This is a genomic window from Nocardia carnea (assembly GCF_029868855.1).
In the GTDB taxonomy this organism is placed as follows: domain Bacteria; phylum Actinomycetota; class Actinomycetes; order Mycobacteriales; family Mycobacteriaceae; genus Nocardia; species Nocardia carnea_A.
In genome coordinates, this window is sequence record NZ_JARWOV010000108.1 from 1 (window position 1) to 55,967 (window position 55,967).

Annotated in this window: 58 protein-coding genes, 1 tRNA gene and 2 pseudogenes (1 of these 61 running past the window's edge); 38 read left to right on the forward strand and 23 right to left on the reverse strand. The window is 68.1% G+C overall.

The genetic code is table 11. From position 1 onward, the window contains the following. Positions 1-322: 322 nt before the first annotated feature. The 3 genes from QH195_RS10070 (at position 323) to QH195_RS10080 (ending at position 4,147) form a co-directional block, all read left to right on the forward strand. A complete protein-coding gene (locus QH195_RS10070) occupies positions 323-2,224 on the forward strand; it encodes an L-aspartate oxidase (RefSeq protein ID WP_432278372.1) in 1,902 nt (633 codons plus the stop codon). Positions 2,225-2,333: 109 nt separating this feature from the next. After that, positions 2,334-3,194, forward strand: a complete 861-nt coding sequence (nadC, locus tag QH195_RS10075) for a carboxylating nicotinate-nucleotide diphosphorylase (RefSeq protein WP_280426042.1) — start codon at positions 2,334-2,336, stop codon at positions 3,192-3,194. An 89-nt stretch (positions 3,195-3,283) separates the two neighbouring features. Beyond that, positions 3,284-4,147 carry an arylamine N-acetyltransferase family protein gene (locus QH195_RS10080; RefSeq protein ID WP_280435163.1) on the forward strand — a complete coding sequence of 288 codons (864 nt, stop codon included), beginning with the start codon at positions 3,284-3,286 and terminating at the stop codon, positions 4,145-4,147. Between the two features lie 472 nt (positions 4,148-4,619). On the opposite strand, the pseudogene QH195_RS35200 reads toward QH195_RS10080, so the two are convergent. Next, a pseudogene (locus QH195_RS35200) lies at positions 4,620-4,925 on the reverse strand (Rpn family recombination-promoting nuclease/putative transposase); the annotation flags it as partial. On the opposite strand from QH195_RS35200, the gene QH195_RS10085 reads away from it, so the two are divergent. Beyond that, entirely contained in the window at positions 4,911-5,375 is a 465-nt protein-coding gene (locus tag QH195_RS10085) for a MarR family winged helix-turn-helix transcriptional regulator (protein WP_280435164.1), read from the forward strand. The pseudogene QH195_RS35200 and the gene QH195_RS10085 overlap by 15 nt on opposite strands. Positions 5,376-5,394: 19 nt before the next feature. Here QH195_RS10085 and QH195_RS10090 read toward each other — a convergent pair whose 3' ends face one another. Both QH195_RS10090 and QH195_RS10095 read right to left on the reverse strand, forming a co-directional pair. After that, positions 5,395-6,033, reverse strand: a complete 639-nt coding sequence (locus QH195_RS10090) for a GNAT family N-acetyltransferase (RefSeq protein ID WP_280435165.1) — start codon at positions 6,031-6,033, stop codon at positions 5,395-5,397. A 34-nt stretch (positions 6,034-6,067) separates the two neighbouring features. Continuing rightward, positions 6,068-7,246, reverse strand: a complete 1,179-nt coding sequence (locus QH195_RS10095) for a winged helix DNA-binding domain-containing protein (protein WP_280435166.1) — start codon at positions 7,244-7,246, stop codon at positions 6,068-6,070. A gap of 160 nt (positions 7,247-7,406) precedes the next feature. On the opposite strand from QH195_RS10095, the gene QH195_RS10100 reads away from it, so the two are divergent. After that, positions 7,407-8,381 (forward strand): alpha/beta hydrolase family protein, encoded by a 975-nt coding sequence (locus QH195_RS10100; protein WP_280435167.1) that lies wholly within the window; start codon positions 7,407-7,409, stop codon positions 8,379-8,381. A gap of 16 nt (positions 8,382-8,397) precedes the next feature. Here QH195_RS10100 and QH195_RS10105 read toward each other — a convergent pair whose 3' ends face one another. Continuing rightward, the gene (locus QH195_RS10105) at positions 8,398-9,192 is read right to left on the reverse strand and encodes an SDR family NAD(P)-dependent oxidoreductase (protein WP_280435168.1); all 795 of its coding nucleotides are present in this window, start codon (positions 9,190-9,192) and stop codon (positions 8,398-8,400) included. Between the two features lie 26 nt (positions 9,193-9,218). Here QH195_RS10105 and QH195_RS10110 point away from each other — a divergent pair, with 26 nt between their 5' ends. Further along, a complete protein-coding gene (locus QH195_RS10110) occupies positions 9,219-9,659 on the forward strand; it encodes a MerR family transcriptional regulator (RefSeq protein WP_280435169.1) in 441 nt (146 codons plus the stop codon). A gap of 45 nt (positions 9,660-9,704) precedes the next feature. Here the strand turns inward: QH195_RS10110 and hisH are convergent, their stop codons facing one another. From hisH to QH195_RS10145, 7 genes are all read right to left on the reverse strand, one after another. Continuing rightward, positions 9,705-10,334, reverse strand: coding sequence for an imidazole glycerol phosphate synthase subunit HisH (gene hisH, locus QH195_RS10115; protein WP_280421209.1), 630 nt, complete (start codon positions 10,332-10,334; stop codon positions 9,705-9,707). Between the two features lie 105 nt (positions 10,335-10,439). Beyond that, positions 10,440-11,075: an imidazoleglycerol-phosphate dehydratase HisB gene (gene hisB / locus QH195_RS10120; RefSeq protein WP_280421208.1), complete on the reverse strand. Its 636-nt coding sequence runs from the start codon at positions 11,073-11,075 to the stop codon at positions 10,440-10,442. A 20-nt stretch (positions 11,076-11,095) separates the two neighbouring features. Further along, entirely contained in the window at positions 11,096-12,244 is a 1,149-nt protein-coding gene (locus tag QH195_RS10125) for a histidinol-phosphate transaminase (protein WP_280421207.1), read from the reverse strand. Next, positions 12,241-13,578: a histidinol dehydrogenase gene (hisD, locus tag QH195_RS10130; RefSeq protein ID WP_280435170.1), complete on the reverse strand. Its 1,338-nt coding sequence runs from the start codon at positions 13,576-13,578 to the stop codon at positions 12,241-12,243. The genes QH195_RS10125 and hisD overlap by 4 nt, the downstream gene beginning before the upstream one ends. A gap of 84 nt (positions 13,579-13,662) precedes the next feature. After that, positions 13,663-14,094 carry a hypothetical protein gene (locus tag QH195_RS10135; RefSeq protein ID WP_280421205.1) on the reverse strand — a complete coding sequence of 144 codons (432 nt, stop codon included), beginning with the start codon at positions 14,092-14,094 and terminating at the stop codon, positions 13,663-13,665. 36 nt (positions 14,095-14,130) lie between these two features. After that, positions 14,131-14,733: a maleylpyruvate isomerase family mycothiol-dependent enzyme gene (locus tag QH195_RS10140; RefSeq protein ID WP_280421204.1), complete on the reverse strand. Its 603-nt coding sequence runs from the start codon at positions 14,731-14,733 to the stop codon at positions 14,131-14,133. 41 nt (positions 14,734-14,774) lie between these two features. Further along, positions 14,775-16,355, reverse strand: coding sequence for a serine/threonine-protein kinase (locus QH195_RS10145; protein ID WP_280421203.1), 1,581 nt, complete (start codon positions 16,353-16,355; stop codon positions 14,775-14,777). A gap of 196 nt (positions 16,356-16,551) precedes the next feature. Between QH195_RS10145 and priA the strand changes: the two genes are divergently transcribed. From priA to hisI, 4 genes are all read left to right on the forward strand, one after another. Next, positions 16,552-17,283 carry a bifunctional 1-(5-phosphoribosyl)-5-((5-phosphoribosylamino)methylideneamino)imidazole-4-carboxamide isomerase/phosphoribosylanthranilate isomerase PriA gene (gene priA / locus QH195_RS10150; protein WP_280421202.1) on the forward strand — a complete coding sequence of 244 codons (732 nt, stop codon included), beginning with the start codon at positions 16,552-16,554 and terminating at the stop codon, positions 17,281-17,283. A gap of 103 nt (positions 17,284-17,386) precedes the next feature. Beyond that, positions 17,387-18,268 (forward strand): inositol monophosphatase family protein, encoded by an 882-nt coding sequence (locus QH195_RS10155; protein ID WP_280435171.1) that lies wholly within the window; start codon positions 17,387-17,389, stop codon positions 18,266-18,268. Beyond that, positions 18,265-19,038: an imidazole glycerol phosphate synthase subunit HisF gene (hisF, locus tag QH195_RS10160; RefSeq protein WP_280421200.1), complete on the forward strand. Its 774-nt coding sequence runs from the start codon at positions 18,265-18,267 to the stop codon at positions 19,036-19,038. The genes QH195_RS10155 and hisF overlap by 4 nt, the downstream gene beginning before the upstream one ends. Before the next feature lies 1 nt (position 19,039). Then, positions 19,040-19,390, forward strand: a complete 351-nt coding sequence (gene hisI, locus QH195_RS10165) for a phosphoribosyl-AMP cyclohydrolase (RefSeq protein ID WP_280421199.1) — start codon at positions 19,040-19,042, stop codon at positions 19,388-19,390. Positions 19,391-19,685: 295 nt separating this feature from the next. On the opposite strand, the gene QH195_RS10170 is transcribed toward hisI, so the two are convergent. Next, a complete protein-coding gene (locus QH195_RS10170; RefSeq protein ID WP_280435172.1) occupies positions 19,686-20,561 on the reverse strand; it encodes a sigma-70 family RNA polymerase sigma factor in 876 nt (291 codons plus the stop codon). 82 nt (positions 20,562-20,643) lie between these two features. Between QH195_RS10170 and QH195_RS10175 the strand changes: the two genes are divergently transcribed. Next, the gene (locus QH195_RS10175) at positions 20,644-20,781 is read left to right on the forward strand and encodes a hypothetical protein (protein ID WP_280421197.1); all 138 of its coding nucleotides are present in this window, start codon (positions 20,644-20,646) and stop codon (positions 20,779-20,781) included. Between the two features lie 8 nt (positions 20,782-20,789). Then, a complete protein-coding gene (locus QH195_RS10180; RefSeq protein WP_280421216.1) occupies positions 20,790-21,143 on the forward strand; it encodes a DoxX family protein in 354 nt (117 codons plus the stop codon). A 37-nt stretch (positions 21,144-21,180) separates the two neighbouring features. On the opposite strand, the gene QH195_RS10185 is transcribed toward QH195_RS10180, so the two are convergent. Together QH195_RS10185 and QH195_RS10190 are read right to left on the reverse strand one after the other, a co-directional pair. After that, the gene (locus QH195_RS10185; protein ID WP_280435173.1) at positions 21,181-21,648 is read right to left on the reverse strand and encodes a MarR family winged helix-turn-helix transcriptional regulator; all 468 of its coding nucleotides are present in this window, start codon (positions 21,646-21,648) and stop codon (positions 21,181-21,183) included. A 146-nt stretch (positions 21,649-21,794) separates the two neighbouring features. Continuing rightward, on the reverse strand, positions 21,795-22,259 hold the full coding sequence (locus tag QH195_RS10190; RefSeq protein ID WP_280435174.1) for a peroxiredoxin: 465 nt from the start codon (positions 22,257-22,259) through the stop codon (positions 21,795-21,797). Between the two features lie 78 nt (positions 22,260-22,337). On the opposite strand from QH195_RS10190, the gene QH195_RS10195 reads away from it, so the two are divergent. The 9 genes and pseudogenes from QH195_RS10195 (at position 22,338) to QH195_RS10235 (ending at position 32,895) form a co-directional block, all read left to right on the forward strand. Next, positions 22,338-23,918, forward strand: a complete 1,581-nt coding sequence (locus QH195_RS10195; RefSeq protein ID WP_280435175.1) for an anthranilate synthase component I — start codon at positions 22,338-22,340, stop codon at positions 23,916-23,918. Continuing rightward, positions 23,915-25,180: a TIGR02234 family membrane protein gene (locus QH195_RS10200; RefSeq protein WP_280435176.1), complete on the forward strand. Its 1,266-nt coding sequence runs from the start codon at positions 23,915-23,917 to the stop codon at positions 25,178-25,180. The genes QH195_RS10195 and QH195_RS10200 overlap by 4 nt, the downstream gene beginning before the upstream one ends. Positions 25,181-25,326: 146 nt before the next feature. Beyond that, on the forward strand, positions 25,327-26,145 hold the full coding sequence (gene trpC / locus QH195_RS10205; protein WP_033245176.1) for an indole-3-glycerol phosphate synthase TrpC: 819 nt from the start codon (positions 25,327-25,329) through the stop codon (positions 26,143-26,145). Continuing rightward, a complete protein-coding gene (gene trpB, locus QH195_RS10210) occupies positions 26,145-27,434 on the forward strand; it encodes a tryptophan synthase subunit beta (protein WP_280421192.1) in 1,290 nt (429 codons plus the stop codon). The genes trpC and trpB overlap by 1 nt, the downstream gene beginning before the upstream one ends. Beyond that, positions 27,431-28,231, forward strand: a complete 801-nt coding sequence (gene trpA, locus QH195_RS10215) for a tryptophan synthase subunit alpha (RefSeq protein ID WP_280421191.1) — start codon at positions 27,431-27,433, stop codon at positions 28,229-28,231. Before trpB ends, trpA begins: the two co-directional genes overlap by 4 nt. A gap of 130 nt (positions 28,232-28,361) precedes the next feature. Next, a pseudogene (gene lgt, locus QH195_RS10220) lies at positions 28,362-29,432 on the forward strand (prolipoprotein diacylglyceryl transferase); the annotation flags it as partial. Between the two features lie 375 nt (positions 29,433-29,807). After that, entirely contained in the window at positions 29,808-30,344 is a 537-nt protein-coding gene (locus tag QH195_RS10225; protein WP_280421190.1) for a TM2 domain-containing protein, read from the forward strand. A 213-nt stretch (positions 30,345-30,557) separates the two neighbouring features. Continuing rightward, positions 30,558-31,976 (forward strand): pyruvate kinase, encoded by a 1,419-nt coding sequence (pyk, locus tag QH195_RS10230; protein ID WP_280421189.1) that lies wholly within the window; start codon positions 30,558-30,560, stop codon positions 31,974-31,976. Positions 31,977-32,001: 25 nt separating this feature from the next. Next, positions 32,002-32,895 carry an acyl-CoA thioesterase gene (locus QH195_RS10235; protein ID WP_280421188.1) on the forward strand — a complete coding sequence of 298 codons (894 nt, stop codon included), beginning with the start codon at positions 32,002-32,004 and terminating at the stop codon, positions 32,893-32,895. A 15-nt stretch (positions 32,896-32,910) separates the two neighbouring features. Here the strand turns inward: QH195_RS10235 and QH195_RS10240 are convergent, their stop codons facing one another. Together QH195_RS10240 and QH195_RS10245 are read right to left on the reverse strand one after the other, a co-directional pair. Continuing rightward, positions 32,911-33,318, reverse strand: coding sequence for a hypothetical protein (locus QH195_RS10240; RefSeq protein ID WP_280421187.1), 408 nt, complete (start codon positions 33,316-33,318; stop codon positions 32,911-32,913). A 127-nt stretch (positions 33,319-33,445) separates the two neighbouring features. Further along, a complete protein-coding gene (locus tag QH195_RS10245) occupies positions 33,446-34,072 on the reverse strand; it encodes a low molecular weight phosphatase family protein (RefSeq protein ID WP_280421186.1) in 627 nt (208 codons plus the stop codon). 191 nt (positions 34,073-34,263) lie between these two features. Between QH195_RS10245 and QH195_RS10250 the strand changes: the two genes are divergently transcribed. Further along, positions 34,264-34,857 (forward strand): DUF4291 domain-containing protein, encoded by a 594-nt coding sequence (locus QH195_RS10250; RefSeq protein ID WP_280421185.1) that lies wholly within the window; start codon positions 34,264-34,266, stop codon positions 34,855-34,857. A gap of 67 nt (positions 34,858-34,924) precedes the next feature. Further along, positions 34,925-35,047: a hypothetical protein gene (locus tag QH195_RS10255; RefSeq protein WP_280421184.1), complete on the forward strand. Its 123-nt coding sequence runs from the start codon at positions 34,925-34,927 to the stop codon at positions 35,045-35,047. Positions 35,048-35,089: 42 nt separating this feature from the next. On the opposite strand, the gene QH195_RS10260 is transcribed toward QH195_RS10255, so the two are convergent. Next, positions 35,090-35,176: transfer RNA gene (locus QH195_RS10260), tRNA-Leu, on the reverse strand. A gap of 219 nt (positions 35,177-35,395) precedes the next feature. On the opposite strand from QH195_RS10260, the gene QH195_RS10265 reads away from it, so the two are divergent. The 9 genes from QH195_RS10265 (at position 35,396) to QH195_RS10305 (ending at position 45,626) form a co-directional block, all read left to right on the forward strand. Beyond that, the gene (locus QH195_RS10265; RefSeq protein ID WP_280421183.1) at positions 35,396-35,992 is read left to right on the forward strand and encodes an ANTAR domain-containing response regulator; all 597 of its coding nucleotides are present in this window, start codon (positions 35,396-35,398) and stop codon (positions 35,990-35,992) included. A 259-nt stretch (positions 35,993-36,251) separates the two neighbouring features. Beyond that, a complete protein-coding gene (locus QH195_RS10270) occupies positions 36,252-37,442 on the forward strand; it encodes a branched-chain amino acid ABC transporter substrate-binding protein (protein ID WP_280435194.1) in 1,191 nt (396 codons plus the stop codon). A 91-nt stretch (positions 37,443-37,533) separates the two neighbouring features. Then, positions 37,534-38,571, forward strand: a complete 1,038-nt coding sequence (locus tag QH195_RS10275; RefSeq protein WP_280421898.1) for a branched-chain amino acid ABC transporter permease — start codon at positions 37,534-37,536, stop codon at positions 38,569-38,571. Then, a complete protein-coding gene (locus QH195_RS10280) occupies positions 38,568-39,974 on the forward strand; it encodes a branched-chain amino acid ABC transporter permease (protein WP_280421897.1) in 1,407 nt (468 codons plus the stop codon). Before QH195_RS10275 ends, QH195_RS10280 begins: the two co-directional genes overlap by 4 nt. Positions 39,975-40,015: 41 nt before the next feature. Continuing rightward, positions 40,016-41,017, forward strand: coding sequence for an ABC transporter ATP-binding protein (locus tag QH195_RS10285; protein ID WP_432278316.1), 1,002 nt, complete (start codon positions 40,016-40,018; stop codon positions 41,015-41,017). Further along, positions 41,014-41,760 (forward strand): ABC transporter ATP-binding protein, encoded by a 747-nt coding sequence (locus QH195_RS10290; protein ID WP_280421895.1) that lies wholly within the window; start codon positions 41,014-41,016, stop codon positions 41,758-41,760. Before QH195_RS10285 ends, QH195_RS10290 begins: the two co-directional genes overlap by 4 nt. A gap of 223 nt (positions 41,761-41,983) precedes the next feature. Next, the gene (gene polA, locus QH195_RS10295; protein ID WP_432278315.1) at positions 41,984-44,728 is read left to right on the forward strand and encodes a DNA polymerase I; all 2,745 of its coding nucleotides are present in this window, start codon (positions 41,984-41,986) and stop codon (positions 44,726-44,728) included. Positions 44,729-44,960: 232 nt separating this feature from the next. Then, a complete protein-coding gene (locus QH195_RS10300) occupies positions 44,961-45,095 on the forward strand; it encodes a hypothetical protein (protein ID WP_280421894.1) in 135 nt (44 codons plus the stop codon). A 90-nt stretch (positions 45,096-45,185) separates the two neighbouring features. Next, entirely contained in the window at positions 45,186-45,626 is a 441-nt protein-coding gene (locus QH195_RS10305; RefSeq protein WP_280421893.1) for an alpha-isopropylmalate synthase regulatory domain-containing protein, read from the forward strand. Positions 45,627-45,728: 102 nt separating this feature from the next. Here QH195_RS10305 and trxA read toward each other — a convergent pair whose 3' ends face one another. Both trxA and QH195_RS10315 read right to left on the reverse strand, forming a co-directional pair. Then, positions 45,729-46,112 carry a thioredoxin gene (gene trxA / locus QH195_RS10310; RefSeq protein WP_280421892.1) on the reverse strand — a complete coding sequence of 128 codons (384 nt, stop codon included), beginning with the start codon at positions 46,110-46,112 and terminating at the stop codon, positions 45,729-45,731. A gap of 125 nt (positions 46,113-46,237) precedes the next feature. Then, positions 46,238-46,843 (reverse strand): 2'-5' RNA ligase family protein, encoded by a 606-nt coding sequence (locus tag QH195_RS10315; protein ID WP_280435178.1) that lies wholly within the window; start codon positions 46,841-46,843, stop codon positions 46,238-46,240. A 166-nt stretch (positions 46,844-47,009) separates the two neighbouring features. Between QH195_RS10315 and QH195_RS10320 the strand changes: the two genes are divergently transcribed. Genes QH195_RS10320 through QH195_RS10330 form a run of 3 tightly spaced genes read left to right on the forward strand, consistent with a single transcriptional unit; the run spans position 47,010 to position 49,580 of the window. Next, the gene (locus QH195_RS10320; protein ID WP_280435196.1) at positions 47,010-47,873 is read left to right on the forward strand and encodes an ABC transporter substrate-binding protein; all 864 of its coding nucleotides are present in this window, start codon (positions 47,010-47,012) and stop codon (positions 47,871-47,873) included. 4 nt (positions 47,874-47,877) lie between these two features. Beyond that, positions 47,878-48,807, forward strand: a complete 930-nt coding sequence (locus QH195_RS10325; RefSeq protein WP_280421890.1) for an amino acid ABC transporter permease — start codon at positions 47,878-47,880, stop codon at positions 48,805-48,807. 20 nt (positions 48,808-48,827) lie between these two features. After that, positions 48,828-49,580, forward strand: a complete 753-nt coding sequence (locus QH195_RS10330) for an amino acid ABC transporter ATP-binding protein (protein WP_432278317.1) — start codon at positions 48,828-48,830, stop codon at positions 49,578-49,580. 15 nt (positions 49,581-49,595) lie between these two features. Here the strand turns inward: QH195_RS10330 and QH195_RS10335 are convergent, their stop codons facing one another. From QH195_RS10335 to QH195_RS10345, 3 genes are all read right to left on the reverse strand, one after another. Continuing rightward, complete coding sequence (locus QH195_RS10335) at positions 49,596-50,582, reverse strand: hypothetical protein (RefSeq protein WP_280421888.1); 987 nt, start codon at positions 50,580-50,582, stop codon at positions 49,596-49,598. After that, complete coding sequence (locus QH195_RS10340) at positions 50,579-50,947, reverse strand: hypothetical protein (RefSeq protein ID WP_280421887.1); 369 nt, start codon at positions 50,945-50,947, stop codon at positions 50,579-50,581. Before QH195_RS10340 ends, QH195_RS10335 begins: the two co-directional genes overlap by 4 nt. Before the next feature lie 82 nt (positions 50,948-51,029). Then, positions 51,030-52,115, reverse strand: coding sequence for an isocitrate/isopropylmalate dehydrogenase family protein (locus QH195_RS10345; RefSeq protein ID WP_280421886.1), 1,086 nt, complete (start codon positions 52,113-52,115; stop codon positions 51,030-51,032). A 379-nt stretch (positions 52,116-52,494) separates the two neighbouring features. Here QH195_RS10345 and QH195_RS10350 point away from each other — a divergent pair, with 379 nt between their 5' ends. Both QH195_RS10350 and QH195_RS10355 read left to right on the forward strand, forming a co-directional pair. Then, on the forward strand, positions 52,495-53,379 hold the full coding sequence (locus QH195_RS10350) for an SPFH domain-containing protein (protein WP_280421885.1): 885 nt from the start codon (positions 52,495-52,497) through the stop codon (positions 53,377-53,379). Beyond that, the gene (locus QH195_RS10355; RefSeq protein WP_168433925.1) at positions 53,379-53,552 is read left to right on the forward strand and encodes a hypothetical protein; all 174 of its coding nucleotides are present in this window, start codon (positions 53,379-53,381) and stop codon (positions 53,550-53,552) included. The genes QH195_RS10350 and QH195_RS10355 overlap by 1 nt, the downstream gene beginning before the upstream one ends. A gap of 64 nt (positions 53,553-53,616) precedes the next feature. On the opposite strand, the gene QH195_RS10360 is transcribed toward QH195_RS10355, so the two are convergent. Beyond that, positions 53,617-54,489, reverse strand: a complete 873-nt coding sequence (locus QH195_RS10360) for a class I SAM-dependent methyltransferase (RefSeq protein WP_280435179.1) — start codon at positions 54,487-54,489, stop codon at positions 53,617-53,619. A gap of 167 nt (positions 54,490-54,656) precedes the next feature. Here QH195_RS10360 and rpsA point away from each other — a divergent pair, with 167 nt between their 5' ends. Next, positions 54,657-55,967, forward strand: the 5' portion of a protein-coding gene (rpsA, locus tag QH195_RS10365; protein WP_280422478.1) for a 30S ribosomal protein S1. It continues 153 nt past the right edge of the window; only the first 1,311 of its 1,464 coding nucleotides appear in the window; its start codon is at positions 54,657-54,659; its stop codon lies off the right edge, out of view.

Sequence of the window (55,967 nt, forward strand, 5' to 3'; positions counted from 1 at the left end):
GGGGTGGGGGGTGGGGGGGGGGGGGGGGGGGGCTGTTTTTTTGGTGTGGTTTCTGTTCGGGCGTTTTTTTGGGGTTCTTTTTTTTTGGGGTTTGTTTTTGTTTTTATCGGCTGGGGGGGGGGGGGGGGGGGGGCCGGCCCCCCCCGCCGATCACCGCGCCGATTCGCGGGGCGGATCGGCCCGTCGGGTACGCGAGCGCCCCCGGCCCCCCGGTCCGGACCGGGAAGCACGAGCACTCTGTCGGCGCGCGAGTCCGCCCGGCAGGTCCGGATACCCGCCGGGCGAGCGACCTGCCGGTGACCGGTAGGTAGTGGAGGACACGATGATGGGTGAACGATGGAACCCCGCGTGGGAAGAACGCGCGGATCTCGTGGTCATCGGCGGCGGAGTCGCCGGATTGACGGCGGCCCGCGCCGCATCGCGCCGCGGGCTGCGAGTACTGATCCTGAGCAAAGGCGGCCCCAGTGATACCGCCACCCAATACGCGCAGGGCGGTATCGCGGTGGTCGCGCCGCAGGGCGATTCGGTGGACTCCCATGTCGCCGACACCCTCGCCGCGGGCGGCGGACTGTGCGACCCGGCCGCGGTGCGATCCATCGTGGAAGCAGGACCCGACGCGGTGGCCGCGCTCACCGATCTCGGTGCGGTGTTCGATCTCGGCCGCGACGGCCAGATCTCGCGGACCCGCGAAGGCGGGCACAGCACACGCCGAATCATCCACGCCGGCGGCGACGCGACGGGCGCGGAAGTGCAGCGGGCGCTGTCGGAGGCGGGGCTGCCCGTGCTCTTCGGGACAGCCGTACTGGACGTAGCCACCGACGAGTCCGGTGTCCAGGGGGTCGTCGCCGTCTCCGGCCGGGGCATCGGTGTCGTGCATGCCCCGGCGGTACTGCTCGCCACCGGCGGCCTCGGGCAGTTGTACGCGTTGAGCACCAACCCCGCCGGAGCCACCGCGGACGGGGTCGCGCTGGCGCTGTGGGCGGGAGCGGCGGTGGCCGATCTCGAATTCGTGCAGTTCCACCCCACGGTGCTGTACTCACCCGACGGATTCGGCAGGCAGCCGCTGATCAGCGAGGCGGTGCGCGGGGAGGGAGCGGTCCTGGTCGATTCCCGTGGTGATTCGGTGACCGCCGGCGTCCACCCGCGCGGTGATCTGGCGCCCCGGGACGTGGTGTCGCGGGCGATCGCCGCGCGACTGCGGGAGCTGGGCGAGGATCACGTCTACCTCGACGCCCGCGCTGTCCCCGATTTCGCCGCCCGGTTCCCGACGATCACCACCTCCTGCCGGGTCGCCGGGATCGACCCCCGTCGCGACCTGATCCCGGTGGCGCCCGCCGCGCACTATCAGTGCGGGGGAGTGGTCACCGACCTGCACGGCCGCACCGGGGTACCCGGGTTGTACGCGGCCGGGGAGGTCGCGCGCACCGGGTTGCACGGCGCGAACCGGCTCGCCTCCAACAGTCTGCTCGAAGGTTTGGTGATGGGTGAACGTGCCGGCCTGGCGGCGCTCGAGCGGCTGGGCGAGCCGGCGCTGGTGTCCGGCCGGTCGGTGGCGGATCGTCCCGCGCTGCCGCGGGCGCTGGTCCAGCGGACGATGACCGACCACGCGTCGGTGGTGCGCGACGGGCAAGGTCTCGCACAGGCCGCGGCGATCCTCGAAACCGCCGTCGGCCGGGATGCGCAGCTGCGCGGCGAAACAGCCGAAGGGGAATCTCCGGCCATCGTGCCGATGTCTCCGGAGACCTTGCCGACCTCGATACCCGGTCGCATGCCTACCGGCCCGGCAGAGCTGATCGCGCGCTTCGAAGATTCCGCCCTCACGGTCACGGCTCGTGCCGTCCTGCTGGCGGCCGCGGCGCGTACCGAAAGTCGTGGCTGTCATACCCGCGCCGAACGTCCCTTGCCGCAGGAAGGTCCGGCCGAGACCATGGTGATACGCCTGGACGGTTCGGGCGTCCCGTACCCGGCCGCAGCCGCCATCGGGTCGCCGGATGTTGTCGGGCACGGACTGGGCATACCCGCCCACGCCGGTGGCCGTGCCGCCGCACCGATCGCCCCTCGCCGCCGAATGCCCGATGGTCCAGGGCAGTGGCCCAACGGTGCCGGGGAACTGGGTGCTGCCGCCGGTGCCATGAATATCCAAGGTCGGCCCGGTGCATCGGCCGACGACGGGATTCCCGCGCCTGCTACTGCGGGGACAGGCTCATCGGACGCGCCATCGTGATCGGCTCGCCCGGGAGCTGGGACCGTACCTGCTGCGTTCGGTTCCCGCGCCCGCCCCGCAGCCCGGATTGCGCCGCGCCGAACGCGAAGACGGAAAAGAGGAGTACAGAATGACTTTGGACACCGGGCTGGACCCCGACGCGCTCCGCGGTCTGATCCGCACCGCGCTCGACGAGGATCTGCGCTACGGCCCCGATATCACCACCGTCGCCACCGTTCCCGCCGAAGCCGTGGTGAAGGCCGCGGTCGTCGCGCGTCAGCCGGGGACCGTGGCCGGTATCGATATCGGCCTGCTCGTCCTCGACGAGGTGATCGGCGCCGAAGGCTACGAAATCACCGAACGAGTCCCCGACGGAACCCGTATCGCGGCCGGCGATACCGTGCTCGGTCTCGTCGCACCGACCCGCGGCCTGCTCACCGCCGAGCGCACCATGCTCAACCTGCTCTGCCACCTGTCCGGTATCGCCACCGCGACCGCCGCCTGGGTGGATGCCGTGACCGGGACGAACTGCCGGATCCGGGACAGCCGCAAAACCCTGCCCGGTCTGCGCGCCCTGCAGAAGTACGCGGTCCGCGCCGGCGGCGGCGTCAACCACCGCATGGGTCTGGGTGATGCGGCGCTGATCAAGGACAACCATGTTGTCGCCGCGGGGTCGGTGGTGAACGCTCTGCGCGCCGTCCGCGCCGCGGCCCCCGATATCGACTGCGAGGTGGAGGTCGACAACCTCGACCAGCTCGACGCGGTCCTGGCAGAGAACGTCCAGCTGGTTCTGCTGGACAATTTCCCGCTCTGGCAGACCCAGGCCGCCGTCCAGCGCCGCAACGCGGCCGCCCCCGAGACGAAACTCGAATCCTCCGGCGGGCTCACCCTGGACATGGCCGCGGACTACGCCCGTACCGGCGTCGACTACCTCGCCGTGGGCGCCCTGACCCACTCCGTCCGGGTACTCGACCTGGGCCTCGATATGTAGCTGCGACGGCGGGACCCGTTGTACGGGCCGGAACATTTGCCGGGCCGAGACGGTTGCTCGTGACGACACCTGCCGAAGCGAGGAATGCCATGCCGAAACCTGCGGACGAGGCCTATCACTGGAACGGCGAACAACTGGATCTGGAGCTGTACCTGTCGCGGATCGGGTACATGGGTCCGCGGATACCCACCCTGGGTGTATTGCGGGCGCTGGTCGGTGCCCATACGACTTCCATCCCGTTCGAGAATTTGGAGGCGGTGCTGGGCCGGCCGGTGCCGCTGGACCTGGAGACCTTGCAGGACAAGCTGTTACGGCAGCGGCGCGGTGGCTACTGCTACGAGAACGTCACTGTTTTCGCGGCGGTGCTGGAGCGGCTGGGGTTCGGGGTGACCGCACTGGCCGGACGGGTCACGATGGGAGCGGGCGGGTTACGGCCGGCCACCCATGCGCTGCTGCGGGTCACCACCACCGACGACGACCGGATATGGCTCGTCGACGTCGGGTTCGGCGCGGGTCCGGCCGAACCCTATGCGCTCGTCGACAGCCCGGCGGAGATCACACTCGGGGAATGGCGGTTCCGGCTCGCACGGGAATTCGGCGAGCTGGAGACCGAACAGTGGGTGCTCCATCAGTTCGCGAGGGACGGGTGGGTGGACCGCTACACCTTCACCCTGGCACCGCAGTATCGGGTGGATTACGAGGTCGGCAATCATTTCGTGGCCACCTCGCCGCGGTCGCCGTTCACCCGGCGGCCGTTCGTGCAGCGCTTCCACCCCGACGCCCACCACATCCTCGACGGCCGCGTCCTGACCACCGAACATCCCGACGGTTCCAGCCGGACACGGGAACTGGAACTCGCGGAACTGCCGGAAACGCTGGCGAAAGTATTCGATATCGAACTCGCGGACGAGGACGCCGCGGCGTTGCTTTCCGCGCCGTGGGTTTCCGCCTGACTGTCGACTTCGCGTACCGGCCGGTCAGCGACCCGTGCTCATTCCACGCCGATTTGTCTGTCGATACGCCGCGGAACCGGCTCAGGTGAATATCTCGTCGAGAGCCGTCGCCGTGAGAACCCGAGTCGTCCACGCGCGGACTTGAGTGAGATCTGCCGACCGGACGCGGTCGACCGTGGCCGTCGGCAGCCGGGCCGAACTCGGCTGTCATCAGTTCGATCAGCGCCTCGGCACGTCCGCGTGCCTCACCGCGTGCTTCGATGATTTCTGCTGTGGTCACGATCGCCTCCTTCGCTCGCGGGCCGAGCCGCTCGAAAACCGCAGCCACGTCGGCCTCGGGGGTTTCGCTGACCGTCATGAGGTAGTTCAGCAGGGTCAGGTAGTCGCCGAGGGGATCCGGGCCGGATTTCAATACGTGTAGGTCGTCGAGCCAGTCCCGCATATCGTGCCCCAATGCTGGGTTCTCGGGTGCGATGCGCTGCAGGACCAGCAGCACCCTGGCCGCGGGCGTGAGGTCACGTTCGCGCAGGGCGGCGGGGTCGAGTGCGGCGATGTCGTCGAGCAGGAACCGGAACCGGGGCCGGTACGGGCCGAGGGCTTCGCGGGCGGCGTCGTCGAGGTCGAGCAGGTCGGACAGTTCGGTGGGTGCCGACCATGCTCTGCCCTCGGCGGTGTTGTGCACGACCAGCGGGATGATGGCGGGCGAGGTGGCAGGAGCTCGAGTTTGTGGGTCCTGCCAACGGCCGGTTGCTACATTGCCGGTATGGAAGCCGCGCACCAGGGGGCCGCGAGCAGGCTGCGTAGTCTGCCGACGCGACTGATCAATCAAACCGCGCTACTCGCCGACCGGGCGACCGAACAGGCGATGGCCGGTACGGGGTCGCGCCGATATCACTATGCGGTGCTGACCACACTGCGCGAAGGTGGTGCCACCAGCCAGGCGGAGCTCGGGCGCCGGACCGGAATCGATCGCAGCGATATAGTCGCCGTCCTGAACGACCTGGTGGCGAGGGGCTTCGTGGAACGCGCCACCGATCCTGATGATCGGCGACGCAATATCGTGAGCTTGGCCGATCCCGGCCGGGAACATCTTCGCGAGCTGGACCGCAGACTGGATCTCGCTCAGAAAGACCTGCTCGCCGCCCTGTCGGCCACGGAACGCCGCACTCTGGTCACCTTGCTCGGCCGGATTCTCGACGATCACGCGACCCGGCGGGCCGGGAAGTAGCCCGGTCGGCCGCGGCCGGTCAGCAGCTGCGGACCATCGTCTGCTGGTGAACCCGTTTGCCCTGGTAACGCACCCCTGGTACCGGTGGTGTCGATCCGTGCGGGGCGAAACCCATACGTTCGAAGAACCGGACCGCCCGGGTGTTCTCGACCAGTGTCTGCAGATAACACCCGGGTGAACCCACCGCCCGGAGCCGCTCGAACCATTGTTCCATCAGCCCGTCCGCGGCACCGGTGCCGCGCGCCTCGGGCACGACGTTGATGTGCAGATGAGACGGCCAGCGCGGATCGTGGATCTCCCCGGCCGCCGGTGCCCGGCGCAGCGCCGAGCTCGCGGCGTCGAATGCACTGCGGGCGAAGAACAGAGCCGGCCCGCGGCGCAGGATCAGGCGGTGTGCCTTGACGGCCTCCGCGATTCGCCGGTCCTCGCTCGGGAAAGCATCCGTGTCCACACAGCCGGTGAGGTAACCGAGTAGTTCGCTATCGGATTCGGCCAGGAACAACGATTCGGGTTCGTGATCCATATAGGGCTCGAGGTATATCTGTGCCTCGGATTCCGGATGTCCCCAGAGGGATTCGGTCGGCGAACCCTGCCCTGCTCGCACCGCCAGCTTCCGCAATGCCGGTCGATCCTGCTCCTGGAACGTTCGGATTCGCATGGCGGCAATCTATCCCGGAGCTCCGTGACACCGGTCAGGCGGTGAGTTCCCTTTCCAGGGGAGTGCGGAAGCGGGGAATCGGACGCAGCTCGCCGAACCAGCCGGCTGCGCGCTCGGCCTCGGCCGCGACCAGGGCGCGGGCATCGGTGCCGATATCCTGCAGCAGCCGGGTCACGATCTCGCCGTCCTTGCGTTGCGCCCAGCCGCCGACGATCCGGCCGTCGAACCAGATACTCGGCCCGATATTGCCGTTGCGATCGAACAGTTGATCTTTGTGTGCGCCCAGATACCAGTCGCGGGATTGCCAGCCCATCGGTGTGGGGTCCAGTGCGGGCAGCAGGGCGGCCCAGGATTGCGGGGCGGGGACGGTGTCGAGATCGTCGGCGAGCAGCAGCCCGGTGGTGCCCTCGAGATCGACCTCCACCGTGTCGAGCCGGGCCACGGTTTTGCGGACCTGGCCCAGAGTCCAGCCCGTCCACCACTTGATATCGCCGATCGGGGCCGGGCCGAACGTGCGCAGCCACCGGCGTACCAGCTCGGTGCGCGCTTCGTCGGCGTCCATTTCGTCGATCGGCCCGGGCAGCCAGGATTCGGCCGGCGCCCACGCGTACTGGCTGCTGGACCAGCTGCCACCCGGCCGGGCGCGGACGATCCGGCCCTCGGTGCCGAGCAGTACCAGCACCCAGGTGGTGATGGAGGTCGGTCTGGAATACGACTTCTCCGGGTTCGTATTGATCTGGGTGCGTAGCGCGGGTACGTCCTTGCTCAGCTGGGCACCGGTGGCGCTGCCTCGGGCCAGGAGCGCGCGATGGGTGTCGTCGGCGACGGCGGCCAGCCAGGCCTCCGGATCGCCGTCGCCGATACCCGCGTCCGCCAGGTACTTCGCGTAGGTGCGGAGTTGCCTGGTTGCCAGGTCGGTGGCGCACGAGGCGTGCAGCACCGGCGCCAGCTCGACCGGTGCCACGAACATGGTGCGCCGCATCGCGAGCATCCGCAGCAGCGAGCGGTCGTCGTACAGTGCGCGCTCCACCTGCGCGGGGCCGATCGCCGTGCCCCGCGCGGCCACCGAGAGGTGCACGGTGGCCGGATCGGTCGCGTGCAGTACCACCAGGGAGCGCGCGATCTCGGCGACGTCGCCGCTGTGATGTTCGGCCGCCAGCCGATGCCGGATTCCGAGCCGCGCGCGCCGCTGCTCCGTAGTGAAGGCGTACATGACGCGGATGCTAGCGCTGCCCACCGACACCCGCGGCGGCACGCAGCCCGCTGCGCCGGGGCGCGCGACTGCCCTTCACCGCAGGGACTGCGGCCGCGAATTGCCGACGGGCCCAGCCAGGTTCCCGCTCCCACGCCCTTCGGCGTGGAAATATCGAATCATGAGCAGACGCGTACTGAGCTATCTGGCCGGGTTGCTGCTCCCGGCGTTGACGGCGACCCTGTTGGCCGCTGCCCCCGCGGCCGCGACCGGCGCCTGCTCGGTGCATACGCGCCCGATCGCCATACCGGTCGACGGTGAACAGGCCACCGGCCTGGTGTACGAACCGCGGGGTTGTGTGATCGGCAACGCCCTGGTGGTGGCCGCGCACGGGCACAAGGGTTCCGCGGCCCAGTACTCCGAGTACCTGATCTCGATCGCGGCCCGCACCGCGACCCCGGTCCTGTCGATGGATCTGCGCGGCAGTCCGCAGTGGCCGACGGGCGACTGGAATCTGTGGGCGGGCTGGCGCGATCTGGTGGCCGCGACCCAGTGGTACAAGGGTGTGAATCCCGGGGTGGCGCGTACCGTGCTGTGGGGTTGGAGCCAGGGCGCTATGACTTCCGGCCTGGCCGCCGCCTACGGCCCCGCCGGTTTGTTCGACTACTGGGTGGACACCTTCGGCCCGTCGGATCTGTTCACCCATTTCCAGGGCCCTGCCGCCGACTATCCCGCGTTGCAGGCCCAGATCCAGCGTGATGCCGGCGGGTGCGTCCCGGCCGTCTGCCCGCTGGCCTACGCCGAACGTTCCCCGGCGCTGCAGGCCGGCCGCATGAACATCCGGCACGCCTTCCTCGTCCACGGCACCGCCGACGAGGTGGTGCCCTATGCGGCCAGTATGCAGATGCGCGCCGCTCTGATGCTGGCCGGTAAACCGAGCACCATGTACTCCATCGTCAGCGGACGCACCTTGAACGGTGTCGTGGAGCCGGGCCGCCACAATGTCGGCCCGGCACTGTTCGAAGCGGGGTGCGTGGTCGAACGACTGCTCCTGGGTACCGAACCCCTCGACGGCAACCGCGACTTCCTGATCGATGTCGCCGCCGGGGTCGTCGCCGCGCCACCGGCCCCGCCGAACGCCAAATGCGCGGCCTGACGATTCGAACTGCCGCTCAGACCACCGAGTACCCGCCGTCGACACCGAGCACTTGTCCGGTGATCCACGAATCCGGCCGTGCCAGCGCGACCACCCACTCGGCCACATCGCTGGGGCGGCCCCGCCGGCCCAGCGGGATCTGCGCGGTTTCCTGCGCCTTCACCTGTTCGGCTTCGGTGACGGATAAACCCATACGGTCCAGTGCTTCGCTCTCGGTCGGCCCCGGAGCCACCGCGTTCACCCGGATCCCGGCATCGGCCAGTTCCACGGCCCAGCTCCGCGTCAGCTGTTCGACGGCGGCTTTCCCCGCCCCGTAGTGGCTGATACCGGGCGCCGTCTTGGAGCCGAATGTGCTGGAGATGTTGATCACGGCGCCACCGCGGACACGGAGATACGGCAGCGCGGCCTGGGTCACCAGTGTCGGTCCGAGAACATTGGTGGACCACATGCGCAGGGCATCGTCCGGATCGATCTCGCCCAGCCGGGCCGCGATACCGAAACCGGCATTGTTGACGACCACGTCGAGGCGTCCGTTCCTGTCCAGTGCGGTTCGCACCATGGCTGCGGCATCGTGCGGATCGGAGACGTCACCGACGTGGATGCGTAGCGCCGGGTGCGGGCGTGCGGTGTGCTCGAGCGCCGGACGTCGCCGGCCGGTCACCACGACATCCATTCCGCGGTCGGCCAGCGCCAGCGCGACGGCGGCCCCGATGCCCGAACCACCACCGGTGACGAGGGCAGTACGGCCGGAGAGGTCGCCGTTCGGCGGGGTGTTGGATGAGGAACCCTGTGCGGGGGAATCAATCGCCATGGCACCGACGCTAAACAATGACACAGGTGTCAAGAGCAAGCCCGGAAGGCGATATGCGAATCGGCGAATTGTCGCGGCGAACCGGAGTGAGCCGGCGCTCTCTGCGTTACTACGAACAGAACGGGCTGCTTCGTTCCGGCCGCAGTGCCAACGGCTGGCGGGAGTACGAGGAAGCCAGTGTCGGCCGAGTGCGCAAGATCGCCGACCTGTTGCGGCGTGGACTCACCGTGGAGGGAATCAGACAGCTCGAAACGTGCTTGGATCTGTCCGAAGTGGACGCGTGCGACGAACCCGGGCACGCGCTCGAGGTCTACCGGTCTCGGCTGGCCGTCCTGAACGACCGGCTCGAACGCCTGCACGAGCAGCGCACCGATCTCATGGAGGCGCTCGGCGAACTGGAAGTGACGCAATCACGTTCTCTCGCGGCCGCGCGCCGGAGCCCGGACGAGGCACCCGGGTCGGGATGACCGGGCGTGCCCGGCGCGAACAGCCGCCTGCCCGCGAGGCCGGGGTCAGAGGGATTTCACCCAGTTGGACAGGAGCTGGGCCCCCGCGTCACCCGACTTCTCGGGGTGGAACTGGGTGGCCGAAAGCGCCCCGTTCTCGACCGCGGCCAGGAAGCGGCTGCCGTGTTCGGTCCAGGTGAGCTTGGGTGCGGCGAGGTGGTCGCTGGGCGGCAGCTCCCACGACCGAGCCGCGTAGGTGTGGACGAAATAGAAACGGGTGCCGGCGTCCATACCGGCGAACAGCACACTTTCCGCGGGGGCTTCGACGGTGTTCCAGCCCATATGCGGCAGTACCGGGGCATCGAGTTTGTCGACGGTCCCCGGCCATTCCCCGCAGCCCTCGGTTTCCACACCGAATTCCACCCCGCGCTCGAACAGGATCTGCATACCCACGCAGATCCCGAGCACCGGACGGCCCCCGGCCAGCCGCTGACCGATGATGCGTTCGCCGCGCACCTCCCGCAGACCCGCCATACAGGCCGCGAAGGCACCGACCCCCGGAACCACCAGGCCGTCCGCCGCGAGCGCCGCCCGGTGATCGGCGGTCACCTCGACCTGTGCGCCCGCCCGGACCAGGGCGCGTTCGGCGGAATGCAGATTGCCGGAGCCGTAGTCCAGCAGAACAACCGAAGTCAACGTGCTTCCTCCATGGAGAGTGCATAGGGCCCGGGCTCACCGGAGCGAAGGCGCAGAGTCCGCATCACGGCGCCGGGCGTCGCGTAGGGCGAGCGCGGTATCGCATCACAGCGATCCCTTGGTGGACGGAACGACACCCTGCACGCGCGGGTCCGGTTCGACCGCGGCGCGGAGGGCCCGCGCGACCGCCTTGTATTCGGCTTCGGTGATGTGATGCTGATCGCGACCGTAGAGCACCCGCACGTGCAGGGCGATCCGGGCGTTGAGCGCGATCGATTCGAAGACGTGCCGGTTGAGCACGGTCGAATACGGTGCGCCGGGATCGTTGCGTCCGCGCACCGGCGCGCCGGGGATCACGGCGTGCAGCAGATGGTCGGGTTCGCCGGTGTGCACGCAATAGGGCCGGCCGGAGACATCGACGGCGGCGTGCGCCAGGGTTTCGTCCATCGGGATGTAGGCATCGCCGAACCGGCGGATACCCTTTTTGTCGCCGAGTGCCTGGCCGAGCGCCTGCCCGAACACGATGGCGGTGTCCTCGACGGTGTGGTGCGCCTCGATCTCGATATCGCCGTCGGCGCGCACCGTGAGGTCGAAACTGGCGTGGGTGCCGAGTGCGGTGAGCATATGGTCGTAGAACGGGACACCGGTGGAGATATCGGTCTGCCCGGTGCCGTCCAGGTTCAGTTCCACCACGATGCCGGATTCCTTGGTGGTGCGCTCCACTCGCGCGGTTCGGTTCATGCTCACTTCCGGTTGTCGCTTCAGTCCTGCGCGGTCAGTTCGGTGGCGGCCAGTTTCGCGCTGACCCGCAGGAATTCGTCGTTTTCGGCGGCCAGACCGATGGTGGCGCGCAGATGGCCGCGAATCCCGACGTCCCGGATGAGGACGCCTTCGTCGAGGTAGTGCTGCCAGGCGCGGGGCGCGTCGTGGAATGTTCCGAACAGCAGGAAGTTCGCGTCGCTGGGCACCACCCGGAAACCGAGGGCGGTCAGTTCCCGGGCGACCCGGTCGCGCTGGGCGGACAGTTCCGCGACGCTTGCCAGTGTTTCGCCGGCATGCCGCAGAGCGGCGCGGGCGGCCGCCTGGGTGACCACCGACAGGTGGTACGGCAGCCGCACCAGCAGCAGTGCGTCGATCACCGCGGGCGCCGCGACGAGGTAGCCGAGCCGGCCGCCGGCGAACGCGAACGCCTTGCTCATGGTGCGGCTGACCACCAGTTTCGCCGGATAGCTGTCGATGAGGCCGATGGCGCTGGGTTGTGCGGAGAACTCACCGTAGGCCTCGTCCACGATGACGATCCCGGGCGCGGCCTCGAGGATCCGGGCCAGCTCCGCCGCCGGGATACTGTGCCCGGTGGGGTTGTTGGGACTGGTCACGAACACCACATCGGGCCGGCGTTCGGCGATGGCGGCCAGCGCGGCGTCGATATCGATGGAGAAATCGGCGGACCGTTTCGCCTCCACCCATTCGGTGTCGATGCCCTCCGAGATGATCGGATGCATCGAATACGACGGGACGAAACCCAGTGCCCGCCGGCCCGGACCACCGAAGGCCTGCAGCAGCTGCTGCAGGATCTCGTTGGACCCGTTGGCCGCCCAGACATTCGCCGCGTCCACCGGAATACCGGTCTGGCGGGTGAGGTAGGCGGCGAGATCGGTACGCAACCCCACGGCGTCGCGGTCGGGATAGCGGTGCAGATCGGCGGCCGCGGCGCGGACCGCCTCGGCGACGTCCGCCACCAGCGCCCGCGTCGGCGGATGCGGGTTCTCATTGGTGTTGAGCTGGACCGGAACGCTGAGTTGCGGTGCGCCGTAAGGGGATTTACCGCGCAGATTCTCGCGCAACGGCAGGGCATCGAGCCCGATCCCGGCGCCGGGCACGGGTGTGGTGACGGGGACCTCTGCGCTCATGACAGCGCCTCGAACCGGGCGCGTACGGCCTGCCCGTGGGCGGGCAGATCCTCGGCGTCGGCCAGCGCCACCACGTGTCCGGCGACATCCTTCAACGCCGCCTCGGTGTACTCCACGACGTGGATCCCCCGCAGGAAGGTCTGCACGCTCAGCCCGGACGAATGCCGGGCGCACCCCGCGGTCGGCAGGACGTGATTGGATCCGGCGCAGTAGTCGCCGAGGCTCACCGGGGCGTACGGCCCGACGAAGATCGCGCCCGCGCTGCGTACTCGGGCGGCGACCGCGGTGGCCTGTGCGGTCTGGATCTCCAGGTGCTCGGCGGCGTAGGCGTTCACCACCCGCAGCCCTTGGTCGATATCGTCGACCAGCACCGTGCCGGACTGAGTGCCGGTGAGGGCCGCGGTGACCCGTTCGGCGTGTTTCACGACGGTCATCTGCGTGGTCAGGGCCGCGTCCACCGCGTCGGCGAGGGCGGGACTGTCGGTGACCAGCACGCTGGCGGCGAGCACATCGTGCTCTGCCTGACTGATGAGGTCGGCGGCCACATGCACCGGATCGGCGGTGGCGTCCGCCAGAATCGCGATCTCGGTGGGGCCGGCCTCGGCGTCGATCCCCACCAGGCCGCGGCACAACCGTTTGGCGGCGGTGACGTAGATATTGCCCGGACCGGTGATCAGGTCGACCGGGGCCAGATCGGCGCCGTCGGTATCGGAACCCCCATAGGACAGCAGGGCGACCGCCTGCGCTCCGCCGACGGCCCACACCTCCTCCACACCCAGCAGCCGGGCGGCGGCCAGGACGGTCGGATGCGGCAGCCCGCCGAACTGTTCCTGCGGCGGCGAGGCCACCACCAGCGAGGCCACCCCGGCGGTCTGCGCGGGTACGACGTTCATCACGACGCTGGACGGGTAGACGGCGTTCCCGCCCGGGACGTACAGTCCGACACGTTCCACCGGCACCCAGCGTTCGGTGACGGTACCGCCGGGAACCACCTCGGTGGTGGTATCGGTGCGCCGCTGATCCGCGTGCACGGCGCGGGTCCGCGCGATCGCGACCTCGAGCGCCGCCCGCACCGCCGGATCCAGCCCGTCGAGGGCGGCGGCCAGTTCCGCGGCCGGGACGCGCACGGTCGCCGGGGTCACCCCGTCGAATTTCGCGCCGAATTCCAGGGCCGCGGCCGCGCCGCGGTCACGGACCGCCTCCACCACCGGCCGCACCTGATGCAGTACCGAGTCCACATCGACCCCGCCGCGCGGCAGCGCGGTGCGCAACTGCGCGGTGGTGGGTGTGCGGCCGCGCAGATCGACGCGCGCGAGCTCGATACGGGATGTCATGGTGGTATCGATCCTTGTCCGGCTGTCCGAGTTGACACCGACCAGCCTATCGGGCCGGTACCACCGGTTACCGCGTGGTCCGCTTCAGACGATCCGGGAGAAGACGATATCCAGTTCGTGTTCCCAGGTACGCGGGTCCAATTCGGACTCCGAGCGCTCCCAGGTGGCCCGGAGTGTGGTCCGGGTCTCGTCGAGGTTGCCCGTCAGGCGTTGCGAATCGCCCGGGGCGTCGCGCCAGACCCGCCACAACGGCCCGGTGACGGCCCCGTTGAAGATCCGGCGCTGACCGTTGCGGTCGTACTGCAGGACCTTCAACCGCTCCGGATAGGCGTCGTCGGTCCCCATCACCCAGGTTCGCTCGATAGCCGCCTGGGGCACCGTGTAGCGCACCAGCAGGAAGGCCTCGCCGGCCAGCCACTCGATCGTCGTCCGCCCGACGACATCGGGCCATCTATCGGTGGTCGTCTTCCATTCACCGATCATCGCCGCCATGGCGGCGAGTGGCGAATCGGTCATCTGCGCGTCTCCCATCGTGAAGCGAACTTCGGATGTTCAGCTGCAGCGACGGCGCAGTTCCGCGACCCCTTCGCCGTCGAGTTCGTCGAGGACCACCGGCCGGCCCACCATGGCCAACGCTAGCGCCTCGCCGCGGCCCCGGACCGCAGGCCCGGAACCCTTGACCCAGTCGAAATCTGTCGCGACGAACTGTAACCCCTTGGTGAGCCGCCAGGGGCGGGCGAACGGGTCGGGATGGTCGAGTACGGCCTTCAGCCGGTCGGCGGGGATTTCCCGGGGCCGGCCCAGCGGACGCCGGATGTCCTGCTGGTGGACCAGTAGGTCGGCCAGGCCCAGCCGCGGCCACAGTCGCGACACCGTGCGCGGCGCGGATTCGAATTCGGCCAGCAGTTCCGCCGGTGTCCGGCGCGACCCCTCCGCGGCCATGGCGTTGTTGACACCGTCGATCGAGAAGCGGTTTCGCACGGCGATGCCGGCGTACTCGGTGAGCGCGATCGCGTCGTAGCGCAGATGCCCGATCAGGTCGCGCACCCGCCACCCGGTGCACAGTGTCGGCGCGTCCCACTCCGCGTCCGACAGTCCGCGCAGCAGGGTGGTGAGTTCGGCTCTCTCCGCGGCGAGCATCCGCCGAATATCCATGCCGCACACCATAGCCCGGCTCCGGCCGCCCGGTTTACCGATCAGCGGGTATCGCTGTCGATGAGCAGCGACCCGCCGGAACTCACCACCCGCAGTGTCGGATTCCGGGTCTGGCCGCCGTAGCTGAGGTTGTTCACCCGCATATCCACCGAGCCGTCGGGGTTGTTGCCCTTGAAGGCCTCGATCCGGCTGAAACTCTGCACGGTCCGGGTCGACCAGTACTGCTCGAATTCCTGGCGGCTGCCGTAGACCTGCTGCGCGGCCGGGGTCAGCAGCGACCACGAACCCGCGGGGTCCATGTAGAACTGCTCCAGCAGTTGCCCGGCCTGTACCCATTCGACCTGCCCGGTGCTGGGCGTGCTGCCCAGCGCGGGGGCGGTCGCCGCCGTCGTTCCGGGTGTCCGGGGTGCGGAGGTCACCGAGGTACCGGCCTGTGCCGACCCGCCGTCGCCGGAATCGGAGGAGCTGAACCACAGCACTCCGCCGACCACCGCCGCCCCGGCGATACCGCCGATGAGCACCGCGCGCCGGACCCCGCCACCGGAACCTTCCGCGACCGGCTGGGTGGTGGTGGGTGGATGATTCGGTGCCCGCCGCGGTGGGCGGTCGCCGGTTCCGTCGTGGTCGGCATCGCCGCGCGGCTCCGCCCGCCGCCGCGGGGCCGGGGCAGGCGCGGCACCACGGGTGCGGCCCGGGACGGGTGTTTCCATCGTGCTGACGGCGCCGCCGCCGGAGTGCCCGTTGCGGTCGAAGGCTTCGCGCGCGGGCACGAACCCGGCGTGCTCGGCATTGGCCCCCGGATATCCGGCGAACTGCGCGAGCTGTTCGCGGGCCTCCTGCATGGTGGGCCGCAGCCGCGGATCGGCCTCCAGCAGATCGAGCAGGAAATCGGTGGCCGGTCCGGCGTTCTGGGGGTCGCTGACCTGACCGTTGGCCGCGGCATACAGCACTTTGAGCGGGTTACCGGACCCGAACGGCGGTTCGCCCTCGAGCGCGTGGAACAGCGTGGCGCCCAGTGCGAAAACATCGGCGGCCGGCGTCGGGTCGGCACCGCGGGCGACCTCGGGGGCCAGGTAGGCGGCGGTTCCGCAGATCAACCCGGTTTCGGTGAGGGTCACATCGCCGGTGGCCCGCGAGATACCGAAATCGGTGATCTTGACGGTGCCGTGATCGTCGAGCAGGACATTGCCCGGCTTCACGTCACGATGCACGAGCCCGGCCTGATGCGCCGCGATGAGCGCCGCGGCGACCTGTTCCCCGATCCGTGCGACCTGCGGCAACGGCAGCGGCCCCTGGGAGGACAGCACCTGCGCCAGGCTGCGCGATTTCATGTACTCCATCACCAGGCACGGATCGCCGCTGTGCTCGGTGATATCGAACACCACGATGGCATTCGGGTGCTGGAATCGGGCCGCGTTGCGCGCCTCGCGAGTCGCGCGCTGGCGCAGCACATCGCGCTCGGCGGGCGGCAGACTGGGCTTTATATGGATCTGCTTGATCGCCACCGACCGTTGCAGACGCTCGTCGACGGCACGCCAGACCACGCCTGTGCCGCCGCTACCAATCTGCTCGACCAGGCGGTAGTGATCCGCGATCAACTGACCGGTATCGATGGCGCCCACTCCGAACTTTCTCGAATCGTGACCTGACGCGTCGGTGACCTCTCACGCGTTCGGGACGAGTGTAGCGGGCACCCCGACCGGCCCAGTGGGTGATATCACCCAATGCCCGCCGGACCCCGGTGCCGTATGCGGCGGCCTGCCGGCTCGCCGCCGGGCGCGCGGCGCGGGCGAACACCGGGCTACTAGGCTGTTGCGCGTGAGTCTTGTGTTGCTGCCCGCTGTCGATGTCGCCAATGGTGAGGCTGTCCGCCTGGTACAGGGCGCGGCGGGCAGTGAAACCAGTTACGGTTCGCCCCGCGATGCCGCCCTCGCGTGGCAGGACGCGGGTGCCGAATGGGTGCATCTGGTGGACCTCGACGCCGCGTTCGGCCGCGGGTCCAACCGCGAACTGCTGGCGCGGGTGGTCGGCGAACTGGATGTCGCCGTCGAGCTGTCCGGCGGTATCCGCGACGACGAATCGCTGAAGGCCGCGATGGCCACCGGCTGCGCCCGGGTCAATCTGGGAACCGCCGCGCTGGAGGATCCGCAGTGGTGCGCCCGGGCGATCGCCGAGTACGGCGACCGGGTCGCGGTCGGCCTGGACGTCCGGATCGTCGACGGCGACTACCGGCTGCGCGGCCGCGGCTGGGTCAGCGACGGCGGGGATCTGTGGGAGGTCCTGGAGCGGCTGGAACGGGACGGCTGCTCGCGTTACGTCGTCACCGATGTCACCAAGGACGGCACCCTCACCGGTCCGAACCTGGATCTGCTGCGCGAGGTGTGTATGGCCACCGATGCGCCGGTGATCGCCTCGGGCGGGGTCTCTGCCCTGGCCGATCTGACCGCGATCGCCGAACTGGTGCCCGACGGCGTGGAAGGCGCGATCGTGGGCAAAGCCCTGTACGCGGGCCGGTTCACCCTGCCCGAGGCGCTGGCCGCCGTCCGTTGATCGCGCGCGGGGTCGTCGTACCGGCCGTGCCCGGGTTACCGAGCACTCCCGCCGTGCGCCCGCACGACCGCATACCGACCGCGAGAAACCGGGAGCCGAAACGATGACCAGGGCAGAAACCGAACTGGCGGGCCTGCTGACCACGGCGGCCGAGGTGCTCGACGGTGTCGGCGACCGCTTTCTCGAGGGCCGCGGCGCCCCCAGCGCGGTAGCCAAGGGATCCCGGGATTTCGCCACCGAACTCGACCTGGAACTCGAACGCACCATCTCCGCGCAGCTCCTGGCGCGGACCGGTATCGAAGTGCACGGCGAGGAGTTCGGCGGGCCGTCGCTCGCCAGCGGCACCGCATGGGTGCTGGATCCGATCGACGGCACCTTCAACTATTCGACCGGTCATCCGCTCACCGGCACCCTGCTCGCGTTGATCCGCGACGGGGAACCGGTGCTCGGGCTGGCCTGGTTTCCGCCGCTGGACCGCCGCTACGCCGCCGTCGCCGGCGGACCGCTGCTGGTGGACGGGGTCGCCCGGCCGCCGTTACCCGCCGGCGTACTCGACGAGGCGATGATCGGGTTCGGCGCCTTCAATATCGAATCCACCGGCCGGGTTCCGGGTATGTTCCGGCACCGGGTCCTCGGGGCGCTCAGCCGATTGTCGTCCCGGGTGCGGATGCACGGCTCGACCGGCATCGACCTGGCCTTCACCGCCGACGGCACCCTCGGCGGTGCGATCGTGTTCGGGCACCATGCCTGGGACAACGCGGCGGGCGCGCTGATGGTGCGGTGCGCCGGCGGGATCGTCACCGACCTCGAGGGTGCGGACTGGACCATCGACTCCGGTTCGGTCCTGGCGGCAGCGCCCGGGGTGCACGCCGAACTACTCGAAATGATCGCCGCGACCCGCGGCACCGGGTTCGCCGCGCCCGGCAGCGATCGCGATACCGGTGTGAACAGTGCCGCCCGCGGCGGCGGTGAGGAGCGCTCATGACCCTGGCGACACGCGTCATCCCCTGCCTGGACGTCGACGCGGGCCGGGTGGTCAAGGGCGTCAATTTCCAGAATCTGCGCGATGCCGGTGATCCGGTCCAGCTCGCGGCCGCCTACGACGCCCAGGGCGCGGACGAACTCACCTTCCTCGATGTCACCGCCTCCAGCGGGGACCGCGCCACCATGTTCGACGTGGTCACCCGGACCGCCGAGCAGATCTTCATCCCGCTCACCGTCGGCGGCGGGGTACGCACCGTCGAGGATGTGGACCGGCTGTTGCGTGCCGGCGCGGACAAGGTCTCGGTGAACACCGCCGCCATCGCCCGCCCCGAGGTGCTGTACGAGATGTCGCAGCGGTTCGGGTCGCAGTGCATCGTGCTGTCGGTCGACGCCCGCACCGTTCCCGACGGCGAACCGGACACCCCGTCGGGCTGGGAGGTCACCACGCACGGCGGGCGCCGCGGTACCGGGATCGACGCGGTCGAATGGGCGGTGCGCGGGGCCGAGCTGGGCGTGGGGGAGATCCTGCTCAACTCGATGGACGCCGACGGTACCAAGGCGGGTTTCGATCTGCCGATGATCCGTGCCGTGCGCGCCGCGGTCTCGATTCCGGTGATCGCTTCGGGCGGCGCCGGCGCGGTCGAACATTTCGCCCCTGCGGTGCAGTCCGGTGCGGACGCGGTGCTGGCCGCCAGCGTCTTCCATTTCGGGGATCTGACCATCCCGCAGGTCAAGGACGCTCTGCGCGCGGCCGATCTGGTGGTGCGCTGAGATGGCATTGGATCCGGCGATCGCGGCCCGGCTCAAACGCAACGACGCCGGGCTGGTGGCCGCGGTGGCGCAGGAACGCGCCACCGGCGCGGTGCTGATGATGGCGTGGATGGACGACGAGGCGCTGGCCCGTACGCTCGAAACCCGGCGGGCCACCTACTATTCGCGGTCCCGGCAGCAGTACTGGGTCAAGGGGGAGACCTCCGGGCATACGCAGTACGTGCACGAGGTCCGGCTGGACTGCGACGGCGATACGGTACTGCTGGTGGTGGATCAGCGGGGCGCGGCCTGCCACACCGGTACGCACACCTGTTTCGACACCGACGTGCTGCTCACTTCCGAACAGGTGTGACGGCCGTACGGTCGGGGACCGTGCGGCGCTGCCGACGGCCTGCTCGTGGCCTTCAGCACGGTCACCGGGCGACAGGCAGGCGAGGACAGACCGGAATTCGGCGCTCTACCGGACGGGAATCGGCCCGCAGTGCAGATCTGTCCCGAACGACTTCAGGCGTGGGATGCCAGCGGCGGACGACGGAAAGATTCGGGTGTTCGTCGGGGAGCGGCCGCGAGATCGACCTGGGTCCTCGTCACACCGGGGGCCTCGCGCGGTATCGGCGGCTTCCACCCGGTGAATTACGCGCGCGTGCTCACTCCGGGGATATGACGCCGGGCGTATAACGGGTGATCTCGATTCCGCGGACGAACCTGCCCTCGATCCGGAAGTGGATGAACGCGTAAGGATGTCCGCCGGGCGCGATAACCGCCACGGGGCTGCCCCCGAGGAGAAGAGTCGTGGTGACCGCGATCCGGTCGGCGAACAGGCGCGTCTCCTCGGCGACGGCTGTGGCGCCGCGGACCTCGGTGGGCGCTCCCGCCGGCAGCAGGCGCGGATCGGCGGTCCGGACGGCATCGGGAGCCAGCAGCGTGACCAGGCGGGCGATATCGCCGCCGCGGGCGGCGGCCAGGAAGGCCTCTACGATCTCGAGGTGCCCGACGATCCCGGGGTGTCCGGAGGTGCCGGTCGACCCGGTGGCAGTGCCGATCTCGGCGGGCCGCGCATCCCGGAGCCGGGCACGCGCCCGGCTGGCCAGTTTTTTCGCCGCCGCCGGATTCGAGTCGAGTACTGCGGCGACCCGCTCGAACGGAACTGCGAAGAGATCGTGCAGCACGTAGGCCACCCGCTGGGCGGGGGAGAGTTCGCCGAGCACAACGAGCAACGCCCGGGACACGTCCTCGCGGCGGAGGAACGCTTCGTCGGCGCCGGCCTGCGCACCGGCGACGTCCTCGAGCAGCAGAGGGAGTTCGCCCCGTCGTTCCCTGGCGCGGAGCAGATCCAGGCACAGCCGCGCTGTCACGGTGGTGAACCAGGCGTCCGGTTCGGCCACCTCGGACAGATCCGCCGACTGCACCCGGGTCCACGCCGTCTGCACCGCGTCCTCGGCATCGTGGTACGAGCCGACGATCCGGTGGGCCAGCGAGAGCAGCCGCGGCCGGGCCGCCTCGAATTTCTCGACGATTTCCACGAGGGGGTCACCTTTCGTGCGTGCTGGACGTCAGGAGGGATGAGAACGAACCACCCGACGTGCACGCCCCTGAGGAGGCACCATGAGCGTACCGATCCACCGATTCCGTTCCGGAACCGATCGAGCCCCCGGTCTCGCCGACGTCGAGCCGGAAGCCGCCGGGCGCCCGGCGTACGGCTGCGCCTCGGCGTCCGCGTTCCGGCAGGGGGTCGACCGGTGAACGGGGCGATCGAGATCGTCCTGCTCGCCGTGACCGTGGGCTGCGTGCTGGCCAATGCCGCGGAGGTGGTCGCGAAGGCAGTGCGGGCGCAGTTCGTGATGCAGAACTCCACCGAGGTGGGTGTGGCACCGAAGTGGATTCCGTACCTGGCGGTGATCGAAGGCGCCGGAGTGGCCGGATTGGTGGCCGGGCTGTTCGGGCTGGAGTCCATCGGGCTGGCGGCCGCGGCCGGGCTGGTGCTGTTCTTCGTGGGGGCAGTCGCCGCGCACGTCCGGGCGCGGGTTTTCCACAACATCGCGTTTCCGGCGGGCTTCCTGGTACTGGCGCTGGCCGCTACCGCTTTCTTCGCGTTGCCGGCGTAGCGGGCACCGTACCGCGCGGTCCAGGAACCGCCGGCGCTTACTGGACGGTCCGGCCCAGCACCGTACTCAGATGGGTGGCGAGCGTATCGCCGAGATCCGCCATTGCCGCGGTCTGCTCGGCGTCGAGTCCGTCGAACACCAGCCGGCGCACCACATCCATGTACCCGGGCGCGGCCTCCACGACCTTCTGGTGTCCCTCGTCGGTGAGCTCGGCCAGGACGCCGCGCCGCCCGGTGTTCGCGCTGCGCGTGGCCCAGCCCATCCGTTCGAGTTTGGAGACCACATGGGACAGCCTCGATAGCGATGAATTTGCTCGCTGCGCGAGCTCGCTCATCTGCAGTCTCCGGTCGGGTGCCTCCGAGAGCAGGGTCAGCACCCAGTACTCGAAATGAGTCACGCCGGACTCGCGTTGCAGGTCGGTATCCAGTGCCCCCGGCAAGCGGTTCAGTACCGCGACCACTGCGCGCCAGGCCCGTCCCTCGACCGGGTTCAGCCACTCCGTCACTAATCCGCCTTCTCTCCGGCCCGGTGACGATTCCGGCAAGTGTCACCGGGCTACCGGAGAAAAGTTTGCCACGACTTCGCTCGAACTTGTGTCAACTCGGAAACGAAGGTGAGGCCATTCACAGCAAATGCGCGGATCGGCAGCCGCTAAGCGCTTTTTCGCGTGCGTAGAAAATCCAGTGCGCGGTCGGCGTGTACATTCGCGCGCAGTTCGCTGCTGATCTCGGTGAGAACAGTGCGGTCGGTGTCGATGACGAAGGTATGCCGTTTCACCGGCATGAGCTTGCCCAGTAGTCCGCGTTTCACCCCGTAGCTCTGCGCGACCGATCCGTCGGTGTCCGACAGCAGCGGGTATTCCAGCCGCTGTGCCCCCGCGAACCCCGCCTGGACATCGACGGCATCGGCGCTGATCCCCGCGCAACTCGCGCCGAGCGCAGCGAACTCCGCGGTGAGATCGCGGAAATGGCAGGCCTCGGCCGTGCATACCGGCGTATTCGCGGCGGGATAGAAGAACAGCACCAGTGGCCCGCCGGCCAGGAGCGAATCGAGGGAGTGGAGGGCGCCGGTCTGATCCGGGAGTTCGAATACCGGGGCGAGCTGGCCGATCTGCATACCCGGACCCTACCGTCGGCGGCGGGTCCCACGGGGTGCGTCGAGCACGCCGGACGCGCGGCTGGAATGATGGTTCGAATGCACGGCGCGACTACTCCCGCGACTACCTCCCGCGAACGATTCCACGAACTCGCCGCCGAACACCGGGTCGTCCCGGTGACCCGGAAGGTGCTGGCCGATTCGGAGACCCCGCTGTCGGCGTACCGCAAACTGGGCGGCGACCGGGCGGGCACATTCCTGTTCGAATCCGCGGAGAACGGCCGTTCCTGGTCGCGCTGGTCGTTCATCGGCGCGGGCAGCCCCTCGGCGCTCACCTCGGTCGACGGCGCCGCCACCTGGCTCGGCACCACCCCCGCCGGCGCTCCCTCCGGTGGTGACCCACTCGACGCCCTGCGCGAAACCCTCGAACTTTTGCGCACCGAACGGCTGCCCGGTCTGCCGCCGCTGACGGGCGGAATGGTCGGGTACCTCGGTTACGACGCGGTGCGCCGCATGGAGCGACTGCCCGAATACGCCGACGACGATCTGCACCTGCCGGAAATAGTGCTGCTGCTGGCCACCGATCTGGCGGCGTTCGACCACCACGAGGGCGCGATCACCTTGATCGCCAATGCCGTCAACTGGAACGGTACGGCCGAGAACGCCGACGCCGCCTACGACGACGCCGTCGCCCGGCTCGACCGGATGACCGCCGCGCTGGCCGCACCCGCGATCTCCACGGTTTCCGTTTTCGACCAGCCCGAACCGGACTACCGGCGCGCCCGCACGCCGGACGAATTCGGCGCCGGGGTCCGCCGGCTGGTCTCGGAGATCGAGGCCGGGGAGGCATTCCAGGTGGTGTTGTCGCAGCGGTTCGAAATGGACTACGGCGGCACCCCCATCGACCTCTACCGGATGCTGCGCGCGGCCAATCCGAGCCCGTACATGTTCCTGTTGCACATCCCGGACGGCGACGGAAACACCGCGTTCTCGATCGTCGGGTCCAGCCCGGAAGCGCTGGTGGCGGTGCAGGACGGGGTCGCGACCACGCATCCGATCGCGGGCACCCGCTGGCGGGGTGCCACCGAGGAAGACGATCTGCTGCTCGAGAAAGGCCTGCTGGCCGACGAGAAGGAGAACGCCGAACACCTCATGCTCGTCGATCTCGGCCGCAACGATCTGGGCCGGGTCTGCGTGCCCGGCACGGTGCGGGTCACCGAGTACCGGCACGTCGAGCGCTACAGCCATGTGATGCATCTCGTTTCCACCGTGACCGGCCGGCTGGCCCCGGGCAAGATCGCGCTCGACGCGGTGCGGGCCTGTTTCCCGGCGGGCACCCTGTCCGGCGCCCCCAAGGTCCGGGCCATGCAGTTGATCGAGGAACTCGAACCCACCCGGCGCGGCGTGTACGGCGGTGTGGTCGGGTACCTCGACTTCGCCGGTGACGCCGATACCGCGATCGCCATCCGCACCGCCCTGCTCAAGGACGGCGTCGCCTACGTCCAGGCCGGCGCGGGTGTGGTGGCCGATTCCGAGGCCGAATACGAGGACACCGAATCCCGGAACAAGGCCATGGCGGTGCTGCGTGCGGTCGCCGCGGCCGAAACGGTGCGCGCTTTCGGCGACGAGGAGGCCGCCGACCGGGAATCGGTATCCGTGGCGTCCGGAGGGGGCGTATGACGGCAGACGATGCCGCCGCCCGGCGCACACCGGCCGGAACTCCGGCGGGCACGGCCGCATCCCGTGGGTCCATCCCGGCGATCGGCGGGCCGGCCGACAACAGTGCGCAGATTGCTGCGTCGTCGGGCAGTGCGACAGGGCCGGTAGGAGAGCAGGACGGTATCGGCGAAGTTCGGCCGACCGAGCCGAAGAGGTCCACAACGAACACCGCCGATCCGGATACGACCGATCCCGCTCCCGGAGCGGTCGACGGCGCCGCGGCTCCGGCGCAGCCGGTCGCAGGGGCAGCCACCTCTGAGGCGGCCGACGGGGGCACTGGTCCGGCCGCCACCGATATGGGCGAACCCGAGGCGGTGGCCGACGCCCCGGATGCCGCGCAGCGGGCTACCGGATCCCACGGTGAATCTCCGGCTGGACGTCCCCGGCCGATCGACTGGGGCGACGAGGAGATCACACCGCCCGCCGCGACGGCCGCCGCGGCGGGTAGGCGGCACCCGATCGCCGCGCTGGTGCTACTCGCCGTCGGCGCTGCGGCGCTCTGGGGTTCGTCGCGCCTCACCTGGGTGACGGTGACCTCCGCGGACGGTTTGACCGAGCCGCGGACGGACGAGCTGAACGGCGGGATCTGGTTCGGCGCGCTGACGCCGTTGGCCCTCGTTCTGCTGGCCGCCATCGCGGCTGTGCTCGCGACACGGGGCTGGCTGCGCCGATCGGTCGGTGTGGTGGTCGCGCTGATCGCCGCTGTGACCGCGGTACCGGCGCTGGCTCTGCTCACCGGGTCCGGCGCCACCGAACAGCGAGCCGCCGATCTGGCCGGGCTTCCGGGCCGGGCGCAGGTGCAGGAGCTGGTGACCTCGCCCGGCCCGGCCGTGCTCACGCTGTGCGGTGCACTGGCCGCGTTCGGCGCGGGGCTGTTACTGGCCCGGATGCCGGCCGATACGAAGCAACTGTCCGGGAAATACGACAACCCGGCCACGCGGAAGGCCGCCGCCACCGAAGCCGTGCAGCAGCGTGCGTCCGGCGATGTGCTCCCGGAACGGGTGCTGTGGGATGCGCTGGATGCCGGTGCCGACCCGACCGAGTCCGCCGCCACGGCCGACCCGACCGAGCCGGGCGGCACGGACGAGCTGCCCGAGCGGGCAGCCGCCACGGGCTCGGCGAACGAATCGGCCGAAGCCACATCCGCCGACCGGGCCGGCGGAACCGACGGGAACCCCACCACAGACCGCCCGGATGCCCGACGACCGCACGACACCCCTTAGCAGGCCGGTCGCGGCAGGGTGACCCGCCCCCGGCGTCAGGGTGCCGCAGCCTGCCATTTACTCTTGTTCAGCATCGGTGAGACAGCGCCTGGGGGAATCCTGCAGGCAAGTAATTTGCGTGTCTCCCCAGAAAGGATTCGAGCCAGATGACGGTACTCGACTCGATTCTCGACGGGGTCCGCTCGGATGTAGCCGCTCGGGAGGCGGTGCTCGACTTCCCCGCGGTGAAGGCAGCGGCCGCCGCCGCGACCCCGCCGCTCGATGCGAAGGCGGCCCTTCTCGAAGACGGTATCGGCGTGATCGCCGAGGTCAAGCGGGCCAGTCCGTCCAAAGGTGCGCTCGCCGATATCGGTGACCCGGCCAGCCTGGCCAAGGCCTACGAGGACGGTGGCGCCCGGATCATCAGTGTGCTCACCGAGGGCCGGCGTTTCCACGGTTCGCTGGACGATCTGGACGCGGTCCGCGCCACCGTCGATATTCCGGTGCTGCGCAAGGATTTCGTCGTCGGCCCGTACCAGATCCACGAGGCGCGGGCGCACGGCGCCGATGTGATCCTGCTGATCGTCGCCGCCCTGGAACAGGACACGCTGGCTTCGCTCATCGATCGCACCGAATCGCTCGGGATGACCGCGCTCGTCGAGGTGCATACCGAGGAGGAGGCCGACCGGGCCCTCACTGCCGGTGCGAGCGTGATCGGCGTGAACGCGCGCAACCTGAAAACTCTCGAGGTCGATCGGGACTGCTTCGCCCGGATCGCGCCGGGGCTACCCACGGAGGTCGTGCGGATCGCCGAATCCGGGGTTCGCGGCACCGCCGATCTGCTCGCCTATGCGGGTGCCGGCGCGGACGCGGTTCTCGTCGGCGAGGGTCTGGTCACCAGTGGCGACCCCCGGGCGGCGGTTTCGGAGCTGGTCACCGCGGGCACCCATCCCTCCTGCCCCAAACCGGCCCGGCGGGGGCGCTGATGGCGGCGTCCGGATCGTCCACCGACCATGCGCTGCCCGCCGCGAGCCGCGGGGTGGCACAGCGTAGCGAACACGAACCCGACGAGGGCGGCCATTTCGGCGTCTACGGCGGCCGGCATGTGCCCGAGGCGTTGATGGCGGTGATCGAGGAGGTCACGGCCGAATACGACAAGGTCCGGCTGGATCCCGATTTCCTCGCCGAACTCGATCGGCTGCAGCGCGACTACACCGGTCGCCCCTCGCCGGTCTTCGAATGCACCGGACTGGCCGAACACGCCGGTGGCGCGCGGATCCTGCTGAAACGTGAGGATCTGAACCACACCGGCTCCCACAAGATCAACAATGTGCTGGGGCAGGCGCTGCTGGCCAAGCGGATGGGCAAGACCCGGATCATCGCCGAAACCGGCGCCGGGCAGCACGGGGTCGCCACGGCCACCGCCTGCGCCCTGCTCGGGCTGCGCTGCATCGTCTACATGGGTGCGGTCGATACCGCCCGGCAGGCCCTGAACGTGGCCCGGATGCGGCTGCTCGGAGCCGAGGTCGTCTCGGTGACGCTGGGGTCGCAAACCCTCAAGGACGCGATCAACGAGGCCCTGCGCGACTGGGTCACCAACGCCGACGACACCTACTACTGTTTCGGCACCGCCGCCGGACCCCATCCGTTCCCGATGATGGTCCGCGATTTCCAGCGCGTCGTCGGAATGGAGGCCCGCGCCCAGGTCCAGAGCCTGACCGGCCGGCTGCCCGACGCCGTCGCCGCCTGTGTGGGCGGCGGGTCCAACGCGATCGGTATCTTCCACGCCTTCATCGACGACCCCGGTGTCCGCCTCGTCGGCTACGAAGCCGCCGGTGACGGTGTGGAAACCGGCCGCCACGCGGCAACCTTCGCCGGTGGTTCGCCCGGCGCGTTCCAAGGCGCCTACTCGTACCTGCTGCAGGACGAGGACGGCCAGACCATCGAATCGCATTCCATCTCGGCCGGCCTGGACTATCCGGGCGTGGGTCCCGAGCACGCGTTCCTGAAGGATATCGGCCGGGCCGAGTATCTACCGGTCACCGATACCGCCGCGATGGACGCACTGCTGCTGCTCAGCCGCACCGAAGGCATCATCCCGGCCATCGAATCCGCGCATGCGGTCGCCGGGGCGCTCGAACTGGGCCGCGAACTCGGCGAGGGCGCCGTCATCCTGGTGAACCTGTCCGGGCGTGGCGACAAGGATATGGATACCGCCGCCCGCTGGTTCGGGCTCTTCGACGATCCGGACACCGGCAAGGAGAACGGTCAGTGAGTTCCGAATCCCGGCTCGGCGCCACTTTCGCCGCCTGCCGGACCGATAACCGGGCCGCGCTCATCGGATACCTGCCGGCCGGCTACCCGGATCTCGAGGGTTCGCGCAAAGTCGTGCGGGCGATGGTCGAATCCGGTTGCGATATCGTCGAAGTCGGCGTTGCCTATTCCGATCCGGTGATGGACGGCCCCACCATCCAGGCCGCCGCCGACCAGGCGCTGCGCGGCGGGGTCCGGGTCCGTGATGTGTTCTCCGTGGTGGAAGCGGTGACCGACGCGGGTGCCGAAGCGGTGGTGATGAGCTACTGGAATCCGGTGCTCAAATACGGTGTCGACCGCTTCGCCCGCGATCTCGCCGCCGCCGGTGGCGCCGGCATCATCACCCCCAACCTCATTCCCGAGGAAGCCGGCGACTGGTTCAGCGCCTCCGCCGCGCACCACCTCGACCGGATCTTTCTGGTGGCGCCGTCGTCCACCGAGGAACGCCTCGCGGCCACTCTCGACGCCAGTTCGGGTTTCGTCTACGCCGCCTCGACCATGGGCGTCACCGGCGCCCGGGACGCGGTCTCGACCATGGCCCCCGCGCTGTGCGCCCGGATCCGCGAGCACAGTGATATCCCCATCGGCGTGGGCCTGGGGGTCCGCTCCGGGGCGCAGGCGGCCGAGATCGCGGCCTACGCCGACGGCGTGATCGTCGGCTCGGCGCTGGTCACCGCCGCGGCGCAGGGGCTGGACGCGGTGCGGGCGCTGACCACGGAATTGGCCGGCGGCGTTCGGTCCGCCACCGTCACTTCCTGAGACCGGCCGCCGACGCGGCCACCGTGCACGACACGGCGGTGCGTAAACCGGCGGGGTATGGGTGCGGGCGGGTGCCGAACACGCGAGGGGCCGGACTTGCCAATGTGGCCTCCTGGACTACGGTTGCCCCGTGACCGTTCTCGCCGTACCGGAAACCACCTCGACCGCCGTATCGCCCGCCGCCGAGCTGCTGGCCTATCTGCCCAGCCCGCCGCAGGGTGTCTGGGATATCGGGCCGTTCCCGCTCCGCGCGTACGCGGTCTGCATCATCGTCGGCATCATCGTCGCCATCTGGTGGGGCGAGAAACGCTGGCAGGCCCGCGGTGGTGAGGCGGGCGCAATCCTGGACGTCGCCGTTTTCGCGGTACCGTTCGGCCTGATCGGCGGCCGGCTCTATCACGTCGCCACCGACTGGCAGAAGTACTTCGGCGCCGACGGCAACCCGATGGATGCCCTGAAGATCTATCAGGGCGGCCTCGGAATCTGGGGTGCGGTATTCCTCGGCGGAATCGGCGCCTGGATCGCCTGCCGCATCTACAAGATCCCGCTGCCGGCGCTCGGTGACGCGATCGCGCCCCCGATCCTGCTCGCCCAGGCCATCGGCCGGCTCGGCAACTATTTCAACCAGGAACTCTACGGCCGCGAAACCGATCTGCCGTGGGGCCTGGAGATCTATCTCCGATTCGACGACGCCGGCCGGCTCGACATGATGAACGGCGTTTCCTCGGGCGAGGTCCAATCCGTCGTACACCCGACATTCCTCTACGAGCTGGTGTGGAATGTCGCGGTGGTGCTCGCGCTGGTCTACATCGACCGGCGTTTCCGGATCGGGCACGGTCGGCTGTTCGCCCTGTACGTCGCCGGATACTGCTTCGGGCGGTTCTTCGTCGAACTCATGCGTGACGACGAGGCCACGCAGATCGCGGGCATCCGGATCAACTCCTTCACCTCCGGCCTGGTCTTCCTGGCCGCGATCGCGTACTTCCTGTTCGCCACCAAGGGCCGGGAAACCCCCGACCAACTCCGCCCCGGATGGGGGCCGCGCCCGTGGCCCTGGCAGTTCGGCGAATTGCGCGCCGCGGGTGCGGCAACCGATACCGGTGCCGGTGCGAAGGATTCCACCGAACGCGAATCCGATGCCGCCGGCGAGTCCGGTGCCGCCGATCCGCTTGCGAAATCGGAGTCGAAGGTGGGCGAGTCCGACGCCACCGATCCGCTTGCGAAGCCGGCGAAGTCCGAGAAGGGCGGCGAGTCCGCGGAATCGGACGGTGCCGCCGCCGACAGTGATCCGGAGGATTCCTCCGCCGCGTCCGATCCAGAAAATGCCGAGGGCTCTCCGCACGAATCCGTGAGCGCGGAAACCGATTCGGCGCGGGAACCGGCATCCACGGCCGCGACGGCCTCGGGGAGCACGGGGGAGACGGCCGGTAAGGGTCCGGCGTCCGCCGAAAGCACTACTCCCCGCGCGGAATAGGACGCCGTTCGGCGCCGCACGCGGCGGTCTGGCACCATCGCCGGGCAGGCAACGCCAGAAATCGGTTGTCCTCACTGCCGGGGGCACCACGAAGGAGGAGCAGTGACCGATCCGTACCAGCAGGGCGGACCGCAGTACGGCCCGCCGGGCACCGGCCCGGATCTGGGTAAATCGCCGGGGTATCCGTCGCAGCCGCAGGCGCAGCCCTATCCGTCCCAGCCGTACGCCTCGCAGCCGCAACCGTATCCGGGTCAGCCGGACCCGCAGTACGGGGCCGCGCCGGGCTACGGGCAGCCGGATCCCTACGGGCAGCCGGGCGGCGCGTACGGGCAGCCGGGTCCTGCCTACGGCGCGCCCATGGGCTACAACCCGATGGACCCGGAGGCCCCATACGGCCGGGACATGTACGGGGTGCCGCTGTCGGACAAACAGAAGATGGTGGCCGGCCTGCTGCAGATCTTCTTCGGCTATCTCGGGATCGGCCGGTTCTACCTCGGTGACACCGGGATGGGTATCGGCCAGATCGCGGCCAGCATTTTCACCTGCGGTATCGCCGGGTCGATCTGGGGTCTCATCGACGGCATCATGATTCTCACCGGCAAGGTGACCGATACCCACGGTCGTCCGCTGCGGGACTGAAGGCGCACGGCGCCGGTGATGCGGGTCCACTCCGGTGGGCCCGCATTCGTGCGTTCGGGGGTAATTCGTAGTGGCGGGGTAACAGTCGCGTAAAGCCTCCGGTTCATCATGAGGCGGGCGGCGTTGGGCCGCCGTTCACCCAGAGTTCGGCGCACCCGCCGTCGCCCGCGGGCCGGGCGGGACGCCGTATCCCGGCAGGATTAGGCTCGACACGTGATGCGACGGACGAAGATTGTGTGCACCCTCGGCCCGGCCACTGCCACCGAGGAACGTATTCGAGAGCTCGTCGAAAGCGGTATGGACGTCGCCCGGCTGAATTTCAGCCACGGCGAGCACTCCGACCACGCCGAAAACTACAAGAAGGTGCGGCAGGCCTGCGAAGATCTCGGCCGCGCCGTCGGTATTCTCGCCGATCTCCAAGGCCCCAAGATCCGGCTGGGGCGTTTCGCCGAGGAACGCACCATCTGGGCGACCGGTGAGGTCGTCCGCATCACCGTCGACGATATCGTCGGTGATCACGACCGCGTCTCCACCACCTACAAACAGCTCGCCGCCGATGCCAAATCCGGTGACCGGCTGCTCGTCGACGACGGCAAGGTCGGGCTCGAGGTGATCCGCGTCGAAGGCAACGACGTGGTGTGCGAGGTGACCGAGGGCGGCCCGGTCAGCAACAACAAAGGTGTATCGCTGCCGGGGATGGATGTCTCGGTTCCGGCGCTCTCCGAAAAGGACATCGAGGATCTGGAATTCGCTCTGAACCTGGGCGTGGACTTCATCGCGCTCTCGTTCGTCCGCTCGCCCTCGGATATCGAGCTCGTCCACGATGTGATGGACCGCGTCGGCCGCCGGGTCCCGGTGATCGGCAAACTGGAGAAGCCCGAGGCGATCGACAACCTCGAGGCCGTGGTCCTGGCCTTCGACGCGGTGATGGTGGCCCGCGGCGACCTCGGTGTCGAACTGCCGCTCGAGCAGGTGCCGATCGTGCAGAAGCGTGCGATTCAGATGGCCCGCGAGAACGCGAAACCGGTGATCGTCGCGACCCAGATGCTCGAATCCATGATCGAGAATTCGCGGCCCACCCGCGCCGAGGCTTCCGATGTGGCCAATGCGGTGCTCGACGGAGCCGACGCGGTGATGCTGTCCGGTGAGACCTCGGTCGGTAAATATCCGATCGAGACCGTGCGCACCATGGCGCGCATCGTGCACGCGGTGGAAACCGAATCCACCAGTGTGCCGCCCCTGACGCATACACCGCGCACCAAACGCGGGGTCATCTCCTACGCCGCCCGCGATATCGGGGAACGGCTCAACGCCAAGGCGCTGGTGGCATTCACCCAGTCCGGCGATACGGTCCGTCGCCTGGCCCGCCTGCACACCCCGCTACCGCTGCTGGCGTTCACCCCCCTGTCGGAGGTGCGCAGCCAGCTGGCGCTCACCTGGGGTACCGAAACCTTCATCGTGCCCACCGTGGACAGCACGGACGCGATGATCAAACAGGTCGATCAGGCGCTGCTGAGCATGAACCGCTACCGCAAGGGTGACCTCGTGGTCATCGTGGCGGGTTCCCCACCGGGTACCGTCGGATCCACGAATCTGATCCACGTGCACCGTATCGGCGAGGAGGACCACTGATGCCGAGCAAACCCGGAGTCGCCCGGTGAGCGCGCCCGTCGACGAGACCGTCACCGACCGGCACCGTGATCTCGACACCCTGCTGGAGCTGCTGGACCTCGAGGAGGTGTCCGAGGATGTGTTCCGCGGGCACCATCCGGAGAAGGTCGCCAGCCGCACCTTCGGCGGACAGCTGGTTTCGCAGGCGGTGATCGCCGCCGGTCGCACGGCCGGGGACCGGCCGATCCATGTGCTCAACGCCCATTTCGTGCGGGGCGGCGATGTGAAGAAACCCATCGAATACCACGTCGAACGGCATCGTGACGGCCGGGCGTTCGCCAACCGCACCGTCACCGCGGTGCAGGACGGCCAGGAACTGTTCGTCATGCTGGCCTCCTTCCAGGAATGGGGCAAGGGGCTCGAACACGCCCACGAACGGCCGGACGTGCCGGATCCGGAGACGCTGCCGCGGATCCAGGAAAGTTTCGCCGGGTTCGAGGACAAGCTGGAGATGTTCGTCAACGCTCCGCATCCGATCGATATGCGCTACACCAACGATCCGGCCTGGATCCTCAAGGGCACGGGCGAGAAGTTGAACCACAACCGCGTGTGGATGCGCGCCGACGGCACCCTGCCCGACGATCCGCTGATCCATGTGGCCGCGCTGAGCTACTCCTCCGACACCACGGTGCTGGATTCGATCATCACCACCCACGGGCTGTCGTGGGGCCTGGACCGGATCGTCGCCGCCACGGTGAACCATTCCATCTGGTTCCACCGTCCGTTCCGGTTCGACGAATGGGCGCTGTACGCCACCGAATCCCCCGTGGCCGCGGGCTCACGGGGGCTGGCCACCGGGCGTTTCTACTCCCGGTCGGGCGATCTGCTGGCCACCACCGTGCAGGAAGGCGTTATCCGCCATTTCCCGGCGCGGCGCTGACCGCCGCCCGGTGGTTCAGAGCCGCTCGGCCGATAACGGCTCGAGATCGACATCGGTGCGCTGCTCGGCGCTGAGCGTGAACGGTGCCCCGGGGCCGAGTTCGTCCAGGCCCCGCAGCAACCGATGCTCCAGCGCATCGATGTAGCCGTCGGTCAGTTCGGCCGGATCACCGACCAGGCTCAGCGCGATCTCGAACGTCGCATGTCCGTGGGGTTCCGCGCCGGGATTTCCCGCGCGCCAGCGGCTGTCGAATTCCCGGTGGCGCGAATCGTCCTCGGCGACCGGCAGGGTGAAGCGCCATGCGCAGACCTCACCGTCGTCGAGATGTTCGGCCAGATCCTTGCGTACGGATTCGACGAGTCTGTCCAGGGTTTCCGGGGTCACATAAACATGAAGCGAAACATCCGAAATGCGTTTCGGCATGCGCCATTCCTGTCGTGTGTCGAACCTGCAACGGCATGGGATTCTCGATGTTCCGGACCGCGAGTGTAGTGCGCTCGGCCGGGAAAGTCAGACTCCGAGTCGGTATCGTTGTCCGATCGCTGAACAATCACGCGTACCAGCCGTTGTGCTGGGCGGCCACCAGCGGGGACAACCGGGCCGGTGACGGGGCCGGTTGCACCACCAGCGGCGGCCGTCCCCACTGCCGTTCGGTGGGCGTGCTCACCGGCGCCAGCGCCACCAGCAACGGCACCAGCGCATCGGCGATCTTGTCGCCGACCTCGCAATACGCCTTCGCCGAAAGTCCCACCGGATCGGCGATGTTCTCCCGCCCGACCAGGGACAGGTTGTGCCGGCTGCGATGCAGTTCGGCCACGCTACGCGCCCCGGTGACCCGCGCGATCCGATACGCCTCCAGCAAGGTGAACGTCCGCGACCCCGCCGCCGCCATCTCCGCGACCTCATCCCTGATGTTCTCAGTCATGGTGAGGACCAGATCCGCGCGATCGATATGCTGGGGTTCGAGTTTTCGGGCCCGGAAATTACTCGGGTCCCCGCCCAAACCGGTGATGGCCTCGGCAGCCCGTGGTTCCACCGGAAATCCCACCAGGGCCCGGGTACCGGCGCTTTCGGCGGTGATCCCGGTCAGCCGGTATTCGACCGCGATGGAACGGGTGAGTCGTTCGGCGATCACCGAACGGCACACATTGCCATTGCAGACGAACAGGATGTGCATGCGGCTACGGTAATTCGCCCGCGACCTGCACAGAACCGGTGTTCGTACAAAATCACATCCCCACTCCGATGAATTCATCCGCCCTTAGCGTGGCGTTTCTCTGCCCGTTCGGGCGGCCGGGGACGGAGATATGCCCGGGTATTCGGTGAAATTCGCTCGCCGACCGCGCCGTTCGGCGTCACGCTCTACACATGCACGAACCGCAACACGAGATCCGCGCGCTCTACAACGCATCCACCATCACGGTCTACCAGGCATACTCCCCGGTTATCGGTCGGCCTGCCATTCGCGAGGGCCGGTTCCCTACGGCATGGAAACGGGAACGGATGACGTGGATCAAGCCGTCGTTTCTGTGGATGATGTACCGCTGCGGCTGGGGTACGAAGCCGGATCAAGAGACAGTCCTCGCCGTGGAGATCTCACGCAGCGGCTTCGAATGGGCACTGCGGCATGCATGCCTGTCGACCTATAAGCCTGGGCTGCATTCCGACCGCAGTACCTGGCAGCGTCAGCTGAAGTGCTCTCCTGCTCGCGTCCAGTGGGATCCCGAACGGGACCTGCAGCTGCGGCCCATGCCTTACCGTTCGCTGCAACTCGGGCTCTGTGGCGAAGCCGTAGGGCGCTACGCGGACGAGTGGACAGTCGATATCAGCGACGTGACTCCGCTCGCCCGCGAAATTCGTGCACTGGTGAGCGTCGGCGACTTCGACTCTGCTGCTCGACTCCTGCCTCAGGAGCGTCCCTATCCCGTCGTGGGCGAGATCCTGACACATCTGCGTCCGTGACTGCGACCCCACAGCCGATCCGACCGCGAACAGCGAAGAGATCGGCCGGCGCGGCAGTGTTGGATTTGTGACTGCGGCTGTGTTCCCCCTCGGTCTGTACGGGCATCTGTTTCCCGACGACCTGGATGCGGTGGCGGACGGAATGGACTCCGGCGCGTGGGCTGCTGCGGACTCTCTGCGGACTGCGTGAGGGTGGGAGAGATGGCCGGGAATAAAAAACACCGTCCGACCTTGGTGCCGAGTGTGGGACTCGAACCCACACGTCCTTTCGGACAACGGTTTTTGAGACCGTCGCGTCTGCCAGTTCCGCCAACTCGGCGCACCGGGTGCAAATGATAGCCCGCGTCGGCCGGATCGCCGAATTCCGGGTCGGGTGCGGGGACGGGAGGGGCGGTAAGCAGGGTAAATGCGACGGCGTTCCTGGTGAACGGTAGTCTCTACACCACCCGATCGCGTGACGGCGGATCGACGGCCGGGATCGGTGTCGATCCGCCGTCCGCGATATCGGGACGAGGCATCGGAACCAGAGGGGTCGTTTATGGGCACTAGTGCGGACGCCGCGGCGAAACGTGTGGTTGTCGCCGAGGACGAGGCGTTGATCCGGATGGATCTGGTGGAGATGCTGACCGAGGAGGGCTACCAGGTCGTCGGGGAAGCCGGGGACGGACAGCAGGCCGTCGATCTGGCGGTGGAGCACCGGCCCGATCTGGTGATCATGGATGTGAAGATGCCGCGCCGCGACGGGATCGATGCGGCGGCCGAGATCGCGTCGAAACGGGTTGCGCCCGTGGTGATCCTGACGGCGTTCAGTCAGCGGGACCTGGTGGAGCGGGCGCGCGATGCCGGCGCCATGGCCTACCTCGTGAAACCGTTCACGAAGTCGGATCTGGTACCGGCGATCGAGTTGGCGGCGAGCCGGTTCCACGAGATCACGGCGTTGGAGAGCGAAGTCGCCAGTCTCGGGGAGCGGCTGGAGACCCGCAAGCTCGTCGAGCGGGCCAAGGGGGTCCTGATGCAGACGCAGGGGTTGAGCGAACCGCAGGCGTTCAAATGGATTCAGCGCACCGCGATGGATCGCCGCACCACGATGAAGGCGGTGGCGGAGGTCGTGCTGGAGAATCTCGCGCCGCAGTAGACGGCCCGCTCGACGGCGGTACGTTCTCGGCCGGTAGGACGCTTTTACCGGCCCGAAACAAAACTCGGGCGAGAATCCGCGACGAGATCATCGCGATGATCCGAATGTCACACGGGATCAACATACCGGCGTTATGTTTCTCACAGGTCGGCGTAGTCGGCTGCCCCGGTCGGCCGGGGATTGATGAGGAACATAGGGGTAGATCGTGTTCGGTTCGACATGGTCGGGTAAGCCGCGGCGAAGCCGCCGAGTACGCGGGATTCTGGCGGTCGGCGCTGCGGCCGCATTGGTTCTGACGGGGTGCGGGGACAAATCCGCCAGTGATCCGGAGGGGTCCGGTGCCGGCGGACTCTCCATCAAGCCGTTGATGCAGATCGATGCCGCCGGCAAGGAGGTTCCGGCAGCCGACGCCGCCGCCGCGGCCGATCCGGCGGGTGACGGTAAGGCGACCTGTCCGCCGACCACGTCGATCGCCATGGCCGGTGCGCTGACCGGCCCGGACGCGGCGCTCGGTATCAATATCGTCAACGGTGTACGGCTGGCGATCGATCAGCACAACAAAGCGAATCCGGGCTGTCAGATCCAGGTGAAGCCGTTCGACACCGAGGGCGATCCGCAAAAGGCCAGCCAGGTGATTCCGCAGATCGTGAACGATCCGTCGATCATCGGTGTGGTCGGCCCCGCGTTCTCCGGGGAAACCAAGGCCACCGGGCAGATCCTCAGTGATGCCGGGCTGGTCGCGGTGTCGTCGTCGGCCACCAATGCGACCCTGACGCAGAACGGCTGGAAGACCTTCTTCCGCGGTCTGGCCAACGACGATGTGCAGGGCCCGTCGGTGGCCAAGTACCTGGTCGATACGGCCGGCTACAAGAAGGTGTGCGTGGTTCAGGACAACACCGATTACGGTGTCGGGCTGGCGAAGAGCATCACCGCGGGGCTGGGCGGGGCTGCCGATCCGGCGTGCGCGGCCAGTATCAAGAAGGGTGACAAGGATTTCTCCGCCACCGTCACCAAGATCGCCAACGCGCAGCCGGACGCGATCTTCTACTCGGGCTATTACGCCGAAGCGGCGCCGCTGGTGCAGCAGCTGCGGGACGGCAATGTGGAAGCGACCTTCGTATCCGCTGATGGCACCAACGATCCGCAGTTCGTCAGCCAGGCAGGTGACGCGGCGACCGGTGCGGTGCTGTCCTGCCCGTGCGGTCCGGGACCGGCGGAATTCGCCACCGCCTACGAGGAGCTGCACGGCCAGGCTCCGGGCGTGTACTCCGTGGAGGCCTACGATCTGGCCACCATCCTCGCGACCGGTATCGACGCCGGCGAACTGACCCGCCCCGACCTGCTGGAATACGTCCGCGGCTACGACGGTGACGGCCTCGCCCGCCACTACAAGTGGGACGCGGACGGGGAACTGTCCTCCGCGATGATCTGGGTGTACGAGGTCGACTGACCGCTGCGCGAGCGGTACGCGCACCGGACGGGATCCGGGCGCGTACCGCTCGCTGCCCCGGTGCGGATCCGATGATGAGGGCGGATAGCCAATGACAGCAGCCATTGCGGCCGATGCGGTCGTCTGGGCGCAGGGATCGATCGATTTCAACTACGAGGGGGTCATAGATCAGTTCTGGCGGCTGACCGTCGACGGACTGTCCTACGGTGCGATCTACGCGCTGGTGGCCGTGGGATACACCCTGGTCTACGGGGTGCTCCGGCTGATCAACTTCGCCCACTCCGAAGTGTTCATGCTCGGGATGTTCGGCCAGTACGTGGGCCTGATGCTGCTGGGCTTCGCGCCGAGCGGTAACGCCTACAGTGAGGGCATCGTGCTCACGGTCGTCTATCTCGGGGTGGCCATGCTGATCGGTATGGCGGTGTCCGGGGCGGCCGCGGTCGGATTGGAACGTGTCGCCTATCGGCCGTTGCGGCGCCGCGGCGCGAAACCGCTGACCTTCCTGATCACCGCGATCGGTATGTCGTTCGTACTGCAGGAGTTCGTGCATTTCGTGCTGCCGGAACTGTGGCCGGGTCTCGGTGGCAACAACGCCCAGCAGCAGATCACTCTGGTCGAACCCGAAACGCAGTTCACCATTGCCGGCGCAGAGGTCACCAATGTGACCCTCGTGATCGTGGTGGCGGCGGTGGCGCTGGCGATTCTGGCCGAGGTGCTGATCAATCGCACCCGGTTCGGCCGCGGTATCCGCGCGGTGGCCCAGGATCCCGATACCGCGACCCTGATGGGTGTTTCGCGGGAGCGGGTCATCATGCTCACATTCCTCATCGGCGGCTTGCTGGCCGGCGCCGCCGCCATGCTGTACGTGATGAAGATTCCGCATGCCGTGATCTTCAACGGCGGTTTCATCCTGGGTATCAAGGCTTTTGCCGCTGCCGTCCTCGGCGGCATCGGCAATTTGCGCGGGGCGTTGCTGGGTGGACTGCTGCTCGGCCTGGTGGAGAACTACGGGCAGATGCTGTTCGGCACCGAATGGCGCGATGTGGTGGCCTTCCTGGTGCTAGTGCTGGTGCTGTTCTTCCGGCCGACCGGCATCCTGGGGGAGAGTCTCGGAAGGGCGCGCACATGACCACTGCGGCAACCGAGAAGACAACGGGTCGCGGATTCGGTGACGAGATCCGTGCGTGGTGGGCCGGGCTCGGCCGGCCCGCGCAGTGGGCGGTCGGGATACCGGCACTGTTGCTGCTGGCGCTGCTGCCCCTGTTCCCGCCCCCGCTGCTGGATACTCCGGGCACCAGCTTCGGCGGTGTGCTGGCACAGTTCGCGATGTACGCCCTGATCGCCATCGGCCTGAATGTGGTTGTGGGACAGGCCGGTTTGCTGGATCTCGGGTATGTCGGGTTCTACGCCGTCGGCGCGTACACGGTGGGTCTGCTGACCAGTCCGAACAGTCCGTGGAACCAGACCGACGGCGGCTGGCTGAACTCCGATTGGGCCTGGCTGGCCTGTGTGCCGCTGGCGATCATGGTGACCGCCGTTTCGGGTCTTCTGCTCGGCTCGCCGACCCTGCGCCTGCGCGGTGACTATCTGGCAATCGTGACCCTCGGCTTCGGTGAGATCGTCCGCCTGCTCGCCGACAACCTGGGTGAGCTCACCAACGGCAGCCTCGGCCTGTCCGGTATCGCCTATCCACGGGTCGGCGAATCGGAGGCGCACCCCAACGGTGTGTTCTCCGCCGGAAATGTCGGCTCACCGGAGAGTTCGAATCTGCTCGACCGCGCCAGTTCGGGCACCTGGTGGTACTGGGTCGGGATGTTCGCGGTGGTCGTGGTGCTGCTGGTGGTCGGCAACCTGGAACGCAGCCGGGTGGGCCGGGCCTGGGTGGCGATCCGGGAGGACGAGGACGCCGCCGAGATCATGGGCGTGCCCACCTTCAAATTCAAATTGTGGGCGTTCATGATCGGTGCCGCCATCGGCGGTCTGTCCGGGGCCCTGTTCGCCGGGCAGGTGCAGTTCATCAACCCCACCGGGTTCAACATCATCAACTCGATGCTGTTCCTGTGCGCGGTGGTGATCGGCGGTCAGGGCAACAAACTCGGTGTCATCGTCGGCGCCTTCCTCGTGGTGTACCTGCCGAACCGGCTGATGTCGGTATCGATCGTCGATACCCGGGCCGACGCCTATGTGCAGCTGGCGATCGTCGCGGTACTCTGCGCGGCCCTGCTGGTGGGCTGGCGTTGGCGTTTCCGCGGGTTGACGGGCTGGCAGCGGTGGGGCTATCTGGCGGTGAGCGTGGTGGCGGCGGTGTATGCCGTGCTGCTGCTGAGCAGCCTGATTCTCTTCGACGAAGGCGGGGAACAGCGCCTCGGCGACCTGAAGTATCTGTATTTCGGCATCGCACTGGTGGTGATGATGATCCTGCGCCCCCAGGGCCTGTTCCCGGTCCGGCAGAAACTGCTCGCCTTCGGCCGGCAGATCGTGCGGGCCGTCCGGCGTCCGGCGCCGGGCAAGGCCGCGGAGGTGATCTCGTGACCGGCCCGAACCCGGGGGACGCCCTGTTCGACAACGACGATATGGCCGCCGGCTACACCGCCGGACCGCGCGCGGAACCGGCGGGGGAAGTGGATGTGACCGCGGTCGATCCGGCGCTCGCCGACGACGCCGCGGTCGCCGAGGCGGTGGCCGCGCACCGGGAGATCCGCACCGAGGTCGGCGAACCGTTGCTGCGCACCGAGGGCCTCACGGTGCGGTTCGGCGGGCTCACCGCCCTGGATTCGGTGAGTTTCGAGATCCGCCGCGGTGAGATCCTGGGCCTGATCGGCCCGAACGGAGCGGGGAAGACCACCTGCTTCAATGCCATCACCGGGGTGTACCGGCCGAGCGCGGGCACGGTGTTCTTCGACGGGAAGCCGCTCAGCAAGACCACACGGCATGCGATCACGAGACTGGGTATCGCGCGGACGTTCCAGAACGTGCGCTTGTTCGGTGAGATGACCGCGCTCGAAAACGTCGTGGTGGGGACCGACGCCCGACACCGCACCTCCGTACCGGGGGCGATTCTGCGGACCGGACGCCATCGCCGGGAGGAACGCGATGCCATCGCCCGGGGAATGGCGCTGCTGGAATTCGTCGGGATCGCCCCGCGCGCGGTGGAGAAGGCCCGCAATCTCTCCTACGGCGATCAACGCCGGTTGGAGATCGCCCGCGCGCTGGCCACCGAGCCGAAACTGCTGTGCCTCGACGAACCGGCCGCCGGATTCAATCCGAGCGAGAAATCCGCACTCATGGATCTGATCCGCAAAATCCGCGACGACGGGTTCACGGTGCTGCTGATCGAACACGATATGCGTCTGGTCATGGGCGTGACGGACCGGATCGTGGTGCTGGAGTTCGGTCGCAAGATCGCCGACGGCCTGCCCGCCGATATCCGTACCGATCCGGCCGTGATCGCCGCCTATCTCGGAGTGCCCGACGACGAACTGACCGCCGAGGACGTTTCGGCCTCCACGGCCGCGCTGCGCGCCGAACAAGACCCGGCCACCGGCGCCGGCGAGGAATCGGAGGATCGGGGATGACCGCACGCGCAGAACCCGGTGGCGAACCGCTGCTCGAGGTCGAGGACATCGTGGTCGGGTACGGCAGGATCGAGGCGCTGCACGGTATTTCGCTGCGGGTGGCCGAGGGCGAACTGGTGACGCTGCTGGGTGCGAACGGCGCCGGCAAGACGACCACCATGCGCGCGCTCTCCGGTCTGCTCCCGCTGACCCGCGGCCGAATCCTGTTCGAGGGCAGCGATATCAGCCGGGTACAGGCACACCGGCGGGTGCTCGCCGGGCTGGTGCAGGCGCCCGAGGGGCGGGGTGTGTTCCCGGGAATGACGGTGCGGGAGAACCTCGATATGGGGTGCTATGCCCGGCCCTTCCGGAACAAGGCCGACCATGCCGCTGCCTTGGAGCGGGTCTTCGAGCTCTTTCCACGGCTGCGGGAGCGGGAGAAGCAGGCCGGGGGCACGCTGTCCGGCGGGGAACAGCAGATGGTGGCCATCGGCCGCGCGCTGATGGCCCGGCCGCGGTTGCTGCTCCTGGACGAGCCGTCCATGGGTCTGGCACCGATGGTGATCCAGCAGATCTTCCGGATCATCGCCGAGATCAATGCCACCGGCACCACCGTGCTGCTGGTGGAACAGAACGCGCGGCAGGCACTGGCCCGCAGCGATCGCGGCTACATCCTGGAGACCGGTGCGGTCACCAAGTCCGGGCCCGGCCGCGAACTGCTCGACGACCCGGCCGTACAGGCGGCATATCTCGGCGTCGGTTGATACCGGGCCACTTGCCCGGCCGCGGTACGTGAGGTCGGTCTCGCCCGGGGCAGCGCGGAGGGTGTTCACCGGATGCTGTGCTGTACGGCCCGTCCGGGGCGTGGTGCCGAAGGTGCTCGCCGGCTGTGCTGTGCCGGCCGCCTAGTCACCGGCACACCCTCGCCGGCGGCGGCGCGACACTCACTGGGTCCTGTGTCGGGGGTAGTCCCTAGACTCTCGGGGTGTGACCCCACCGACCACCGCGCAGCCGAGCCTCCCCACTCCCGCCGATACCACCGGTTCGCCGGAAACCCGGCCTACGCTGCTGCTACTGGACGGGCATTCACTGGCCTACCGCGCGTTCTACGCGTTGCCGGCGGAGAATTTCCAAACCGTCACCGGCCAGACCACCAATGCGGTGTACGGGTTCACCGCCATGCTCATCAACCTGCTGCGGGACGAGAAACCCACCCACGTCGCCGCCGCCTTCGACGTCTCCCGGCAGACCTTCCGGGTCGATGCGTTCCCCGAGTACAAGGCGAATCGGGCGAAGACCCCGGACGAATTCCGCGGCCAGGTCGAGCTCACCAAAGAGGTGCTGGGTGCCCTCGGTATCCCGGTGATGGCGATCGAGGGCTACGAGGCCGACGACATCATCGCCACCCTCACCACCCAGGCGGTACCGCAGGGATACCGGGTGCTCATCGTCACCGGCGACCGCGATTCCATTCAGCTCGTCAACGAGAACGTCACCGTCCTGTATCCGCGCAAGGGCGTTTCCGACCTCACCCGGTTCACCCCGGAAGAGGTCGACAAGAAATACGGTTTGAGCCCGGCGCAGTACCCGGACTACGCGGCCCTGCGCGGCGACCCCAGTGACAACCTGCCCGGCATCCCCGGCGTGGGGGAGAAAACCGCCGCCAAATGGATCCGCGAGTACGGCGATCTGAATACCCTGGTCGACAAGGTGGACGAGGTACGCGGCAAGGTCGGCGATGCCCTGCGCGCCAACCTGAGCAGTGTGGTGCTCAACCGGCAGCTCACCGAGATGGTCCGCGATGTCCCGCTGCCCTACACGCCCGATCAGCTCGCTCAGGGCGCTTGGAACCGGGAGCGGATCCATCAGCTGTTCGACGATCTGGAATTCCGGGTCCTGCGCGACCGGCTGTTCGAAACCCTGGCCCCGCCCACCGCCGAGGCCGAATCGGGTTTCGAGATCAGCGGGCAGACGCTGGCGCCGGGCAGTGTGGCGGACTGGCTGGCCGAACACGCGAAAGCCGGTGCCCGGCACGGTATATCGATCAACGGTAGCGGTGTTCCGGCCGCCGGTGATGTCCGCGCCCTGGCGATCGCCGCCGCGGACGGCGAATCGGCCTATATCGATGTCACCGGCCTCACCACAGAGGACGATAGCGCCCTCGCCGCCTGGCTGGCCGATCCCGCCGCCGGAAAGGCACTGCACGAGGCAAAAAGTGCCCTGCACGCGCTGCGTGGCCGCGGCTGGACCCTCGCGGGCCTGACCAGCGATACCGCGCTCGCGGCGTATCTGGTCCGGCCGGGTCAGCGCAGTTTCAATCTCGACGATCTGTCGCTGCGCTACCTGCACCGGGAACTGCGCACCGAAACCGAGGCGGCGCCGCAGCTGTCACTACTGGACGCCGAGGACGCGGTCGATACCGAACTCGCCCAGGGGGAGATGCTGCGCGCCCGCGCCGTGGCCGATCTCGCCGGCGCGCTGGACGAAGAGCTGGGCAAGATCGAATCCCGGCCGCTGCTGGACGAGATGGAACTGCCGCTGCTCGGGGTGCTCGCCGAACTCGAGGACGCCGGGATCGCGGTGGACAACGCACAGCTCACCGAACTGCAGCGCCGGTTCGCCGACAAGGTCACCGACGCCGCGAACGCCGCCTACGGCGTGATCGGCAAGCAGATCAACCTCGGCTCGCCGAAACAGCTGCAGGTGGTGCTGTTCGACGAGCTCGATATGCCCAAGACCAAACGCACCAAAACCGGTTACACGACGGACGCGGACGCACTGGAATCGCTGTACGAGAAAACCGAGCACCCCTTCCTGCAGCATCTGCTCGCCCACCGCGACGCCACCCGCCTCAAGGTCACCGTCGACGGCCTGCTGAAAGCCGTCGCCGACGACGGCCGGATCCACACCACCTTCAACCAGACCATCGCCGCCACCGGCCGGTTGTCGTCCACCGAACCCAACTTGCAGAACATCCCCATCCGCACCGATACCGGCCGGATGATCCGGGATACGTTCGTGGTCGGCGACGGCTACGAATCGCTGATGACCGCCGACTACAGCCAGATCGAGATGCGGATCATGGCGCATCTGTCCGGCGACGAAGGTCTGATCGAGGCCTTCAACTCCGGCGAGGATCTGCACAGCTTCGTCGCGTCGAAGGCCTTCGATATCCCGATCTCCGAGGTGTCGCCGGAACTGCGCCGCCGGATCAAGGCCATGTCCTACGGGCTGGCCTACGGGCTGAGCTCCTACGGGTTGTCCGCCCAGCTGAAGATCAGCACGCAGGAGGCGAAGGAGCAGATGGACGTCTACTTCGCCCGGTTCGGCGGGATTCGCGATTACCTGCAGGCCGTGGTGGAACAGGCCCGCAAGGTGGGCTATACCCAGACCCTGTTCGGCCGCCGCCGCTATCTGCCGGATCTCGACCACAGCAACCGGCAGCGCCGCGAGTCCGCCGAACGGATGGCGCTCAACGCCCCGATCCAGGGCACTGCCGCCGACATCATCAAGGTCGCCATGATCAACGTGCACCGGGCGCTCGCGGACTCGGGCCTGCGGTCCCGGATGCTGCTGCAGATCCACGACGAACTCGTCCTCGAGGTGGCACCGGGGGAGCAGGAGCAGCTGCGCGACCTGGTCCGCGACAATATGTCCTCGGCCATCGAACTGTCTGTCCCGCTGAGCGTTTCGGTCGGCGTAGGACGCAGCTGGGATGCGGCCGCGCACTGAGGGGCGGTGCCCGACGATCACCGGGATACTCGGCTGACCGCCGGGCCCGGAGCCGACAGGGTTCCCCGGTATGACGGTCCGCGTGCTCACCACGGAGTCTGCTTCGTCACCGCCGGGCCCGGGAAATTCCGGGTTACGCGACGATGACCAGCGGAAACACTACTGCGCGGTAGCGAAAACCACGGCGCGTATATGGTTGCCATCCGCTTGGTGAGTCTTTATTCTCGACACCGTGCAGATCCACGCCGACGGCCTACGTGCCGCGCCGATTCTCGCGGACCGCGAGGGCGCGGCGCTTCTTGCGCGCACCGCGAAGCCGGCCGGGCGGGTTCTTGCCGTAGTAGTAACCCGCCGTAGCGGGGTCTGATTCGGACCGGCCCCCTCGCTGCGGGTCCCCTTTTCTCGATTTTGCTGGTCCCCCAACCTGCCGACCTTCTCTGGGAAGACCTACGTGCTCATGACCACACTGACTCTGGACAACGACGCCCTGACCACTGCCGCTCCTCGTAGCCTGCGCACCGAATGCGCCGAGCTGACCGCGGCCCAATTCCACGAACGCTTCGGCGAATGTGCCGGTCCGATCCGCCTCGCGGGCTGGTCGTCCACCGGTGCCCGCGGTGGCGCGTTCACCGCCACCCTCGAATTCCCGGGGTGGTCCCGTTCGGTGGTGGCCGCCGGTAGTCCGATCGCGGCCATGACTTCCGCCCTCTACGAGGCGGGTTATCCCGTGGAGATCCTGCGTTTCCATCAGCGCCGGACCGCCGCGGGCACCGCCACCTTCGTGCAATGCGAATTCGACGGCCGGCGCGGCTGGGGCGTGGCCCTGGCAGCGGACGGGGCGGAATCATCGGTGCGCGCCATGATCGCCAGCGTGAATCGTCTGGTCGCCCAGCGCTGACCCGCTGATCCGGCGCCGGTATCGCCCCGGCGCCGAATACGACACGACGGCGGGCTCTACACCATCCCCGGAAAGTGTGGAGCCCGCCGTCGTTCGCCGATTCTATTCGGCCACTTCGCCGTTGGCCGCTTGCTGCTCGGCGAGTTGCTTACGAACCTCGTCCATATCGAGCGCCTTGACCTGGGAGACCAGATCCTCGAGCGCGGCCGGCGGCAGCGCGCCCGGCTGGGCGAAGACCAAGACGCCTTCGCGGAAAGCCATGATGGTCGGGATGGACTGGATATTGGCGGCCGCGGCCAGGCCCTGTTCGGCCTCGGTATCGACCTTGCCGTGCACGACATCGGGATGTTTGTCCGCCGATGCCTCGTAGGTGGGTGCGAAACTGCGGCACGGTCCGCACCAGGAAGCCCAGAAATCGACGAGTACCACGTCGTTGCTGGTGACTACCTCATCGAAGTTCTGCTGCGTCAGTGTCTGGGTGGCCATGACGTCCTCTCGTGGTCGGTATACAGGCTGCAACGCCGGCCCCGGCCGCGGTTGTTCCACGGCGGTGTCGTACGCCACCGGCACCCACCCTACGTTGCCTCGTATCCGTCGCGTGGGCGTCCGGTTCAGCCGTGTCCGGCGATCGGCCAGGCCTGGCGCCGGTCCCCGTCCCAGCGCCGCAGGCCCACCACCGTCGCGGCCGTGTCCTTGTCCGCGGCCACCGCGCTCACCGCCTCCCCGATGCGTTGCGGCAGCACCCGCCGGGCCAGCGTGATATGTGGGGTCCACTGGTTCGGATGCAGGTTCGCCGGAACGTCGGGGCACGGTGCCACGATCTGATACACGCGCCGATGCCAGGCCAGCAGCTGTTCCGACGGCACCACCGCGCGGACCAGAATCGGCCGGCGCGCCCCGAACACCAGAACACCGCCGAGGCGGATCGGGAACGGCCGGAAAGGTAAACGGTCCAGGTCGGTTTCGATCCGCGGCCAGATCTGCCTGGCCACCGCCACGGTGATATGCGGCCGGTGGCTGTCGGTATCGCCGGCGCGCGCGCCGCGTCCCAGACCGGGCAGGCCCGCTTCGGCGAGCAGTTCCCACTGTCGCCGGATCCGCTGCTCGGACGCCTCGTCGAGCAGTAATTCCACCGACTGCACCATGATCTGCAGACGGTAGCCGTTCGCCCGCCGGATATCCGCCGGTTCGGCGGGCTCCTGGTGTGCCCGGGTCAAATCTCGGTTACTACGGCCGTGTTGCACCCTCGGTTCGCCTACTGTGCTGACAACGTCCTCGAGTGGAAGCGCCGGCAACGTCCACCGAGACGGACTGCGGACCCGATTCCTTGCGACGGCAGGTGGTGTGACAGTGGCTGATCGATCCGGTTCCCGGATCCGGCGGATGGTGTGCGTAATCGCCGGTGTGCTGCTGACGGCCGGGTGCGTGACCAATATCGAGGACACCGGGCCGGTACCACCGAAGATCACGGTGCAGACCGTGCCGGAACTAGTGGCCCGCGTACCACCCGATATCGCCGCGGCGGGGGAGGTGGTGGTCGGCGTGAATGTGCCGTATCAGCCGAACGAGTACCGCGACCGGCACGGCGCGATAGTCGGCTTCGATATCGACCTGATGGATGCCGTGACCGCGGTGCTGGGAATCCGCGCCCGCTACACCGAATCGGCATTCGAGAAGATCATCCCCGCCGTTCAGGCCGGGACCTACGACGTCGGGATGTCGTCGATCACCGATACGCCCGAACGAGAACAGCAGGTCGATTTCGTCACCTACTTCAGTGCCGGTGTGCAGTGGGCGCAGCGCACAGGCGACGATATCGACCCGGAGAACGCCTGCGGTAAACGCGTCGCGGTGCAGGCGACAACCGTGGAGCACATCGAGGAGGTCCCGGCCAAGAGCGAAGCGTGCGTCGCCGCCGGGAAGGATCCGATCATCATCGACGCGTTCGACGAGCAGAGCGCGGTCACCAACGCCCTGGTCCTCGGCCAGGTCGACGCCATGTCCGCGGATTCCCCGGTGACGGCGTACGCCATCAAACAGACCAGCGGGAAGATCGAACCGGCGGGCCCGGTCTTCGATGCCGCTCCCTACGGGTGGGCGGTGGCCAAGTATTCCCCGCTCGGGCCGGTACTGCGCGATGCCGTGCAGCATCTGATGGACAGCGGGCAGTACCGGCAGATCACCGAGAACTGGGGTGTGCAGGAGGGTGCGCTGGGCACCTCCGTGATCAACGGCGCGAGGAGCTGACGCCATGACCACCGACCCGGGCGCGACCCGCGACGATCCCGAACCCGAAGCGATCGAGGCCGTCCCCCTGCGCCGCCCGGGCCGGTGGCTCGCGGCGGTCCTGATCCTTGTCCTGGTGGGCCTGTTCGTCTACGGCGCGGCGACCAATCCCGCCTATCGCTGGGACGTGTACTGGCAGTATCTGCGGGATACCCGGATCGCGGCCGGTGCGGTGGTCACCCTGGAACTGACCGTGCTGGCGATGGTGATCGCCGTGGCGCTCGGCACCACCCTTGCGGTGATGCGGTTGTCGCCGAACCCGGTGCTGCGCGCCACCGCCTGGGTGTATCTGTGGGTCTTCCGTGGCACCCCGGTGTATGTGCAGCTGGTGTTCTGGGGTCTGGTGCCGTCGCTGTACCAGCATGTCGCGCTCGGCGTGCCGTTCGGACCCCGGCTGTTCGAACTGGATGTGCAGAGCCTGCAGGCGGCGTTCGCGTTCGCGGTGATCGGGCTGGGCCTCAACGAGGCGGCGTATATGGCCGAGATCGTCCGGGCCGGTATCAACTCCGTGGGGGAGGGCCAGCGGGAAGCCTCCACCGCCCTGGGCATGTCCTGGTCGCAGACCATGCGCCGGACGGTGCTGCCGCAGGCCATGCGGGTGATCATCCCGCCGACCGGTAACGAACTCATCAGCATGCTGAAGACCACCGCGCTGGTCACCGCCATCCCGCTCAGCACCGACCTGTTCGGGCGGGCCCGCGATATCTACGGCGTGAACTTCCTGCCCATCCCGTTGCTGCTGGTCACCGCGACCTGGTATCTGGCGATCACCAGCGTGCTGATGGTCGGTCAGTACTACCTGGAGAAATACTATTCACGCGGGATATCGCGGCAGTTGACGGCCAAACAGCTCCAGGCGCTGGCCGACGCACAAGGGGAGGCACGGGCGAAATGACCGCGACCAGTCCGGAACCGATGGTCCGCGCCGACCGGGTGTACAAGAACTTCGGTGCGCTGCGGGTGCTCAACGGGATAACACTGGAGGTCCGGCAGGGTGAGGTGCTGTGCCTCATCGGGCCCTCCGGCTCGGGGAAATCCACGTTCCTGCGCTGTATCAACCATCTCGAACAGGTCAGCGCGGGGCGGCTGTACGTGGCCGGCGAACTCGTCGGCTACCGGGAGAAAGCCGGACGGCTCTACGAACTGCATCCCCGCGACGCCGCCCGGCAACGCCGGGAGATCGGGATGGTCTTCCAGCATTTCAACCTCTTCCCGCATCGGACCGCGCTCGGCAACGTGATCGAGGCGCCGATGCAGGTGAAGAAGACCCGCAAGGCGGCTGCCACCGCGCGCGCCGAGGAACTGCTGGATCGAGTCGGGCTGGCGGACAAAGCGAATGCCTACCCCGCGCAGTTGTCCGGTGGGCAGCAGCAGCGGGTCGCGATCGCGCGCGCATTGGCGATGGACCCGAAACTCATGCTCTTCGACGAGCCCACCTCCGCCCTGGACCCCGAACTGGTCGGTGAGGTATTGACCGTGATGCGCGAACTCGCCGATTCCGGTATGACGATGGTGGTGGTCACGCACGAGATGGGTTTCGCGCGGGAGGTCGCCGACCAGTTGGTGTTCATGGACCAGGGAGTGGTGGTCGAGGCCGGGCCGCCCGCGGACCTGCTGGCCGCCCCCCGGCACGATCGCACGAAGGAGTTCCTCTCCCGGCTGCTGTGAGGGGCCGGCCGGCGGTCAGTGTACCGGCCACTCGGCGGCGACGGTGCCGGTGCGCTGCACATAGGCCAGCCGCTCGAGGACACCGTCGACGGCGCTGTCGCTGAGCGCGAGATCTTCGACACGGCTGCCCATATCTTCGCGTGTGGCCGCATTCACGGGGCCGAGAACATCCGGCTCCAACTGCTCGCCCGCCCAGTGGTCCACGAAGGGTGATCCCAGCACGAAATCCTCCCCGCCGCGACGCGGATCCGCCGTCTCCGGTATGGAGTGGCCGAGATCGAAGACCACCAACTCGTCGTCTGCGCGGTGCGCTTCGTTGTGCCCATCGTATTTCGGCCGGAAGTTCGCCTCGTTCTCGTCCAGATTGCCGATCACGAAATGTCCGACCGCGGTCTGCTGTTGATGGATCTTCGGGTATTCGTGCCAGTCCTTACTGGCCTTCATCGGCACGAACAGCTGCGCCATACCCGGCCCGTGCGGGCCGGTTACCAGCGCCGTCGGGGGCACCCGCATACCAGCTCCGAGCCCGTCGAATATGCGGTATCCGGCGACTTCTCGCCGAGCCAGTTGCCCGGGGGCGTGGGGGATCCAGTTCAGACCGCCGTACATCTCCATGTCATCGGGTTTGTAGATGTAGAAGACACCTTCGGCGTCGCGTGCGATGAAGACGCCGTTCGCGCTGGAAGGAAGCGTATTCGAAAGCTCTTCATCGATCACCAGCCGGCGTGAGGAGATGTACTGCTCGGCGTGGCTCGGTGTGTACGGCGGAAAACGACCGCTGGGCGGCACCGCGCCGCGTGCGTCGCCGCGCGCTTCGGAGCGCCACTCGAAAGGTATGGCGAAATCGCGATCGACCGAAGTGAGGTCGTAGGCGACACCTTCGAGACTGGAACTGTAATCGCGCAGGAGCGTGGCACGGTACCGGCCTACAACCCCCGCGACATTGGTCAAACGTAGCAGGGTGTCGTCGACGACTCCGGTCCACGGCTGGAGCGGATTCACCGGCGCTCGTCCCCCGTCCTGCCCGGGCCCGCGGGTGCACCGGATACGGCGGGACCCGGGGTCTCGTCGACGATCCGGCAATAGCTCAGGCGGCGCGGCGCCAGCAGAGCACGCATGAACGCGGGACCATCGTGAATCGTTGCCGGTTCCGCCACGCCGGGAATCCGGATGCCCTCCCGGAGCCAGCGTCGCGCCATCGGACATCCGTCCGGTCTGGTCAGAGTCAATTCCACGGCGGCGGTGCCGGTGAGCCGGAATTGCGCGACACGCTGGTATCGGGTGCCCACCAATTCGTAGATTGCGACGGAGGTCGGTGTGGGTTTGTGGTGAAGCATGGTACGCAGCTGCAATCGTTGTGTGGTCATCGATTCCGGGCCGTGGTGCAGGCCATCGAGCCATGATGACATTCGCGGCGCGGCACGTCAGTGCTTTCCGTACGGACCGTGGTCACCGGTGATGGATACGCGCGGTCACCTGTTCGGTGAATTCGGCCGTCGACGCCTGGCCGCCGAGATCCGCGGTGGCGATGCCGGCGGCGAAGGTCGCGCGCACGGCGCGGTCGATACGGTCCGCGGCCCGGCCGGAGTGCGGATCGTTGTGGCGCTGCGCCAGCCAGCGCAGGAGCATGGCCGCGGAGCGGTGCAGAGCCACGGGGTTCGCCCGGTTGTGCCCCGCCAGCTCCGGCGCCGCGCCGTGTACCGCCTGCGCCATCGCCCGGGTGGCCGAGCAGTTCAGGGAGGGCGCCGTGCCCAATGATCCGCTCAACTGGGCGGCGAGATCGGACAGGATATCGCCGAAGAGATTCTCGGTGACCAGCACGTCGTAGTCACCGGGAGAGCGCACCAGATGGGCGGCGGCCGCGTCGACGTGTTCGTCGTCGACAGTGATTCCGGGGTAGTCCCGCGCGACCGCGTAGCAGGTGTCACGGAACAATCCCATGGTCAGCGGAAGCACATTCGCCTTGTGCACGATCGTCACGCGCTTGCGCCGGGTCGTGGCGAGCCGGAATGCGTCATGGGCGATCCGCTCGCAGGCCGAGCGGGTCACCAGGCCCACCGAGAGCGCGACATCGGGGGTGGGACAGAACTCGCCGGACCCGACGGCCATGTTTCGGTCCGCGTAGAAACCTTCGCTGTTCTCCCGCACGATCACCAGATCGATATCGGGCGCGACAGCGCGAATTCCGGGAAATGCCTGCGCCGGTCGGATATTGGCGTACAGGCCGAAATGCCGGCGGATCACGCCGCCCGGCGCGATGCGGTGCTGCGCGGGATAGGACGCGTTGTCGTGGGGGCCGAGGATCCAGCCGTCGGTCCCGGCCAACCCTTCGAGAGTGGATTCCGGTAGCGCCGTGCCGAATTCGTCGATCGCCCCGCGGCCCATCGGCAGCGAGACCCACTCCGGGGCGGGGCATCCGGCGGCCGTCAGTGCCTCGTCGACCACCCGCCGCGCCGAATCCACCACCTCGGGTCCGATCCCGTCGCCGTCGACGAGACCCAGTCGTAGCCGCTGTCCCGATTCCGTCCCGTCCATCCGGCCATCGTTGCAGAGTGCGCCCTTGGGCTTCGACCTGCCGGCCGGTGTCAGCACGTCGGGGATGCCGTCCCACGCCGGTTGGCTCGCCCAACCGGCGGTCGAGGCGTCGGATATCGGTGTCGCGGTCTGCGAGGCCGCGGTCCGAGCCGCCCGCGAAGCCCTGCCGGGCAGGAGTGATCGGCCGCGGGCTCGGGTCCGCCGCGGCCGATCAAAGCGGGGGTCCAGCCCGAACTGCTCGGCCCGTTCCCGGGGTACTCCTCGGCATGGGCTGTGCGACGTGCCGGTCTCCCGGGACGATTTCCTCACCCGTCGGAGTTTGCCGGGTCACTATCCCGCTGCTATCTTGGTGATATCACTTTGATAGAGGGAGGATGTCATGAAGTTCCGGGATGCCGCACGGGTCAACGGGTTCGTGGTGTTGCTGATCTGGCTGGTTCTCACGATCGCGCTGGCGGCCGTCGCGGTGGCGGGCTTCGTCGCCTTCGGGCAGAACCAGAACGCCGCCGCGCTGGCCGGGGCGATCGTCGCCTGCGTGGTGGGGGTTCTGCTGTTGCTCGGTATCACCGGGCTCACGGTGGTGAACCCCAACGAGGCCAAGGTCGTCCAGTTCTTCGGCCGCTATATCGGATCGGTGAGCGATCCCGGTTTCTTCTCGGTTCTCCCATTGACCGACCGGCGCAGCATCTCGCTGCGGGTCCGCAACTTCGAAACGCAGAAGCTGAAGGTCAACGACGCCGACGGCAACCCGGTCGAGATCGCCGCAGTGGTGGTCTACAAGGTGGTCGACAGCTTCAAGGCCGCGTTCGCCGTGGACGACTACGAAGAATATGTGGCGACCCAGTCCGAGGCCGCTGTGCGGCATCTGGCGACCACCCACCCGTACGACGCCCACGACGACGAACGCACCAGCCTGCGTGACGGCGCCGAGGTCGCCGAGGAGCTCACCGTCGAACTGCGCGATCGCACCGAAACCGCGGGTATCGAGGTCATCGAGGCGCGGATCACCCACCTCGCCTACGCCCCGGAGATCGCCCAGGCGATGCTGGTGCGCCAGCAGGCGAACCAGGTCGTCGCGGCGCGAGCCCGGATCGTGGAGGGTGCGGTCGGCATGGTCGGGATGGCGCTGGAACGGCTCACCGCCGAGGGCATGGTCGACCTGGACGAGGAGCGCAAGGCCACCATGGTCTCGAACCTGCTGGTGGTGCTGTGCGGGGACCGGCCGGCCCAGCCCGTGGTCAATGCGGGATCGCTGTACAGCTGATGGCCGAACGCAAGAAGGTCCTGCTCCGGCTCGACCCGGCGGTGTACGACGCGGTGGCGAAATGGGCGGCCGACGACCTGCGCAGCGTGAACGCGCAGATCGAGTTCGCGCTCCGGCGTGCGCTCGACCAGGCCGGCCGCTCGCCGCGTACTTCCCGCAGCGACGACTCCTGAACAGTTCCGCCCGTCCTCCGGGCCCGCGGTCACCGCGGGCCCGGAGGATGCTTTCTGCCCATGGTCAGCCGGTCGATGATTCCGGTTTATGGCTGACGAATATGGCCGTACCCGGGAATATCTGCCCGCGCAACGGGCTCCACTGGCCCCATTCCCGGTCGAGCCATTCCGGCCAGTCGGGCTCGACGATATCGTCGAGGACCAATCCCGCGCCGACGATTTCCCGGACGCGATCGCCGATCGTCCGATGATGCTCTACATAGGTGCAGCGGCCGTCGCCGTCGAATTCGGTGTACGGGGTGCGATCGAAATAGGGGAACACGGCTTCGAGTCCGTCCGGCCCCGGATCGTCGCGGAAGATCCAGCGCATCGGATGGTTCACCGCGAAGACCCACCGGCCACCGGGTCGCAGTACCCGGGCCACCTCCCGCATGACGCGGGCGGAATCGGCGACGAACGGCACGGCACCGAAGGCCGAACATGCCAGATCGAACGATTCGTCCGCGAACGGCAGAGCCTCCGCGCCCGCTTGGACCAGCGGGACGCGGGGTCCGCCCCGATCCATGGCGGCAAGCCCCCGTGACAACATTCCCATCGACAGATCCAGGCCCACCGGATGTGCGCCCTGACCGGCCAGCCAGCGTGCGCACGGCGCCGAACCACAGCCGAGTTCGAGGATCCGTTTCCCGGCGACCTCGCCGAGCAGCCGCATATCGCCCTCGTGCAGGCCCTCCGGGCACCACACGAACTCACCCCCCGGACTGGCGGTGCCCAGGAACTCTCCATGGGTATCGTGGTACTGGCCGGCGTCGGCATCCCACCAGCGCCGGCTCGCCCGTTCGCTTTCTTCCGAATCGACTCGCGAGCGTGCGGCACCCGTGGTTCCCAGTAGTGCGGTGGCCTGAGCGTGGCGATCTTGAACGAGGTCGTCGGACACGACGCGAAGCTTATAGATTCGCACCGGGGGGTCGTTTGCCCGGCTGGATACGGGTCGCGTACGCTGAACCCGCAAGTGATCACACCCGGAGCCGCTGGGTGTATCGCAGCGTACCGAAAGTCTCAATGTCCGCAACCGATCACAATCCGTCCGGAGCAAACCGCCACATGCCCACCACCGTCACCTCGCCGCAGGTAGCCGTCAACGATATCGGCTCCGCCGAGGATTTCCTCGCCGCCATCGACGCCACGATCAAGTACTTCAACGACGGCGATATCGTCGAAGGAACCATCGTCAAAGTCGACCGCGACGAGGTCCTGCTCGACATCGGTTACAAAACCGAAGGCGTCATCCCGTCTCGCGAGCTCTCCATCAAGCACGATGTCGACCCGAACGAGGTCGTTTCCGTGGGCGATGAGGTGGAGGCCCTGGTCCTCACCAAGGAGGACAAAGAGGGTCGCCTGATCCTGTCCAAGAAGCGGGCTCAGTACGAGCGCGCCTGGGGCACGATCGAGGAGCTCAAGGAGAAGGACGAGGCCGTTCGCGGCACCGTGATCGAGGTCGTCAAGGGCGGTCTGATTCTCGATATCGGTCTGCGCGGCTTCCTGCCCGCGTCGCTGGTCGAGATGCGCCGCGTCCGCGATCTGCAGCCGTACGTCGGCAAGGAGATCGAGGCCAAGATCATCGAGCTGGACAAGAACCGCAACAACGTGGTTCTGTCGCGCCGTGCCTGGCTGGAACAGACCCAGTCCGAGGTGCGCAGCGAATTCCTGCACCAGCTGCAGAAGGGCCAGGTCCGCAAGGGTGTGGTCTCCTCGATCGTCAACTTCGGCGCCTTCGTCGATCTCGGCGGTGTCGACGGTCTGGTGCACGTCTCCGAGCTGTCCTGGAAGCACATCGATCACCCGTCCGAGGTGGTCGAGGTGGGCAACGAGGTCACCGTCGAGGTTCTCGACGTCGACCTGGACCGCGAGCGTGTCTCGCTGTCGCTGAAGGCCACCCAGGAAGATCCGTGGCGGCAGTTCGCCCGCACCCACGCCATCGGCCAGATCGTGCCGGGCAAGGTCACCAAGCTCGTCCCGTTCGGCGCGTTCGTCCGCGTCGAGGAGGGCATCGAGGGCCTGGTGCACATCTCCGAGCTGGCCGAGCGCCACGTGGAGGTCCCGGACCAGGTCGTGGTCGTGGGCGACGACGCGATGGTCAAGGTCATCGACATCGACCTGGAGCGTCGCCGGATCTCGCTGAGCCTCAAGCAGGCCAACGAGGACTACAGCCCCGAGTTCGATCCGTCGAAGTACGGTATGGCCGACAGCTACGACGAGCAGGGCAACTACATCTTCCCCGAGGGCTTCGATCCCGAGACCAACGAATGGCTCGAGGGCTTCGACAAGCAGCGCGAAGAGTGGGAAGGCCGCTACGCCGAGGCGGAGCGCCGGCACAAGATGCACACCGCGCAGATGGAGAAGATGGCGGCCGAC

Bases quoted from the DNA above. Each gene is read 5' to 3' on its own strand.
- QH195_RS10070 (WP_432278372.1), top strand. From the start codon at position 323: ATGATGGGTGAACGATGGAACCCCGCGTGGGAAGAACGCGCGGATCTC.
- nadC (WP_280426042.1), top strand. From the start codon at position 2,334: ATGACTTTGGACACCGGGCTGGACCCCGACGCGCTCCGCGGTCTGATC.
- QH195_RS10080 (WP_280435163.1), top strand. From the start codon at position 3,284: ATGCCGAAACCTGCGGACGAGGCCTATCACTGGAACGGCGAACAACTG.
- QH195_RS10085 (WP_280435164.1), top strand. From the start codon at position 4,911: ATGGAAGCCGCGCACCAGGGGGCCGCGAGCAGGCTGCGTAGTCTGCCG.
- QH195_RS10090 (WP_280435165.1), bottom strand. From the start codon at position 6,033: ATGCGAATCCGAACGTTCCAGGAGCAGGATCGACCGGCATTGCGGAAG.
- QH195_RS10095 (WP_280435166.1), bottom strand. From the start codon at position 7,246: ATGTACGCCTTCACTACGGAGCAGCGGCGCGCGCGGCTCGGAATCCGG.
- QH195_RS10100 (WP_280435167.1), top strand. From the start codon at position 7,407: ATGAGCAGACGCGTACTGAGCTATCTGGCCGGGTTGCTGCTCCCGGCG.
- QH195_RS10105 (WP_280435168.1), bottom strand. From the start codon at position 9,192: ATGGCGATTGATTCCCCCGCACAGGGTTCCTCATCCAACACCCCGCCG.
- hisB (WP_280421208.1), bottom strand. From the start codon at position 11,075: ATGAACCGAACCGCGCGAGTGGAGCGCACCACCAAGGAATCCGGCATC.
- QH195_RS10125 (WP_280421207.1), bottom strand. From the start codon at position 12,244: ATGAGCGCAGAGGTCCCCGTCACCACACCCGTGCCCGGCGCCGGGATC.
- hisD (WP_280435170.1), bottom strand. From the start codon at position 13,578: ATGACATCCCGTATCGAGCTCGCGCGCGTCGATCTGCGCGGCCGCACA.
- QH195_RS10135 (WP_280421205.1), bottom strand. From the start codon at position 14,094: ATGACCGATTCGCCACTCGCCGCCATGGCGGCGATGATCGGTGAATGG.
- QH195_RS10140 (WP_280421204.1), bottom strand. From the start codon at position 14,733: ATGGATATTCGGCGGATGCTCGCCGCGGAGAGAGCCGAACTCACCACC.
- QH195_RS10155 (WP_280435171.1), top strand. From the start codon at position 17,387: ATGACCAGGGCAGAAACCGAACTGGCGGGCCTGCTGACCACGGCGGCC.
- hisF (WP_280421200.1), top strand. From the start codon at position 18,265: ATGACCCTGGCGACACGCGTCATCCCCTGCCTGGACGTCGACGCGGGC.
- hisI (WP_280421199.1), top strand. From the start codon at position 19,040: ATGGCATTGGATCCGGCGATCGCGGCCCGGCTCAAACGCAACGACGCC.
- QH195_RS10175 (WP_280421197.1), top strand. From the start codon at position 20,644: ATGAGCGTACCGATCCACCGATTCCGTTCCGGAACCGATCGAGCCCCC.
- QH195_RS10190 (WP_280435174.1), bottom strand. From the start codon at position 22,259: ATGCAGATCGGCCAGCTCGCCCCGGTATTCGAACTCCCGGATCAGACC.
- QH195_RS10195 (WP_280435175.1), top strand. From the start codon at position 22,338: ATGCACGGCGCGACTACTCCCGCGACTACCTCCCGCGAACGATTCCAC.
- QH195_RS10200 (WP_280435176.1), top strand. From the start codon at position 23,915: ATGACGGCAGACGATGCCGCCGCCCGGCGCACACCGGCCGGAACTCCG.
- trpC (WP_033245176.1), top strand. From the start codon at position 25,327: ATGACGGTACTCGACTCGATTCTCGACGGGGTCCGCTCGGATGTAGCC.
- trpB (WP_280421192.1), top strand. From the start codon at position 26,145: ATGGCGGCGTCCGGATCGTCCACCGACCATGCGCTGCCCGCCGCGAGC.
- QH195_RS10240 (WP_280421187.1), bottom strand. From the start codon at position 33,318: ATGCCGAAACGCATTTCGGATGTTTCGCTTCATGTTTATGTGACCCCG.
- QH195_RS10245 (WP_280421186.1), bottom strand. From the start codon at position 34,072: ATGCACATCCTGTTCGTCTGCAATGGCAATGTGTGCCGTTCGGTGATC.
- QH195_RS10250 (WP_280421185.1), top strand. From the start codon at position 34,264: ATGCACGAACCGCAACACGAGATCCGCGCGCTCTACAACGCATCCACC.
- QH195_RS10265 (WP_280421183.1), top strand. From the start codon at position 35,396: ATGGGCACTAGTGCGGACGCCGCGGCGAAACGTGTGGTTGTCGCCGAG.
- QH195_RS10275 (WP_280421898.1), top strand. From the start codon at position 37,534: ATGACAGCAGCCATTGCGGCCGATGCGGTCGTCTGGGCGCAGGGATCG.
- QH195_RS10280 (WP_280421897.1), top strand. From the start codon at position 38,568: ATGACCACTGCGGCAACCGAGAAGACAACGGGTCGCGGATTCGGTGAC.
- QH195_RS10285 (WP_432278316.1), top strand. From the start codon at position 40,016: ATGGCCGCCGGCTACACCGCCGGACCGCGCGCGGAACCGGCGGGGGAA.
- QH195_RS10290 (WP_280421895.1), top strand. From the start codon at position 41,014: ATGACCGCACGCGCAGAACCCGGTGGCGAACCGCTGCTCGAGGTCGAG.
- QH195_RS10305 (WP_280421893.1), top strand. From the start codon at position 45,186: ATGACCACACTGACTCTGGACAACGACGCCCTGACCACTGCCGCTCCT.
- trxA (WP_280421892.1), bottom strand. From the start codon at position 46,112: ATGGCCACCCAGACACTGACGCAGCAGAACTTCGATGAGGTAGTCACC.
- QH195_RS10320 (WP_280435196.1), top strand. From the start codon at position 47,010: ATGGTGTGCGTAATCGCCGGTGTGCTGCTGACGGCCGGGTGCGTGACC.
- QH195_RS10325 (WP_280421890.1), top strand. From the start codon at position 47,878: ATGACCACCGACCCGGGCGCGACCCGCGACGATCCCGAACCCGAAGCG.
- QH195_RS10330 (WP_432278317.1), top strand. From the start codon at position 48,828: ATGGTCCGCGCCGACCGGGTGTACAAGAACTTCGGTGCGCTGCGGGTG.
- QH195_RS10340 (WP_280421887.1), bottom strand. From the start codon at position 50,947: ATGACCACACAACGATTGCAGCTGCGTACCATGCTTCACCACAAACCC.
- QH195_RS10345 (WP_280421886.1), bottom strand. From the start codon at position 52,115: ATGGACGGGACGGAATCGGGACAGCGGCTACGACTGGGTCTCGTCGAC.
- QH195_RS10350 (WP_280421885.1), top strand. From the start codon at position 52,495: ATGAAGTTCCGGGATGCCGCACGGGTCAACGGGTTCGTGGTGTTGCTG.
- QH195_RS10355 (WP_168433925.1), top strand. From the start codon at position 53,379: ATGGCCGAACGCAAGAAGGTCCTGCTCCGGCTCGACCCGGCGGTGTAC.